48 protein-coding genes, 4 tRNA genes and 1 pseudogene (2 of these 53 cut by a window edge) are annotated in these 57391 nt (G+C 69.3%); 24 read left to right on the top strand and 29 right to left on the bottom strand.

Annotated features, from left to right (window positions below):
- The 4 genes from C4K88_RS00635 to C4K88_RS00650 form a co-directional block, all read left to right on the top strand.
- A protein-coding gene (locus C4K88_RS00635; RefSeq protein ID WP_104120269.1) for a DUF3000 domain-containing protein crosses the window boundary here: on the top strand, nucleotides 1-143 show its 3' end. It extends 484 nt beyond the left edge of the window; only the last 143 of its 627 coding nucleotides appear in the window; its start codon lies beyond the left edge, outside the window; it ends in the stop codon at nucleotides 141-143.
- Between the two features lie 71 nt (nucleotides 144-214).
- Nucleotides 215-1513: an HRDC domain-containing protein gene (locus C4K88_RS00640; RefSeq protein ID WP_104119722.1), complete on the top strand. Its 1299-nt coding sequence runs from the start codon at nucleotides 215-217 to the stop codon at nucleotides 1511-1513.
- Nucleotides 1514-1629: 116 nt separating this feature from the next.
- Nucleotides 1630-2853, top strand: coding sequence for a thiolase family protein (locus tag C4K88_RS00645; RefSeq protein WP_104119723.1), 1224 nt, complete (start codon nucleotides 1630-1632; stop codon nucleotides 2851-2853).
- Complete coding sequence (locus C4K88_RS00650; RefSeq protein ID WP_104119724.1) at nucleotides 2850-4976, top strand: 3-hydroxyacyl-CoA dehydrogenase NAD-binding domain-containing protein; 2127 nt, start codon at nucleotides 2850-2852, stop codon at nucleotides 4974-4976. The genes C4K88_RS00645 and C4K88_RS00650 overlap by 4 nt, the downstream gene beginning before the upstream one ends.
- Nucleotides 4977-5282: 306 nt before the next feature.
- Here the strand turns inward: C4K88_RS00650 and C4K88_RS00655 are convergent, their stop codons facing one another.
- Nucleotides 5283-6734, bottom strand: coding sequence for an HNH endonuclease (locus C4K88_RS00655; RefSeq protein WP_241521645.1), 1452 nt, complete (start codon nucleotides 6732-6734; stop codon nucleotides 5283-5285).
- Nucleotides 6735-7179: 445 nt separating this feature from the next.
- On the opposite strand from C4K88_RS00655, the gene yiaA reads away from it, so the two are divergent.
- From yiaA to C4K88_RS00670, 3 genes are all read left to right on the top strand, one after another.
- A complete protein-coding gene (gene yiaA / locus C4K88_RS00660; protein WP_206604326.1) occupies nucleotides 7180-7704 on the top strand; it encodes an inner membrane protein YiaA in 525 nt (174 codons plus the stop codon).
- A 733-nt stretch (nucleotides 7705-8437) separates the two neighbouring features.
- Nucleotides 8438-9085, top strand: coding sequence for a GAF and ANTAR domain-containing protein (locus tag C4K88_RS00665; RefSeq protein ID WP_104119727.1), 648 nt, complete (start codon nucleotides 8438-8440; stop codon nucleotides 9083-9085).
- A gap of 557 nt (nucleotides 9086-9642) precedes the next feature.
- Nucleotides 9643-11319 carry a sensor histidine kinase gene (locus tag C4K88_RS00670; RefSeq protein ID WP_306418589.1) on the top strand — a complete coding sequence of 559 codons (1677 nt, stop codon included), beginning with the start codon at nucleotides 9643-9645 and terminating at the stop codon, nucleotides 11317-11319.
- A 321-nt stretch (nucleotides 11320-11640) separates the two neighbouring features.
- Here the strand turns inward: C4K88_RS00670 and C4K88_RS17675 are convergent.
- A pseudogene (locus C4K88_RS17675) lies at nucleotides 11641-12135 on the bottom strand (response regulator); the annotation flags it as partial.
- Between the two features lie 133 nt (nucleotides 12136-12268).
- On the opposite strand from C4K88_RS17675, the gene C4K88_RS00680 reads away from it, so the two are divergent.
- Nucleotides 12269-12469 carry a hypothetical protein gene (locus tag C4K88_RS00680; RefSeq protein WP_104119729.1) on the top strand — a complete coding sequence of 67 codons (201 nt, stop codon included), beginning with the start codon at nucleotides 12269-12271 and terminating at the stop codon, nucleotides 12467-12469.
- Between the two features lie 942 nt (nucleotides 12470-13411).
- Here C4K88_RS00680 and C4K88_RS00685 read toward each other — a convergent pair.
- From C4K88_RS00685 to ileS, 5 genes are all read right to left on the bottom strand, one after another.
- Nucleotides 13412-14377, bottom strand: a complete 966-nt coding sequence (locus C4K88_RS00685; protein WP_104119730.1) for an aldo/keto reductase — start codon at nucleotides 14375-14377, stop codon at nucleotides 13412-13414.
- A 63-nt stretch (nucleotides 14378-14440) separates the two neighbouring features.
- Nucleotides 14441-14857 carry a nucleoside-diphosphate kinase gene (ndk, locus tag C4K88_RS00690; protein WP_104119731.1) on the bottom strand — a complete coding sequence of 139 codons (417 nt, stop codon included), beginning with the start codon at nucleotides 14855-14857 and terminating at the stop codon, nucleotides 14441-14443.
- Nucleotides 14858-14926: 69 nt separating this feature from the next.
- Complete coding sequence (locus C4K88_RS00695; RefSeq protein ID WP_241521646.1) at nucleotides 14927-15373, bottom strand: DUF4233 domain-containing protein; 447 nt, start codon at nucleotides 15371-15373, stop codon at nucleotides 14927-14929.
- An 8-nt stretch (nucleotides 15374-15381) separates the two neighbouring features.
- Nucleotides 15382-16785, bottom strand: a complete 1404-nt coding sequence (locus C4K88_RS00700; RefSeq protein WP_104119733.1) for a bifunctional folylpolyglutamate synthase/dihydrofolate synthase — start codon at nucleotides 16783-16785, stop codon at nucleotides 15382-15384.
- Nucleotides 16778-20098, bottom strand: a complete 3321-nt coding sequence (gene ileS / locus C4K88_RS00705; RefSeq protein WP_104119734.1) for an isoleucine--tRNA ligase — start codon at nucleotides 20096-20098, stop codon at nucleotides 16778-16780. The genes C4K88_RS00700 and ileS overlap by 8 nt, the downstream gene beginning before the upstream one ends.
- Before the next feature lie 396 nt (nucleotides 20099-20494).
- On the opposite strand from ileS, the gene C4K88_RS00710 reads away from it, so the two are divergent.
- Nucleotides 20495-21823, top strand: coding sequence for a cytochrome P450 (locus tag C4K88_RS00710; protein WP_104119735.1), 1329 nt, complete (start codon nucleotides 20495-20497; stop codon nucleotides 21821-21823).
- Here C4K88_RS00710 and C4K88_RS00715 read toward each other — a convergent pair.
- From C4K88_RS00715 to C4K88_RS00735, 5 genes are all read right to left on the bottom strand, one after another.
- Nucleotides 21787-22746, bottom strand: a complete 960-nt coding sequence (locus tag C4K88_RS00715; RefSeq protein ID WP_104119736.1) for a diacylglycerol/lipid kinase family protein — start codon at nucleotides 22744-22746, stop codon at nucleotides 21787-21789. The two genes, C4K88_RS00710 and C4K88_RS00715, sit on opposite strands and share 37 nt — an antisense overlap.
- Nucleotides 22743-23537, bottom strand: a complete 795-nt coding sequence (locus C4K88_RS00720) for an SDR family oxidoreductase (RefSeq protein ID WP_104119737.1) — start codon at nucleotides 23535-23537, stop codon at nucleotides 22743-22745. Before C4K88_RS00720 ends, C4K88_RS00715 begins: the two co-directional genes overlap by 4 nt.
- 97 nt (nucleotides 23538-23634) lie before the next feature.
- Nucleotides 23635-25077: an NAD(P)-binding protein gene (locus C4K88_RS00725; protein ID WP_104119738.1), complete on the bottom strand. Its 1443-nt coding sequence runs from the start codon at nucleotides 25075-25077 to the stop codon at nucleotides 23635-23637.
- Nucleotides 25070-26056, bottom strand: coding sequence for a thioredoxin-disulfide reductase (gene trxB / locus C4K88_RS00730; protein WP_104119739.1), 987 nt, complete (start codon nucleotides 26054-26056; stop codon nucleotides 25070-25072). The genes C4K88_RS00725 and trxB overlap by 8 nt, the downstream gene beginning before the upstream one ends.
- 53 nt (nucleotides 26057-26109) lie before the next feature.
- Complete coding sequence (locus C4K88_RS00735; RefSeq protein WP_104119740.1) at nucleotides 26110-26550, bottom strand: arsenate reductase ArsC; 441 nt, start codon at nucleotides 26548-26550, stop codon at nucleotides 26110-26112.
- A gap of 101 nt (nucleotides 26551-26651) precedes the next feature.
- Between C4K88_RS00735 and C4K88_RS00740 the strand changes: the two genes are divergently transcribed.
- The 3 genes from C4K88_RS00740 to C4K88_RS00750 all read left to right on the top strand — a co-directional run bounded on the left by C4K88_RS00740 (nucleotide 26652) and on the right by C4K88_RS00750 (nucleotide 29194).
- A complete protein-coding gene (locus C4K88_RS00740) occupies nucleotides 26652-27017 on the top strand; it encodes an ArsR/SmtB family transcription factor (RefSeq protein WP_104119741.1) in 366 nt (121 codons plus the stop codon).
- 102 nt (nucleotides 27018-27119) lie between these two features.
- Nucleotides 27120-27542, top strand: a complete 423-nt coding sequence (locus C4K88_RS00745) for an arsenate-mycothiol transferase ArsC (protein WP_174705193.1) — start codon at nucleotides 27120-27122, stop codon at nucleotides 27540-27542.
- A 158-nt stretch (nucleotides 27543-27700) separates the two neighbouring features.
- Nucleotides 27701-29194: an arsenic transporter gene (locus C4K88_RS00750; RefSeq protein WP_104119742.1), complete on the top strand. Its 1494-nt coding sequence runs from the start codon at nucleotides 27701-27703 to the stop codon at nucleotides 29192-29194.
- Nucleotides 29195-29226: 32 nt separating this feature from the next.
- On the opposite strand, the gene C4K88_RS00755 is transcribed toward C4K88_RS00750, so the two are convergent.
- Nucleotides 29227-29625 carry a MerR family transcriptional regulator gene (locus C4K88_RS00755; protein ID WP_104120271.1) on the bottom strand — a complete coding sequence of 133 codons (399 nt, stop codon included), beginning with the start codon at nucleotides 29623-29625 and terminating at the stop codon, nucleotides 29227-29229.
- 132 nt (nucleotides 29626-29757) lie between these two features.
- Here C4K88_RS00755 and C4K88_RS00760 point away from each other — a divergent pair, with 132 nt between their 5' ends.
- Nucleotides 29758-31281 (top strand): SulP family inorganic anion transporter, encoded by a 1524-nt coding sequence (locus C4K88_RS00760; protein ID WP_104119743.1) that lies wholly within the window; start codon nucleotides 29758-29760, stop codon nucleotides 31279-31281.
- A gap of 81 nt (nucleotides 31282-31362) precedes the next feature.
- Nucleotides 31363-33987 (top strand): valine--tRNA ligase, encoded by a 2625-nt coding sequence (gene valS, locus C4K88_RS00765; protein ID WP_104119744.1) that lies wholly within the window; start codon nucleotides 31363-31365, stop codon nucleotides 33985-33987.
- A 77-nt stretch (nucleotides 33988-34064) separates the two neighbouring features.
- Here the strand turns inward: valS and C4K88_RS00770 are convergent, their stop codons facing one another.
- On the bottom strand, nucleotides 34065-34682 hold the full coding sequence (locus C4K88_RS00770; protein ID WP_104119745.1) for a mycothiol-dependent nitroreductase Rv2466c family protein: 618 nt from the start codon (nucleotides 34680-34682) through the stop codon (nucleotides 34065-34067).
- A gap of 214 nt (nucleotides 34683-34896) precedes the next feature.
- Between C4K88_RS00770 and C4K88_RS00775 the strand changes: the two genes are divergently transcribed.
- On the top strand, nucleotides 34897-36372 hold the full coding sequence (locus C4K88_RS00775; protein WP_104119746.1) for a glyceraldehyde-3-phosphate dehydrogenase: 1476 nt from the start codon (nucleotides 34897-34899) through the stop codon (nucleotides 36370-36372).
- Between the two features lie 56 nt (nucleotides 36373-36428).
- Here the strand turns inward: C4K88_RS00775 and clpX are convergent, their stop codons facing one another.
- From clpX to C4K88_RS00800, 5 genes are all read right to left on the bottom strand, one after another.
- A complete protein-coding gene (gene clpX, locus C4K88_RS00780) occupies nucleotides 36429-37721 on the bottom strand; it encodes an ATP-dependent Clp protease ATP-binding subunit ClpX (protein ID WP_104119747.1) in 1293 nt (430 codons plus the stop codon).
- Nucleotides 37722-37883: 162 nt separating this feature from the next.
- Nucleotides 37884-38558, bottom strand: a complete 675-nt coding sequence (locus C4K88_RS00785) for an ATP-dependent Clp protease proteolytic subunit (protein ID WP_104119748.1) — start codon at nucleotides 38556-38558, stop codon at nucleotides 37884-37886.
- Between the two features lie 42 nt (nucleotides 38559-38600).
- Nucleotides 38601-39227: an ATP-dependent Clp protease proteolytic subunit gene (locus C4K88_RS00790; protein WP_277621623.1), complete on the bottom strand. Its 627-nt coding sequence runs from the start codon at nucleotides 39225-39227 to the stop codon at nucleotides 38601-38603.
- Nucleotides 39228-39474: 247 nt separating this feature from the next.
- A complete protein-coding gene (gene tig, locus C4K88_RS00795) occupies nucleotides 39475-41052 on the bottom strand; it encodes a trigger factor (RefSeq protein ID WP_104119750.1) in 1578 nt (525 codons plus the stop codon).
- Between the two features lie 69 nt (nucleotides 41053-41121).
- Nucleotides 41122-41195, bottom strand: a tRNA-Pro gene (locus C4K88_RS00800).
- A gap of 114 nt (nucleotides 41196-41309) precedes the next feature.
- On the opposite strand from C4K88_RS00800, the gene C4K88_RS00805 reads away from it, so the two are divergent.
- Nucleotides 41310-41380, top strand: a tRNA-Gly gene (locus C4K88_RS00805).
- Between the two features lie 36 nt (nucleotides 41381-41416).
- Here C4K88_RS00805 and C4K88_RS00810 read toward each other — a convergent pair.
- Together C4K88_RS00810 and C4K88_RS00815 are read right to left on the bottom strand one after the other, a co-directional pair.
- Nucleotides 41417-42298 carry an Fpg/Nei family DNA glycosylase gene (locus C4K88_RS00810; protein WP_104119751.1) on the bottom strand — a complete coding sequence of 294 codons (882 nt, stop codon included), beginning with the start codon at nucleotides 42296-42298 and terminating at the stop codon, nucleotides 41417-41419.
- The gene (locus C4K88_RS00815; protein WP_104119752.1) at nucleotides 42291-42761 is read right to left on the bottom strand and encodes a ribose-5-phosphate isomerase; all 471 of its coding nucleotides are present in this window, start codon (nucleotides 42759-42761) and stop codon (nucleotides 42291-42293) included. The genes C4K88_RS00810 and C4K88_RS00815 overlap by 8 nt, the downstream gene beginning before the upstream one ends.
- 211 nt (nucleotides 42762-42972) lie before the next feature.
- On the opposite strand from C4K88_RS00815, the gene pepN reads away from it, so the two are divergent.
- The 4 genes from pepN to C4K88_RS00835 all read left to right on the top strand — a co-directional run bounded on the left by pepN (nucleotide 42973) and on the right by C4K88_RS00835 (nucleotide 47311).
- Nucleotides 42973-45525 (top strand): aminopeptidase N, encoded by a 2553-nt coding sequence (pepN, locus tag C4K88_RS00820; protein WP_104120272.1) that lies wholly within the window; start codon nucleotides 42973-42975, stop codon nucleotides 45523-45525.
- Nucleotides 45526-45608: 83 nt separating this feature from the next.
- Complete coding sequence (locus C4K88_RS00825) at nucleotides 45609-46088, top strand: OsmC family protein (protein ID WP_104119753.1); 480 nt, start codon at nucleotides 45609-45611, stop codon at nucleotides 46086-46088.
- Nucleotides 46089-46199: 111 nt separating this feature from the next.
- Nucleotides 46200-46835: a mechanosensitive ion channel family protein gene (locus C4K88_RS00830; RefSeq protein WP_104119754.1), complete on the top strand. Its 636-nt coding sequence runs from the start codon at nucleotides 46200-46202 to the stop codon at nucleotides 46833-46835.
- Complete coding sequence (locus C4K88_RS00835) at nucleotides 46832-47311, top strand: globin (protein ID WP_104119755.1); 480 nt, start codon at nucleotides 46832-46834, stop codon at nucleotides 47309-47311. Before C4K88_RS00830 ends, C4K88_RS00835 begins: the two co-directional genes overlap by 4 nt.
- A 112-nt stretch (nucleotides 47312-47423) precedes the next feature.
- Here C4K88_RS00835 and C4K88_RS00840 read toward each other — a convergent pair whose 3' ends face one another.
- Both C4K88_RS00840 and C4K88_RS00845 read right to left on the bottom strand, forming a co-directional pair.
- Nucleotides 47424-48080, bottom strand: a complete 657-nt coding sequence (locus C4K88_RS00840) for a DUF8185 domain-containing protein (protein ID WP_104119756.1) — start codon at nucleotides 48078-48080, stop codon at nucleotides 47424-47426.
- Entirely contained in the window at nucleotides 48077-48550 is a 474-nt protein-coding gene (locus C4K88_RS00845) for an acyl-CoA thioesterase (protein WP_104119757.1), read from the bottom strand. The genes C4K88_RS00840 and C4K88_RS00845 overlap by 4 nt, the downstream gene beginning before the upstream one ends.
- Nucleotides 48551-48735: 185 nt before the next feature.
- On the opposite strand from C4K88_RS00845, the gene tesB reads away from it, so the two are divergent.
- Nucleotides 48736-49656, top strand: coding sequence for an acyl-CoA thioesterase II (gene tesB, locus C4K88_RS00850; protein ID WP_104119758.1), 921 nt, complete (start codon nucleotides 48736-48738; stop codon nucleotides 49654-49656).
- Nucleotides 49657-49740: 84 nt separating this feature from the next.
- Here tesB and ettA read toward each other — a convergent pair whose 3' ends face one another.
- The 6 genes from ettA to mptB form a co-directional block, all read right to left on the bottom strand.
- Nucleotides 49741-51423, bottom strand: a complete 1683-nt coding sequence (gene ettA / locus C4K88_RS00855; protein ID WP_104119759.1) for an energy-dependent translational throttle protein EttA — start codon at nucleotides 51421-51423, stop codon at nucleotides 49741-49743.
- Between the two features lie 63 nt (nucleotides 51424-51486).
- Nucleotides 51487-52065, bottom strand: coding sequence for a DUF6993 domain-containing protein (locus C4K88_RS00860; protein WP_104119760.1), 579 nt, complete (start codon nucleotides 52063-52065; stop codon nucleotides 51487-51489).
- Nucleotides 52066-52100: 35 nt separating this feature from the next.
- A complete protein-coding gene (gene ssb, locus C4K88_RS00865) occupies nucleotides 52101-52688 on the bottom strand; it encodes a single-stranded DNA-binding protein (RefSeq protein ID WP_104120273.1) in 588 nt (195 codons plus the stop codon).
- Between the two features lie 205 nt (nucleotides 52689-52893).
- Nucleotides 52894-52966 (bottom strand) — tRNA-Arg (locus C4K88_RS00870).
- A 61-nt stretch (nucleotides 52967-53027) separates the two neighbouring features.
- Nucleotides 53028-53456, bottom strand: coding sequence for a DUF3224 domain-containing protein (locus C4K88_RS00875; protein ID WP_104119761.1), 429 nt, complete (start codon nucleotides 53454-53456; stop codon nucleotides 53028-53030).
- 48 nt (nucleotides 53457-53504) lie between these two features.
- Nucleotides 53505-55025 carry a polyprenol phosphomannose-dependent alpha 1,6 mannosyltransferase MptB gene (mptB, locus tag C4K88_RS00880; RefSeq protein ID WP_104119762.1) on the bottom strand — a complete coding sequence of 507 codons (1521 nt, stop codon included), beginning with the start codon at nucleotides 55023-55025 and terminating at the stop codon, nucleotides 53505-53507.
- A 295-nt stretch (nucleotides 55026-55320) separates the two neighbouring features.
- Here mptB and orn point away from each other — a divergent pair, with 295 nt between their 5' ends.
- From orn to C4K88_RS00895, 3 genes are all read left to right on the top strand, one after another.
- Nucleotides 55321-55923 carry an oligoribonuclease gene (gene orn, locus C4K88_RS00885; protein WP_104119763.1) on the top strand — a complete coding sequence of 201 codons (603 nt, stop codon included), beginning with the start codon at nucleotides 55321-55323 and terminating at the stop codon, nucleotides 55921-55923.
- Between the two features lie 113 nt (nucleotides 55924-56036).
- Nucleotides 56037-56109: transfer RNA gene (locus C4K88_RS00890), tRNA-His, on the top strand.
- Nucleotides 56110-56248: 139 nt separating this feature from the next.
- Nucleotides 56249-57391 carry the 5' portion of an acyl-CoA dehydrogenase family protein gene (locus tag C4K88_RS00895; protein ID WP_104119764.1) on the top strand. It continues 30 nt past the right edge of the window, so only the first 1143 of its 1173 coding nucleotides appear in the window; the start codon lies at nucleotides 56249-56251; its stop codon lies beyond the right edge, outside the window.

Genomic DNA, 57391 nt, shown 5'->3' on the forward strand with positions numbered 1-57391 from the left:
ACATCGAACTGCGCGCCTCCTGGACGCCCGACACCTCCGACGTCCGGCGCCACCTCGAGGCCTGGACGGACATGGTGTGCACCTTCGCCGGCCTGCCGCCGCTACCCGTCGGCGTCGCCTCCCTGCCGCACCGCCGGTCCTGAGGCGGCGTGCACCAGGGATCGCCGGTGGGGCCGTCGGGCCGCGGAACGCTCCGGGATAGACTGAAAACACCATGAGTTCCCACACTTCCGAACAGACGGACCGCGCCGCCGCGTCCGATCCCGCCGACACCGGCACACCAGAAATCCTCCCCCTCACCGAGCCGCGCGACGGCGTCCCCCTGGTCATCGACACGCAGGCCGGACTCGTACGCGCTGCGGCGGCCCTCGCGGCCGGAACGGGACCGGCGGGCGTCGACGCGGAGCGGGCCTCTGGCTTCCGGTACGGGCAGCGCGCCTTCCTCGTGCAGATCCGCCGCGAGGGAGCGGGGACCTGGCTCATCGATCCCGAGCCCTTCGAGGACCTCCGCATCATCGACGACGCCCTCGACGGCGTCGAGTGGATCCTCCACGCCGCCAGCCAGGACCTGCCCTGCCTCTCGGAGCTCGGCATGTGGCCGGACCGCCTCTTCGACACCGAGCTCGCCGCGCGGCTGGCCGGACTCCCCCGCGTGGGCCTCGCCGCCGTCATCGAGTCGCTGCTCGGGCTCAGCCTCGCCAAGGAGCACTCCGCGGCGGACTGGTCACAGCGACCACTGCCCGAACCCTGGCTCCGCTACGCGGCCCTCGACGTCGAGGTCCTCACGGAACTCCGCGACAAGCTGGCCGCGCTGCTCGACGAGAACGGGAAGCTCGGGATCGCCGAGGAGGAGTTCGAGCACATCCGCCGGACTCCCCCCGCCGAGCCGCGGATCGATCCGTGGCGCCGCACCTCCGGACTGCACCAGCTCCGCGACCGCCGGCAGCTCGCCGCCGTGCGGCAGATGTGGCTCGAACGGGAGGATCTCGCGCAGCGCCGCGACGTCGCCCCCGGCCGGCTGATCCCCGACTCCGCGATCATCGCCGCGGCCAGGGCCATGCCGTCCACCGTCCCGCAGCTGCTGGCGACCAAGGGGTTCCACGGCCGGGCGGCGCAGAAGGAGGCACCCCGCTGGATCCGCTGCATCGCCGAGGCGGGCAAGCTGACCGACCTTCCACCCCTGCACGTCTCCTCCAACGCTCCTCCCCCGCCGCGCGTCTGGGCGGAGAAGGACCCGGAGGCTGCGGCCCGCCTGCAGACGGCGCGGCCTCGCGTGACGCAGCGCGCCGAGAAGCTCGGGATGCCGGTGGAGAACCTGCTCACGCCGGACTACCTGCGCCGTATCGCCTGGCGCCCGCCAGCCGAGATCACGCCCGAGTCGGTCGCGGCGGCCCTGGCCGACCTCGGCGCGCGGCCGTGGCAGATCGAGCAGGTCGCCGCGATCATCACGGTCGCGTTCCTCGACCCGGACCCGCTACCCGCCAAGGGCCGACAGGATACTGCCGCCGACTGACGACTCTGGGCGGCCGCTTGCACGCTATGTTACCGACCAGTAACATGTTCGCGGATCAACATCTCAAAGAGGAGTACCAGGTGAGCCTAGAAACCGGGACCACGCCCACGGGCGGAATGTCGCGCGCAGCACGAGCGGTCCGCGACGTCGTGTTCGTCGACGGAGTGCGGACCCCCTTCGGCAAGGCGGGCGACAAGGGCATCTACGCCGGCATGCGCGCCGACGACCTCGTGGTGAAGTGCATCCGCGACCTGCTGCGCCGTAATCCGTCCCTGCCGCCCGAGCGCATCGACGACGTCGCGATCGCGGCCACCACGCAGACCGGCGACCAGGGACTCACGATCGGCCGCACGGCCGCCCTCCTGGCGGGCCTCCCCCGCACCGTCCCCGGGTTCGCGATCGACCGCATGTGCGCCGGCGCCATGACGGCCGTGACCACCACGGCGTCCGGCATCGCGTTCGGTGCGTACGACGTCGTCATCGCCGGCGGCGTCGAGCACATGGGCAACCACCCGATGGGTGCAGGCACGGATCCGAACCCGCGCTTCATGTCGGAGCGCATCGTCGACCCGGCGGCACTGAACATGGGCAACACCGCGGAGAACCTCCACGACCGTTTCCCTGCGATCACGAAGGACCGCACGGACGCCTACGCCGCGCGCAGCCAGCAGAAGCTCGCTGCGGCCTACGAGGACGGGAACATCCAGCCCGGCCTCGTGCCGGTCGCCGGGAAGAAGCCCGGTGCCGGCTGGACCCTCAACAGCGTCGACGAACCCCCGCGTCCCGGTACCACCGTCAAGGACCTCGCGGCGCTGCGCACGCCGTTCCGTGCCCACGGACGCGTGACCGCGGGCAACGCCGCCGGACTGAACGACGGCGCCACCGCGGCCCTCCTCGCCTCCGCCGACGCCGCCGCCGAACTGGGCCTCCCGGTGCGCATGCGCCTGGTGGCGTACGCCTTCGCCGGCGTCGAGCCCGAGGTCATGGGCATCGGCCCCGTACCCGCCACGGAGAAGGCGCTGCGGCAGGCCGGGCTGGACATCAGCGACATCGGGCTCTTCGAGATCAACGAGGCGTTCGCCGTCCAGGTCCTGAGCTTCCTCGACCACTTCGGCATCGACGACGAGGACCCGCGCGTGAACCGCTACGGCGGCGCCATCGCCGTCGGGCACCCGCTGGCGTCCTCCGGCGTGCGATTGATGAACCAGCTGGCCAGCCAGTTCGAGGCGGACCCCTCGGTCCGCTACGGCATGACCACCATGTGCATCGGGCTCGGCATGGGCGCGACCGTCATCTGGGAGAACCCCCACCACGAGCACTACGGACAGGATGCAGCATGAGCTTCGAACGCTACGACGAACTGGCCGCGCTGGTTCCCACCGAGATCGTCACCCACTCCTACGTCCAGGACGTCACCCTCCCCGAGGGTGCCGGAGTGCTCGCACTCATCACCCTCGACAACGACCTCGACCATGCGAAGCCCACCACCCTCGGGCCCAACACGCTGATCGAATTCGGCCGCACACTCGAGGGCCTGAAGGACCGCGCGGCGCGCGGCGAGATCTCCGCCGTCGCCGTCACCGGCAAGCCCTACTTCCTCGTCGCCGGCGCGGACCTCAGCACGGTCAAGAGCGTCAGGTCGGAGCACCTCGGCCGCCTCATGGCAGAACTCGGCCACGAGGCGTACGACCTCCTCGCCGATCTGGGCGTGCCGAGCTTCGCCTTCATCAACGGCGTGGCCCTGGGCGGCGGTCTCGAGATCGCCCTCGCGGCGACCTACCGCACAGTGTCCTCGGGCGCCAACGGCATCGGCCTGCCCGAGGCGTTCATCGGCCTCGTCCCGGGCTGGGGCGGCGTGTACCGCCTCCCCCGCCTCGTCGGCCCCGCCAACGCGGTCAAGGTCATGATCGAGAACCCGCTCAGCAACAACCGGAGCCTGAACGGCCGGGCGGCCTTCGAGCTCGGCATCGCGGACGCGCTCTTCGACCCCGCCGACTACATCGAGCAGTCCCTGCTCTGGGCCGCACGAGTCCTGAAGGGCGGCGAGGCGGCGGACGCCGTCGAGCAGCGCCGCGCCGAACGCGCACAGTACGACGACGCCGCGTGGACCGGCGCCGTCGCCGCAGGACGTGCCTTCGTCGAGGCGAAGACCAGCAATGCCGCCCCGGCGCCGTCGCGGGTGCTCGACCTGCTCGAGGCCGGCCTAACCCTGACGCAGAAGGAGTCGGCGGCGGCCGAGTGCACGGCCCTCGCCGAGCTCATGCAGACCCCCGAGTTCCACGCCACGGTCTACGCCTTCCTCGACCTGGTGCAGAAGCGCGGCAAGCGCCCCGCGGGCGCCCCGGACCGGAAGCTCGCCCGCCCGGTCTCGAAGATCGGCGTCGTGGGGGCGGGTCTCATGGCGAGCCAGCTCGCGCTGCTGTTCGCCCGCCAGCTCAAGGTGCCGGTGGTCCTGACGGACATCGACCAGGCCCGGGTGGACAAGGGCGTCGACTACGTCCACGCCGAGATCGACAAGATGCTCTCACGGAAGCGGCTGTCCCAGGACGCCGCGAACCGCACCCGGGCCCTCGTCTCCGGGTCCGTGTCGAAGGACGTCTTCGCCGACGCCGACTTCGTCATCGAAGCGGTCTTCGAGGAACTGTCAGTCAAGAAGCAGGTCTTCGCGGAAGTCGAGGCCGTCGTCTCGCCCCAGTGCATCCTCGCGACCAACACGTCTTCGCTGTCCGTTGCCGAGATGGCCGCGGATCTCGTGCACCCCGAGCGCGTCGTCGGGTTCCACTTCTTCAACCCGGTGGCGGCCATGCCGCTGCTCGAAGTGGTCCGCGCACCGAAGACCGACGACGCCGTCCTCTCCACCGCGTTCGTCCTCGCAAAGGGCCTGAAGAAGAACGCGGTCCTCGTGCAGGACGCCCCGGCATTCGTCGTCAACCGCATCCTCGGTCGCATGTTCGGCGAGATCACCGCCGTCTTCGACGAGGGGACGGACGCCGAGACCGCGGACAACGCCCTGCGGCCCATGGGCCTGCCCATGACGCCCTTCCGGCTCCTGGCCCTGGTGGGCCTGCCCGTCGGACAGCACGTGCAGGAATCGCTGCACACGGCTTTCGGTGACCGCTTCCACGTCTCGGCGAACCAGCAGAGACTGATCGATGCCGGCGTGAAGGGCCTCTGGGAGAAGCAGGAGGACGGTTCCTTCCTCGTCCCCGAGCAGACCCTGGCACTCATGGAGCGCGGCAACAGCGCGTCCTCCTCGGACGAGGTGCTGCGCCGCACTCAGGACGCCCTGGCGGACGAGATCGGGCGCATGCTCGACGAGGGCGTCGTCGCAGCGCCGGAGGACATCGACCTCTGCATGATCATGGGTGCCGGCTGGCCGATGCACCTGGGCGGCATCACTCCCTACCTCGACCGCGTCGGTGCGTCCGAGCGGGTCAACGGCAAGCGGTTCCACCAGGGCTGACGCGGCGTCTGCCGCAGCATAGCGAGGGGCCCCTGACCATCCGGTCGGGGGTCTCTTCCTCGTGCAGGGCTTGCGGCAGGAACTGGTCCTCTTCACGTTCGATGGTGATGAAAGTGCCGTCCGGCCAGGCGGCGGGAGCTCGTCCCGTCCGGGTCCGGCCCACCGTGGTGCGCGATACCGGCTGATGATGCGACGCATGACGGACGAGGTGCTGCTCATCCCCTGAGCCCTGCGTGGGTCGGCAGGCTGACTGTGGTTGGAGCGGTGGGCCGGGTGTCGGTGAGTCTCGAGGACCGTCAGGGAGCCTTACGCGTACACGAAGTCGACCCGCAGGCTCCGTTGTACGTAGGGATATCCCTGAGCGCTGCGACCATCGGGTGCGTGGCCCGGCGATGGGGGCGGCGCCGAGGAACGGTATTGCGTCCCGGCCTCCTGCTCACGGTCCCTCCCGCTGGGTCTGCTGCCGGGCAGGGGTGGCGCGGTGGAGTGGTAGGTATGCCCGGTCGGGGTGCTGAGCGTCAGACCATGCCGTTCCCCGGGCTTCGCGTGTGGTCGTGCTCTCCAGCCGTCGAGTTCCTTGGTGTGGTTGCACGCCTCGCACAGCCCGGCCCCGTTGGCCAGGGTGGTGGGTCCGTTGGTGTGCCAGGGGATGATGTGGTCGTAGTGCCGGATCGGCGCATCACAGTACGGGGTCCGGCACAGATCATCGCGGGCCTGGATGAAGCGGCGCTGCCCAATAGTGAAGAGGCGGGACCGGGAGTCGACGCCGATCAGTTCCCCGGTTCCGGGGGCGGTGTAGAGCCGCCGGAGCCACACCTCAAACCCCCGCCCCGGATCTGTCGGTCGCCCGTCGGCTCGACCGGAGGACCGGCTGAGGGACTGACTCTCGGGCTGACTTGCGCTCGACCCGATAGGTTGCCCGACGTCCTTGGTCGTGAGGAGGTCCCGGGCCCAGCCGGCGGGGACGATCCCATACCCGGGCAGCCGCGCCGGTTCGCTGTCACCCTGCAGCAGGGTCCTATCCGTCATGATCAGCTGCACCTCGACGCGGGAGAACCCGCCCGGGGTGCCCGTGGTCCGCTCCACCAGGGCATTTGCCATCAGCTGGCCCCTGCTCCGGGCATCCCCGGTGGCCCGGCAGGCGTCGGCGTGCCGGGTCAGCTCCGCATGCACCGCCACCCCTTGGGCAACCGGCAGCAGGGCGGTCAGATACGTCATGGTGTCCGGGGCCGGACGCAGACTCACATGCCGGTCCCTGGCGGCGTGGCCGGCACGCTGGGTGACGCTGCGGGGGTCCCGCCGGTACGCCGCCGCCCGCGCCGCGGCCACCAGCTGTCGGTCGCCGGCGCCGTCGAACGCGCCCGTATCGGGGCTGAGTTCCTCGTCGACCGCGCACCGGTCCGCAGCCGACAGGCACGCGGTCTCCCGGACCAGGAGGGTCGCCCGCCACTCATTCAGCCTGCCCGACTCCAGGGCTGCGAGGGTGTGCGGCATCTCCGTCACCAACGCCCGCGCCAGGCCCAGCAGCCGGCCGCCCCGGGCCGGCGACTCCCGCCGGGCCAGGGCGAGCTGCGCGCCCACCCCACGCCCCTGCTCCGCCACCGGGACACCTTCGGCGGCCTGCGACTGACGCTGGACCAGATCGAAGACCACGGCAGCCCGGGCCTGCCGACCGGCGATCGCGGACTTCAGCTCCTCCAAGGCCCGCACCTCGTCGATCAGCTCCGGACCAGTTGCACCCAGGGGAAGGGAAGCCATGGCATCGATGAGATCCCGCACCGAACCGACCCGTACGAAACCGGACGGGACAGCACCAACAGCGCCACCAGGATCGGTGGCCTCGGGAGGAGCGTTTCGGCTGCTGTCCATACTGAATTCTCCCAACCACCACCGACATTCTGAGGTCACTCGAACCCGTCACCGGGAGTGGGACTTCCGCCATCGGAAGAGTGATCGGAAGCCGGATCAACCTGATCCCGACCTAGCGGATCGGACCTCGGGAGGATAGGGGCGATGAAGCCGGCGGCAATAAATTGATCCGCGCCAGAAGCTGACATTGTCAGTCATCGTGTCGAGGTGATCGGGACCCCCTTCGTTCGCCTAGTGTGGTCGAACGGATCGAAATTGATATTCATTGATTCCGACCACCGAAAACACCCACTGAACACAAGCAATGGGCCGTATCGAATCACAGGAGAGCTACATGGCCGAATCCAGACCTATCCCGCAGAAGCCCACTGGAGCTTTCATCGGCGCCAGCTGGTGTGCGGTGACCATCGGAGTTTCGTCCTATCTCGTCGGACTGTGGAACGCAACAAGCATGCAACTCAATGAGAAGGGGTACTACTTCACGCTCCTGCTCTTCGGACTGTTCGCGGTGATCTCGATCCAGAAGACGATTCGGGACCGAGCTGAAAATATCCCGGTCACGAATATCTACTACGGCGTGGCATGGTTCTCCGTCGTCGCGTCGATCTCGTTACTGGTGATCGGTCTTTGGAACGCCGACATGCTTTTGTCCGAAAAGGGCTTCTACGGTCTGGCCATGCTGATGTCTCTTTTCGGAGCAATCACCGTTCAGAAGAACGTACGAGACATGGCAGTCTTCGCGGAGGCGGAGAAAGTGGAGAACCCCAGACGAAAGCTCTTCTCGGGTCAGGACACCCCCGCAGCTACGCTCGGGTCGAGTCATCGCCCCGCCACTGATGCAAGCCCCGGCCGACCGTGATGAGTCGGGTCCAATGAATGGGCTTCCAAACCAGCCACGGATATCCCGGACCGAGCTCTGCCTCCTGGACGGCCGTAAGCAGGACCCGCTTTGCGGGTCGATCTGGCGCACCGCCCGGCTGCATGGAGGGCACGGGGTGCCACCGGCGTGTGCCTGACCAGGAGTGCAAGGCGGTGAGCCCTGCACTCCTGCCGCCCCAGGTGCCGGCTGCTCGACTCAAGGACTCCTCCCAGTCAATGACGAAGCAGTTGAGGAATCAATCATTAGTTGCCGCTGCGAAGTACCGGGAATTGTGCATCGCACCGCTTCGACGCGTTCTTCAACACTCAAGAGCACTTTGAGGAGACTCCCTGCGGGACAGGATGCCCGATCGCTGAGAGCCGAAGGGGTGTCGACGCGCAAGCCCGAGCATGCTGATCACCTCCCACCCGGGACGCCGACGGTCGCCGATATTGCCCGCGCGTAAGGCGATCAGCACCGCCGGATGCTTCGGATCAGCCACCACGGGCCGTTCACAGAACGTCCCGCCGACCCCTTGCGACGCTGATTTCTGCGCCGGCGCCAGGTGTCCGCGGCGTGCGGTGCGCGGACTCGACGAACGCCATGGTTGCGACGACGATCCCGGTAGGAGAAGATCGTTCGTGCACTTAGTAATGAGCAGACGGGCTGTCCGAACCGCACGGTAAATCGGACCGCGTCGAATGAGGCGAGTAGGGCCGTCTGGGGGGGGCATATGAGCGCGCAAAATCCTACGTTCTGCGATCCGTTCCTGCGCGCCCTTCCGGTGTCATCCGTCGCGATTTCGACCCTCAAGAGTCCCTTCGAAACCGAGACCGTGTGCGCGAGTGACGGCGTTGCGGCACGTCTCGACGAACTCCAGATCGATCTCGGCGAGGGCCCGTGCTGGACGGCACTGCGCTCCGGGGTGCCGGTGCTGGTCCACGACGTCCAGCACACCGAGCATGCTGCGTGGCCGGTCCTGCACACCGCGATCTCCGAATACGGACTGCAGTCGGTCTTCGCGTTTCCCCTGATCGTCGGCACCCTGCGCATCGGCGCCGTCGATCTCTACAGGCAGACCCCTGAATCGTTCACGTCGGCTCATGTCACCCGGGCCCAGACGCTGGCCGACACCGCCGCGCTGCTCGTCCTGCAGCGAGCCATGGACCGCCTGCCCGCGGAGGACGACGACCCGTCCTCCTCGGACAACCCCTACTCGCGACGTGATATCCCTCAAGCCACCGGAATGGTGATCGAACAGGCGAAGGTCAGTGCCGAGGACGCGCTCCTGCTCATCCGTGCGCGCGCCTTCGCCGAGAACCAGTCGGTTCGGGAGGTCGCGGCACGATTGATCGCCCGGGAAATCACTCTGTCGCGCTGACCGGGATCAGGAGACGGAGTTCGACGACGCCATGGGGGCAGTTCCATCGGAAGGGCGTGCCTGGACCAGAATCCCTGCGTCATGATGGCCTCCCGGAACACCGCCCACGTGTCGTGAACGGCCTCGATAGCACTGATCGTGATGCGCCCGCCGGTGCGGAAGGACTCCACGCACGGCCCACACCGGTAGCGAGCTGATTCATGTCGACGAATCCTGCTTCCTCGCTGGTCGACGCGATGCGCTGTGAGCGTCGCTGCCCGCCACACAGCCTTCCGCCCAATGGCTCCCGCCGGAGCCTCCCACCTGGCGCGAAACGTCTGTCGTTCCTGGTGCCGGCATCCCTCGCTATCGACCACCGGCTTTGGTACTTTGTGACCGTGGTCGAGCAGCGGTTGCCCTCACCTACCCAAGGGATGTCGATGTGATCATCCTCCTGACCATTCTTGACGCCCCCTCCGACCCGGGCAAGGCTGGCCGCCTCTCCGGCCGCAACCCCTTGATCGATCGTCTCGGGGCTCGCTTCGCGGAACGGGAGAGTCCCCGTGTGGCGTGAGCCGTTGCGTCGTCGCACCCAGGACCTGTTCCGGGATTTCATGGACCGGGCCGAGGATCTGCTGGTCATCCAGGAGCATCTCGAAGGTCTGCTGGAGGCGGTGGTCTCGCTCGCCGAGGATCTCAGTCTGGAGGCGGTCCTCGACCGGGTGGTGCACTCGGCATGCGATCTCCTCGATGCCCGCTATGGTGCGCTTGGGGTGATCGGTGAGGACGGTCAGCTGAACCATTTCATCACCGTCGGGATCGAGGAGGAGGGGGTTCGGCGTATCGGGGATCTCCCGACCGGGCAGGGCGTATTGGGGCTGCTGATCCGCGAGCCGAGACCGCTGCGGCTTCACGATCTGGGGCAGCACATGGCCTCCGCAGGATTCCCTGAAGGCCACCCAGCGATGTCCTCCTTTTTGGGTGTTCCCATTCGGGTACGGGAGAAAGTCTTCGGGAACCTGTACCTGACGGAGAAGGTCGGCGGGCAGGACTTCACGGACGAGGACGAGGACCTGGCCGTCGCTCTGGCCGCAGCCGCCGGCCTGGCGATCCAGAACGCGCGCCTCTTCGAGGACAAGACACGGCGCCAACGGTGGCTCGAAGCCGGCATGAGCGTCAACGAACACCTCATCACCGCACCCTTTCCGCAGGCAGGCGGCCTGGAACTCATCGCCGAACAGGCCCTGACCGTGTCCGCTGCGGCCCTGGTCGTAGGGGCGTCCCCCGGTCCGGACGGAATCCTGCGGTGTACGACATCGGCCGGCGCGCTGGCCGTCCCCGCGGGACAGAGAGTGCCGGGCCCCGTCATGACGGCCGTCCTGCAGACGGGGCAGGGGTTCCGGGCCCGGACGTCAGCGGCCGTGTTCGATGCGGACACTGCCGCGAAAATCGGGCCTGTCATGATCGTCGCGCTCGGGTACAAGGCAACGCCCAACGGGATCCTGATCATGGCGCGCCCGGAGGGCGCTGATCCTTTCTCCGAGGCCGAACTGGAGTCGGCGACCGTCTTCGGCACTCAGGCGGGATTGGCCCTCGACCTGTCGAGGGCCAATCGCCGACAGGAGGAACTCGCCCTCTCCGTCGATCGGGAGCGGATCGCCCGCGATCTGCACGATCGTGTCATCCAGCGCCTGTTCGCCATGGGCCTGGGCCTGCAGACGCTCCGGCGGTTCATCGGCGTCACGGAAGCACAGCAGAGAATCACCACCATGACCATGGAGCTGGACGAGACCATCCGTGAGCTGCGGGACACCATCTACTCGCTGCAGTCCGGCCGGATCGACGGCGGATCCCTCACCGATCTGATTGCCCACACCGTGAGGGAGGGGACCGCGGGGACGAGCATCGCCCTGGACCTACAGTTCACCGGGCCGGTCGATCGCGTCGTGCCCGCGGAGGTCGCCGATCACCTGCTGGCCGTCCTGGCCGAAGGGGTCAGCAACACGGCCCGCCACTCAGGCGCCGATACGCTGAGCATCGGCGTCAGCGCCCTGGACGGGACGGTCGAGGTCCTGATCGTCGACGACGGGCGCGGGTTCGACCGTCCTGAACGCATCAGCGGGCTCTCCAATCTGCACCATCGTGCCGCCGCCGTAGGCGGAACCTGCACCATCGACAGCACGCCCGGGCACGGCACCCGCATCCGCTGGACGGCACCGACCACCGAGCGGCCCGCCACAGAGGCCACAGCGTGAAGCGCCCACCGGGAAGCACGGCCCCGTACCGGATCCACCACACGGAGGACCCAGGGACCCGGAGGAATTGGTCCGGGTGTCGAGCGTAGCCAGCACCGAGGACACCACACCGGTGACGACCGTGTCGGGCAGGGCCAGATCCGCGCCGATCTCACGGTTCGACAGTCCCTCGACGATGAGCGAAGCGGCCCTCTTCTCGAGCCGCGTGAACAACGCAAGCCGTTGATGGGACACCGCCTGCGAGAGTTGTGCACGGGCTCGCTCGATCCTGCTCGAAGCCAGGAGCGTCTCGCCCGCGGCCGCGCGCCGGACCTTACTGGCCAGGCGGTCGGTGCCGGCCTCCTTCAACAGGTAGCCCGACGCGCCGGCCAGCACCGCCCGGCGCAGGGCGTTCTCGTCCCCCAGGCTCGTCAGTAGAAGACACCGGATACCGGGGTCGATGGAGCGGACCGTACGACAGACCTCGACATCCGTCCCATCCGACAGGAAACCGTCCAGCAGGACGACGTCGGGTCGCAGGTGCGCGATGTCCCGGGTCGCTTCCGCCGCGGAGCCACTTCCGCCCACCACTTCACAGCCCTCGTACTCGAGCAGGTCCCGCAGCCCCCGCCGCACGACTTCATCGCCATCCACCACGAACACCTGCACCCGCCGGACCGGGCGGGGTACTGCGTCGGTTACCGATGCGCTCATCAGAAAGCTCCCTCGAGTGAGCCACTCCGCGGTCCGCTCTCCGCGGCCGCTTCTCCCCCGGGAATCGCACTTCCATCCTCTGCCACTCACCCCTCTGATGGCGGAAAACAAACGCACCCCCATCGCCTCTAGCCAAAACGCGGACCCACGTGCAACCCGCAGCCCCACGGCTCCACCGTTGAGCCGGGTGGTTCAGCGCCCCGACGAAGGGGCGGGACGTCTTGACGCCTTTGGGTGACCGGAGCAGGATGCGTGCATGGTGCACCCACCACAGGACGAGGGTCCTTCCGTCGGGGCGACATCGGTCGCGGTCGTATCCCGGCACGACGACGAGGACCTGCGGATCACCTACGAGGTGCTGCGGTGGATGATGATCGGACTTCCCGCTCCCCTGTTCGCGGTCACGTTCTCCCATGCGCTTCGGACCGGAAGCGTCGAGGGATCCATCAGCGCCTAGTACGGCGGCCCGGTCCGGGACGTCTTCGTCGGGGTCGTCGGTGCGACCGCAGCCTGCATGGTCGCCTACCGTGGGTGGTTCGCACTCGAAGACTCCGTCCTGAACGCGGCCGGCTTCTTCGCCGTCTTCGTGGGTCTGGTACCCGCGGGACTCGGCACCATCATGAGCGACCTGCGCGAACGCGACGAGGCCCTGGCTGCACTGTCGACCAGCGAGGCCCTCAGCGGAGAGCTGCCAGCGGCCCTGGAGAACGCCGCACCGGCGTTCACCGCCGAACAGTACGGCTGGTCCCTGCGGATCGCCCTGACTGCCGTTGCTCTGCTGTGCGCCTGGTGGGTGAGGAACGAGTTCAAGCAGTCCCGCCGCACCCTCGACCTCCTCGACCTCCTCGACCGAGGCGGATGGAGCAGGGGGACCGTTGTCTGCCTGGCCGCGGTCGCGCTCTGCTTCTCCGTCCTGACCTACCGGCAGCTGTGGCTGACCGGCCCTGCAGACCGGATTTCACTGCCCGGGATCACCGTGGGTCCGCTACACCTGCGCGTGCACGCCATCGCAGCGAGCCTCATGATCGCAGCGCTGCTGGTGGTGGTGGTGAGAAGCCACGGATGGCCCGACCAGGCAGCGCGAGCGGACCCGGGTCGTTCTGTGCAGCCCGCGGATCACAGGCTTCGGCACGTCGACAGGACAATCTTCGGCCTGATGCCGATCGGCGCGCTCGACGTGGTCGGCCTCGGGGTGGTCTTCTTCCCCGAGCGCATGGTGTTGATCGTCGAGTGGTGCGAGATCTTCCTCTTCTGCTGGACCCTGGACCCTGGAGACGAGACGGGTGAAAAGGGGTCGTCATGCCGTCGAAAAGGCCGTGGAATAGCGCATTCGTCCCATGGCGTGCGGAACGAGACCGCCCTCGCTCAATCCGTCGGCCGCAGCCGGGTTTCCCGCACCTCAGGCCGCCGGACGCGGGAAGATCGCGTCCAGTGCCGCGAGGTCCCCGTCCGACGGAGTCCAGTCGGCCGCCGTCGCGTTCTGCCGCACCTGCTCCGGCGTCGTGGCGCCGGCGATCACGGAGCCGACGGACGGCTGCGCCGCGAGCCAGGAGAAAGCCACCTGGACCTCGGTGAGATCCCGCTCCGCGGCGAAGGCGGTGAAGGCCTCGAGCTGGTCCCAGTCGGCGGTCTCGAGGAGGTTCCTGCGGGAGTGGGTGAGCCTGCTGCCGGCAGGGACCTCATCCCGCCGGTACTTGCCGGTGAGCAGGCCGTTGGCGAGGGGGAAGTACGGCAGGACACCCAGACCGTAGGCCTCGACGGCGTGGATCACCTCGCGCTCCACGCGGCGGTCGAGCAGGTTGTAGGGGTTCTGCGCGGAGATGAAGGGCGTGTACCCGCCGCTGCGCGCCGTGAACTCGGCCTCGGCGATCTGCCAACCGGCGAAGTTGGAGTGCCCCAGGTAGCGCACCTTGCCGCTCGTGACGAGGTCGTCGAGGGCCGCGAGGGTCTCCTCGATGGGCGTCTGCGGATCCGGCGCATGGTACTGGTACAGGTCGATCCAGTCGGTGCCGAGGCGCCGGAGGGAGGCCTCGGCCGCCCGGACGATGTAGCGGCGGGACCCGCGGGCCCCCCAGTCGGGTCCGTTGGCGCCGGCCATGTCGAGGCCGAACTTCGTCGCGAGGACGACGTCGTCGCGCCTGCTGCCGAGGGCCCTGCCGAGCTGCACCTCGCTGACGCCGGGCTCCCTGCCGTACATGTCGGCGACGTCGAACAGGGTGATCCCGGCGTCGATCGCCGCATGCACGACGGCGTCGGTGCCCTCCTGGGACTCGGAGAGGGTGCCGGCCCGGCCCAGGTTGTTGCAGCCGAGTCCGATGGTGGAGACGCTGAGCCCGGAGGAGCCCAGTCTGCGGTAGGTCATCATGCCCCTAACCTACCAACACAGTTGCCCCAGGCACATGACCCGGGGCAACAGTGTTCGATGGTGTCAGGCGAACCAGATACCGATCTCGCGCTCGGCGGACTCGGTGGAGTCGGAGCCGTGGACGAGGTTCTGCTGGACCTTGAGGCCCCAGTCGCGGCCGAAGTCGCCGCGGATGGTGCCGGGCGCCGCCGTCGTCGGGTCCGTGGTGCCGGCGACCGAGCGGAATCCCTCGATGACGCGCTCGCCCTCGAACACGGCCGCGACGATCGGGCCGCTGAGCATGAACTCGACGAGCGGCTCGTAGAAGGGCTTGCCGACGTGCTCGGCGTAGTGCTCCTCGAGCAGCTCGCGGGTGGCGTGCACGCGCTTCAGTTCGGCGATGGTGTAGCCCTTCGCCTCGACGCGGGACAGGATGGTGCCCGTCAGGCCGCGGGACACGCCGTCGGGCTTGACGAGGACAAGGGTGCGCTCAACGCTCATGGGGACTCCTGGTGTGGGTGCGCCGTCGCGGACGGCGCGGATGGGAACTGGTACCGGGGTCGACTCTACTCAAGACCCCGCCTCCTCGGGATTCGCCCTCTCCCACTCCGCCTGCAGCCGGTCCCGCTCCACGTTCTCGCGGTCCACGCGGATCCCCTGCCGGATCCCGTACAGCCAGGTGAGGGCGAACGCGAGGCCGACGACGAACATGACCGGTTCGAGGAAGCCCCCGGCGATGAGGACGAACTGGAGGAACCAGCCGAGCGCGATGCCCCACTTCTTCGTCAGCACGGCGCAGGTGAGCACCAGCACCACGCTGAGGAGGAACCCGGAGGTCAGGATGAGGACCGGGGAGATCTCGTCGCGGCGCAGGCCGAAGACCGCGAGCGTCGCGAAGAACACCACGAACGCCTCGAGGACGAGGACCGTCGAGGCGAACAGGATCTTCGTCGACCGCCGCTTCTTCGGCATCCCGGGCCGCCATTCGCGCTGCGCCCTGGTCATGCGTCGTGCCATGTGGAGGCCTACTTCCCGAGGAGGGTGCGGGTTTCCCCGACCACCGTGATGGATCCGGTCACGAGGACGCCTCCGGAGAGGTCGTTGTTCTCCTCGGCCTTCATGACCGCCCACTCCAGGGCGTCGTCGAGCCCGGGGAGGATCATGATGTTCTCCTCCGCGAACCCGGCCGCCAGGGCGGGCTGCAGGAGGTCGGCGGCGGGGACGGACCGGGGGGAGGTCGACTGCGTGAGGCACACGTCCTCGAGGATGCCGCCGAGCTCCTCGTGCAGTTCGGCCAGCATGCCCGCCGCGTCCTTGTCCTCCAGCGCCCCGATGACGAGGACGAGCCTGCTGAAGTCGAACGCCTCGTTGATGCCCCGGGCCGCGGCGCGCGCCCCGGCCGGGTTGTGCGCTGCATCCACGATGATGCTCGGCGCGGTCCTGACCACCTCGAGGCGACCGGGCGACGTGACGGCCCGCAGGCCGTTGCGGACCAGCTCGGTCTCGAGTTCGCGCTCACCACCGCCGAGGAACGCCTCGACGGCGGCGACGGCGACGGCCGCGTTCTCCGCCTGGTGCTCGCCGTGCAGGGGGATCAGCAGCTCGCCGTAGCGGCCGGCGAGCCCGGTCAGGGAGACCACCTGGCCGCCGACGGCGACGGTCCGAGATTCGACGCCGAACTCGACGCCCTCGAAGCGGAACTCGGCCCCGACCTCGCGGGCGCGCTCGAGGAGGACCTGCGCGGCGTCGCGCGGCTGGATGGCACTGACGAGGACGGCGCCGGGCTTGATGATGCCCGCCTTCTCGAGGGCGATGTCCTCGACGGTGTCGCCGAGCAGCTCGGTGTGGTCGAGCGAGATCGGGGTGACGACGGCCACCTGGCCGTCGCCGACGTTCGTGGCGTCGGTGATCCCGCCGAGTCCCACCTCGATGACGCCGACGTCGATCGGCTCGTCGGCGAAGATCGCGAAGGCGAGGATGGTGACGCACTCGAAGTAGGTCAGGCGCGGTTCCCCGGCGACGAGCAGCTCGCCGTCGACGATGTCCAGGTAGGGCTTGATCTCGTCCCAGACCCGGACGAACGTCTCGTCCCGGACCGGCTCCCCGTCGATGCTGATGCGCTCGGTGACCCGCGAGAGGTGCGGGCTCGTGAAGCGTCCCGTCCGCAGGTCGTGCGCCAGCAGGATGCTCTCGATCATGCGCGCCGTCGAGGTCTTCCCGTTGGTGCCGGTGATGTGGATGATCGGGAAGGCCCGGTTGGGCTCACCGAGGATCTCCATCGCCCGGTGGAGCGGCGCCATGCGCGGCTCCATCTTGTTCTCCGGGGCGCGGCTGAGGAGCTCCGCGTACACGCTCTCGACCGAGAAGCCGTCCAGTTCGGTGCTGCTCCCCGTGCCGTCGGTGGCGTCGGTGCCGGTGCTGTCATCCATGCTGCTGCTCCTGTTTCCGGACGGTCTTCTCGACGGTGATGGTGAAGTCGTCGCCCGCGTCGGGGACGGCGTCGATGCGCAGCTCGAGGGTCAGGGTCTCGGCCCGGATGAGCTCCGCATTAGCCTCGAGCGCCCCGACCTGCTCCGCGGCGACGCCGACGGTGGTCCGGATGCGGTCGCTGATGTCGAGGTCGGCGTCGCGGCGTGCCTGCTGGATGGCGCGGATCGCGTCGCGGGCCGTCCCCTCCGCAGCCAGTTCGGCCGTCACCTCGGTGTCCAGGACGAGGAAGCCGCCACCGGGCAGGACGGTCACCGCCTTCGAGGCGGCGTCGTTGCCCTCCACCACCGTGTCGAGGGTGTACTCGTGCGGCTCGAGGGCGAGACCGCCCGCGGTGACGCCGCCGTCGTCGTCGACCCGCCAGTCCCCGGACTTCGAGGCCTTGATCACGGTCTGGACGTTCTTGCCCAGCCTTGGCCCCGCCGCGCGGGCGTTGACCACGAGCCGCTGCGTGATGCCGAACTCGGCCGGCTCGGCGTCGGCGGCGTCGACCAGGCGCACGCCCTTGAGGTTCAGCTCGTCGGCGATGATCGACGCGTACTGACCGGTGAGGTCGGCGGCGCCGGGGGCGACGACGGTCAATTCCCGGAGCGGGAGCCGCACCCGGAGATTCGCGGCCTTGCGCAGGCTGGAGCCGACCGAGCACACGGACCGCGTGCGGTCCATCTGCTCCACGAGGTCCGGGGCTGCGGGGAACGACGTCGCCTCGGGCCAGTCGGTGAGGTGGACGGACCGGCCGCCCGTGAGCCCGCGCCAGATCTCCTCGGTGACGAGGGGCAGCAGCGGGGCGGCGACCCGGCAGACGGCCTCGAGGCACGTGTAGAGGACGTCGAAGGCGTCGGTGTCCTCGTCGAAGAATCGCTGGCGGCTGCGGCGCACGTACCAGTTGGTCAGGGTGTCGAGGTAGCGGCGCAGGGACTCGCAGGCGTCGCTGATCGTGAAGGCGTCGAGTGCCCCGGTGAGGTCGCGGACGAGGTTCCCCGTGTTGGCCAGGATGTAGCGGTCGATCGGCTCGCTCAGGAGCGCGGCGGCCTCCGGCGTCACGGTTTTCGCCTCGTAGCCCGCGCCGCCGTCGGCCGCGTTGGTGTAGAGGCTGAAGAAGTGCCAGACGTTCCACAGCGGCAGGATGACCTGGCGGACGCCGTCGCGGATGCCCTGCTCCGTGACCACCAGGTTGCCGCCGCGCAGGATCGGGGACGCCATCAGGAACCAGCGCATGGCGTCGGAGCCGTCGCGGTCGAAGACCTCGGAGACGTCCGGGTAGTTGCGCAGACTCTTGGACATCTTCTGCCCGTCGGAGCCCAGGACGATGCCGTGGCTGATGACGTTGCGGAACGCCGGCCGGTCGAAGAGCGCGGTGGAGAGGATGTGCAGCATGTAGAACCAGCCGCGGGTCTGGCCGATGTACTCGACGATGAAGTCGGCCGGGTTGTGGGTGTCGAACCACTGCTCGTTCTCGAACGGGTAGTGCACCTGGCCGTAGGGCATGGACCCGGAGTCGAACCAGACGTCCAGGACGTCCTCGACGCGGCGCATGGTGGAGCGTCCCGTGGGGTCGTCCGGGTTGGGCCGGGTGAGCTCGTCGATGAAGGGGCGGTGAAGGTCCACCTCGCCCTGCGTGTTGACGGGCAGGCGCCCGAAGTCCGCCTTCAATTCGGCGAGCGAACCGTACACGTCGGTGCGCGGGTATTCCGGGTTGTCCGACTGCCAGACGGGGATGGGGCTGCCCCAGAAGCGGTTGCGGCTGATGGACCAGTCGCGCGCGTTGGAGAGCCACTTGCCGAACTGTCCGTCCTTGACGTTGCCGGGGATCCAGGTGATGTCCTGGTTCAGCTCCACCATGCGGTCGCGGATCTTGGTCACCTCGACGTACCAGGAGGACACGGCGCGGTAGATCAGCGGGTTGCGGCAGCGCCAGCAGTGCGGGTAGCTGTGGACGTAGCTGGACTGGCGCACCAGGCGTCCCTCGGACTTCAGGACGCGCGTGATGTGCCGGTTGGCGTCGAAGACCTGCAGGCCCACGATCTCCGCGAGCGGTCCCGTGCCGAACAGGGGCAGGAATCTCGCCCCCTCGTCGACCGAGAGGATCACCTGGATGCCGGCCTCCTCGCAGATCTTCTGGTCCTCCTCGCCGTAGGCGGGCGCCTGGTGGACGAGGCCGGTGCCGTCCGTCGTCGTGACGTAGTCCGCGACGAGGATGCGGAAGGCGTTGCGGTAGCCGCCCTCCTCGGGATCGGCGAGGTAGTCCCACAGCGGCTGGTAGGTGAGCCCCGCCAGCTCGGTGCCGAGGTGCCGGGAGACGACCGCCTCGCGCGCGGCGGCGGCGTCGGCGAAGCCGAGGTCCTTGGCGTAGTTGCCGAGGAGCTCCTCGGCGATGAGGTAGCGCCCCTCGGCGTCGTCGCGCCGCCCCGCGACGACGACGTAGCTGATGTCCGGTCCGACGGCGAGCGCCGCGTTGGTGGGCAGGGTCCAGGGCGTGGTGGTCCAGGCGAGGGCCTGTACTCCGGCGAGGTCCTTCGAGAGGGCGGAATCGCCGGGCAGGATCGGGAACGTGACGGTGACGGTCTGGTCCTGGCGGTCCTGGTAGACGTCCTCGTCCATGCGCAGCTCGTGGTTGGACAGCGGCGTCTCGTCGTTCCAGCAGTAGGGCAGCACGCGGTACCCGTTGTAGGTGAGGCCCTTCTGGTGGAGGGTCTTGAACGCCCAGAGGACGGACTCCATGTACTCGGGGTTGAGCGTCTTGTAGTCGTTGTCGAAGTCCACCCAGCGCGCCTGGCGGGTCACGTAGTCACGCCACTCCCCCGCGTACTTCATGACGGAGGCCCGGGAGGCGTCGTTGAACTTGTCGATGCCCATGGCGAGGATCTGCTGCTTGTCGGTCATCCCGAGCTGCTTCATCGCCTCGAGTTCGGCGGGCAGTCCGTGCGTGTCCCAGCCGAAGCGCCGCTCCACGCGGTGTCCGCGCTGCGTCTGGTACCGGCCCACGAGGTCCTTCGCGTAGCCGGTGAGGAGGTGCCCGTAGTGCGGCAGACCGTTGGCGAACGGCGGTCCGTCGTAGAACACGAACTCGTTGGAGCCGTCGACGCCGGCGTCGCGCTGGTCGATGGACGCCTGGAAGGTGCCGTCCTTCTCCCAGTAGCGGAGGACGCGCTGCTCGAGTTCGGGGAAGCGTGGGGAGGCGCTGGTCCCGACGGCGGGCGTACCGGCGTCGTCGGGCGACACTGCTTTGGGGTAGATCTGCGGCATGGGTCTCATCCTGTGTGCGGCGGCGTCGGGTGGTGCAGGAATCCTGCCGTGAGGACGGGACCCCGTCTCCCGCCACCGGTTGCCTGACCGGGTGCGGGGGTCCAGGACCCGCGGTACCACCTCACTTGCCGCCGTCGTCCGCCGTACCGCTCGTCGCGGTCGTGCAGGCCGGGGCTGCCGCTCGTTTCCAGGCTGTGACGGGCTCCCCGTCCGGTTCTACGGGGCACCTCCGTGGAGGCGTCCTTTCTTCCGGAAGCTCACCGGTGATGGCCGGGTCGACGCTTGTCCCTCCAGTCTAGCCCGGGGCCGAAATCGTTGTCGAAAGCGTCGAAGCACAGTCGGACCCGTCGGCGCACGCCCCGAAATGCATTGTGGTGGGCGGAGACGCCTTGGCAGGGTGAAGGGATGACATCCCCCACCCTTCCCACCGCGTCCGCCCCGGACACTGCCCGGCTGCTCCTCGGCGTCCTCCTGCCGACCATCGTGAAGGGCCCCATCATCCGGCGCCCGTGGGCGGTGGGGCTCGCAGCGCGCCTGGACCTGGACACGCGGGCCGTCGGAATCGTGCGGTCGATCCACGCGAAGCACCCGGCCGGCCCCCTCATGCTGAAGCTGCCGATCCGCCGACAGGCGATCGTCCTGGCGCCGGAGGACGCCAACACCGTGCTGGCGCGGTCCCCCGAACCGTTCACCCCGGCCAGCAGCGAGAAGCGGGCGGCGCTGTCCCACTTCCAGCCCGCCAATGTGCTGATCACGCGCGGGCCCCTCCGGACGGTGCGCCGCGCCCTGCAGGAGCAGGTCCTCGACACGGACCACCCCGTGCACCACCTCGCCGACCGGTTCGTCCCCGTGGTGGAGGAGGAGATGCTGGAGCTGCTGGCCGGGGCCGTCCGCAGCGGGTCCCTGCCGTGGGACGACTTCCTCGACGCCTGGTACCGGGTGGTGCGGCGCGTGGTGTTCGGCGATCACGCTCGGGATGACAAGGACCTCACGGCCATGGTGATCCGCCTGCGTAAGGACGGCAACTGGGCGTTCCTGAAGCCGGTGCGGACGAAGACCCGGCGGCGCTTCCTGGCGCGGATCACCGAGGAACTGGCGAACGCCGAGCCGGGGAGCCTCGCCGCCGTGATGGCCGCCGCGCCGAAGGGCGACGGCGCCGAGCCCGCCGATCAGGTGCCGCAGTGGCTCTTCGCGTTCGATCCGGCCGGTATGGCGACGTTCCGCGCCCTGACCGTGCTCGCCACCCACCCGGAGGCGATGGCCGCAGCGCGGCGGGAGGTCGACGGCGACACCTCGGGGCGCCGGGTCCTGCCCTACCTGCGCGCCGCCATCCTGGAATCGCTGCGCCTGTGGCCGACGACCCCGATGATCCTCCGCCAGACCACGCAGCCCGTGCAGTGGGAGCGGGGGCTCATGCCGGCCGACTGCGGCGTCCTGGTCTACGCACCGTACTTCCACCGGGACGAGCGCTCGCTGCGCAGCGCGCACAGCTTCTCGCCCGAGCGCTGGCTCACCGAGGAGGACGACGGCTGGCCGCTGGTGCCCTTCAGCGACGGCCCGGTGGTCTGCCCGGGCAAGCAGCTCGTGCTGCTCGTGACCAGCGCGGCCCTGGCGGCACTGGTCGCCGGGCACGACTTCCGGGTGGAGGAGGGGCAGGCCCTCGACCCGGAGCGGCCGCTGCCCGGCACCATGGACAACTACAGCGTGCGGCTGGGCGTGTCCGGCAGGTCCTGAGGGGGCGTCCCTGGGGGCGGCGGACGTCGGCCGAGGGCGGGCGAGCCGGCCGGGACGAGCACCTTCAACGCCCGCGGGGTGAGCGTCATGGTCGCCGGGAGCGCCCCCACGAGTTCCCCGTCCGCATACACCTCGAGGGGCTCGCCGGCCGTGATCGTGATGCTGGTGCCGCGGGTGAGGGTGATACCGGGCCTGCCGAGGTGCCGCCCCCGGTAGGCGCGGAGGAAAGTGGCGACGACGGCCGCGCGGGACGACCCGGACAGGGACACGACGTCCAGGAGACCGTCGTCGACTGTTGCGTGCGGACAGATCCGCAGCCCACCGCCGTACTGTCCGACATTCCCGACGGCGATGAACCAGGCGGGGAAGACCCGCTCCCGCCCGTCGACGGACAGGGTGAACGTCACGCCCCGCCATGCCCGGAGCGCCTTCAGCCCGCCGTACAGGTAGACGAAAGGCCCGAGACGGATCCGCGCCGCGTTGCCGAACCTGTTGGCGAGCGAGTCGAAGCCGACGTGGGCGACGCCGAGAAAAGGACGCCCGTTGACCTGGCCGAGGTCGACCTCCGTCACTGAATAGCGAGCAAGGCGGCGTACCGCCCGCTCCGGATCCAGCGGCAGGCCGAGGCGCCGCACCGTGTCGTTCCCGCGGCCGCCCGCCAGGGGCAGGAGGACCGCGCCGGACCGGTGCGCTCCGGCCGCGGCGGCAGCCAGGAAGCCGTCACCGCCCAGGACCGCGACAACGCTCCCTGGCGCGGCCCGCCGCGCCTGCTCGGTCGCCTCACGGAGGCTCCCCGTGACGACGACGGAGAGCGCGAAGCCCTCATCCCTCAGCGCTTCCGCCGTCCCCGGCCCGAGCCGCTGCGCACGACCGCGGCCGGCCGCCGGGTTGATGAGGAGCAGGGCGTCCCTGCGTGAGGTCACCCCCGGAGGACCTTGTGGTTGGCGGCCTGCGCGAGCGGGCGCAGGACCAGGTGATCGATGTTCATGTGGTGTGGCGCGTTGAGCGTGAAGGCGACGGCGGCCGCGACGTCGTCGGCCGTCAGCGGGTACGGGACGCCGGCGTAGACCTCGTCGGCAGCGCCCTGGTCGCCGCCCAGACGGTTGAGGGAGAACTCCTCGGTGTGCACCATGCCCGGGGAGACCTCGATGACGCGGATGTTGTGCTCGGCCTCCTCGAGGCGGAGCGAGCGGGCCATCGCCTCCTGCGCCGCCTTCACGCCGCAGTACCCGGCGCCGCCCTCATAGGGTGCGAGCGCGGCGGTGGAGGTCAGGAACAGGACGCTCCCCTGGCCGCCGTCGCGCAGCGCCGGGAGCAGGGCCCGGGTCATCCGCAGGGAACCGAGGACATTCACGTTGTACATCCACTCCCAGTCGTCCGTCCTGGCCTCGGCAACCCGCTCCGTCCCGAACGCGCCCCCGGCGTTGTTCACCAGCGCGTGGACGGGTCCGGTCGCTATGACGTCTGCCGTGAAGGCGTCGACGGACGCCTGGTCGGTGACATCCAGGACCATCGGCGTCGCCCCGGTCTCTTCCGCGAGCGCCTGCAGGCGGTCGATCCGCCGGGCGGCTGCCACCACGTCCCAGCCGTCCCGGCGGAGGGCGCGGACGGTCGCGGCGCCGATGCCGGAGCTGGCACCGGTGACGACGGCGCGCAGGGCGGAGGGGGCGGGGTCAGCGGGGGCGCCGAGCGGCGCCTGGGTGGTCTCGGTCATGGGGCCACTGTAGTCAGTGCCGGTCGCACTGCCGGACCCCGGTGCGTGCGACGCGTCGAGGGCTGGGGCCGATTCCGCGCCCACCCGGCGGTACGGATCAGCAGTCCGGGTCTCCCGACCTCCCATGGGCGGTGCCGGTGGGCACGCCGATCGTGAGGAGCTCCGGCGCCGAGCAGCACCCGCCGAGGTCCGCGGCGACTGCGGCGTCCGCGTCGGTCAGAGGCACTGCAGGGGCGTCGCAGGACCCGCCGAGGTCCGTGCTGCACACACCCGTCTCGGGGAGGTCGAGCTGCAGGCGGGAGGCAGCCTCCGTGTCGCCGGCGATCGCGGCGGTCACGGAGCGGACCTGCTCGTACCCGGTGGCCAGCAGGAACGTGGGCGCCCGCCCATAGGACTTCATGCCGACCAGGTAGAAGTCCTTCTCCGGGTGCGCGAGGACGTCCGCGCCGTGGGCGGGGACCGTCCCGCAGGAGTGGAACTCCGGGTCGATCAGGGGGCCCAGTGCGCGCGGCGCCTCGACCGCGGGGTCCAGCTCCAGACGCAGCTCCCGCAGGATGCCCAGGTCCGGCCGGAAGCCGGTGGCCGGCACGAGGACATCCACGTCGAGGATGCGGACGCCGTCCGGTGTCGATGCCGTCACCGCGAGGCGCGATCCGCTCCGGGCGAGGGAGGTGATGGTGAAGTCCGTGATCAGCTCGACGACGCCGTCCTCGACAAGGGACTTGAGGCGACTGCCGAGGGCGCCGCGGGCGGGCAGTCCGTCGAGGTCGCCGCCGCCGTAGAGGCGCTGCGCCGAGCCGCTCCCGCGGACGGCCCACAGCACCCGCGTGCCCGGCTCGTTCCGGGAGACCTGGCCGAGGTTGATGAGCGTGTTCGCAGCCGAGTGGCCGGCACCGACCACCATGGCCGTCCGGCCCGCGAAGCGGTCCCGTTCGGCGCCGACGACGTCGGGCAGCGCGGAGGTCAGCAACTCGCTCACGGCCTCCTCCCCGGGTGCCGGCAGTCCTGCCTGGCCGAGGGGGTTGGGCTGACCCCACGTGCCGGAGGCATCGATGACGGCACGGACGACATGGTCGGTGGTGCCCCCGGGGCTGCTGACTCGGACGAGGAACGGGGTGGTGTCGCGGTCCTTCGTGCGGGTCTTGTCCATCCCCAGGCGGGTGACCGCGGTGACGGTGTTCATGAAGTGCAGCGTCTCCCTGATCGCTGGGATCGCGGCGAGGGGTTCGAGGTAGGCCTCGACGAGTTCCCGCCCGTACGGCAGGGCGGTCGGGCGGGGCTCGGTCCAGCCGGTGGGTTCGAGCAGGCGCCGGGCTGCGGGGTCGATGTTGTACTGCCAGGGAGAGAACAGGCGGATGTGCGCCCACTCACGCACCGCTGCTCCGACGCTCTCGCCCCGTTCGAAGACGATCGGGGTGAGTCCCTGCTCCAGGAGGTTGGCGGCGGCGGACAGCCCGATCGGTCCGGCGCCGATCACGGCGACCGGCAGGTCGGAGGCGTGAGTGGGTGGGGGTGTGGCTGCGTCGGCGCTGTCAGGCATGGGTGGTCTCCTCGACGAGAGCGGTGGCGATGCTGGGGGCGTCCTCGAGTGCGGCGAGGTAGCGTTCGGCGTCCAGGGCCGCGGCGCAGCCGGAGCCGGCGGCGGTGATGGCCTGCCGGTACCGGTGATCGACGGCGTCGCCGCAGGCGAAGACACCGGAGAGGTTCGTGAGAGTGGTGGGCGAGTCGACGACGATGTATCCCTCGTCGTCGAGGGTGACCTGTCCGTGGACGAGGTCGGTGCGGGGCAGGTGCCCGATGGCGACGAAGATCCCGGTCACGTCCTGTTCCCGGGTAAGCCCCGTGATGGTGTCGGTGAGCGTGACACCGGTGACTTTCGTATCCCCGTTGATCGCGGTGATCGCGCTGGTGTACGCGAAGCGGATCTTCTCGTTGTCCAGGGCCCGCTGCGCCATGATCTTCGACGCCCGCAAGGCTGAACCGCGGACGACGACGGTGACGGTGTCCGCGAAGCGGGTGAGGAACAGGGCCTCCTCCATCGCGGAATCACCGCCGCCGACGACGATGATGTCCTGGTTGCGGAAGAAGAACCCGTCGCAGGTGGCGCACCAGGAGACGCCGCGGCCGGACAGTCGCTTCTCATCGGGTAGCCCGAGTTCCTTGTACGCGGAGCCTGTCGCGAGGATCACCGCCGGCGCCTGATACGTGGTGCCGCTGAGGGTGGTCACGGTCTTGACGTTCCCGGAGAGCCCGACGGTGGCCGCGTCGTCGTAGTCGATGACGGCGCCGAAGCGTTCGGCCTGCCCGCGGAGGTTCTCCATCAGCTCCGGGCCCTGGATGCCGTCGGTGAAGCCGGGGAAGTTCTCGACTTCCGTCGTGTTCATCAGGGCACCACCGGCCGTCACCGCGCCGGCGATGACCCGCGGCGCCAGGCCTGCCCGGGCCGCGTAGATGGCCGCCGTGTACCCGGCAGGACCGGAACCGACGATGATGATCTTCTCCTGCAGTGGGGCCGCCATGGCGGTGCCTCTCGGGTCGGGGGGCGTACTGGTGGTCGTGCTGGTGGGCGGAGTCACTGAGCGGGCAGGAGTTCGCTGATGAGCTGCCGGATGCGCCCCTTGATCTCGTCGCGGATGGGCCGGACGGACTCGACGCCCTTGCCGGCCGGGTCCTCGAGGACCCAGTCCTCGTACCGCTTGCCGGGGAAGTAGGGGCACTCGTCGCCGCACCCCATGGTGACGACGACGTCCGAGGCCTTCACGGCGTCGGTGGTGAGGATCTTCGGGGTCGCCGCGGTGATGTCGATGCCTTCCTCCCGCATCGCCTCCACCGCGGCGGGGTTGACCTGGTCGGCGGGCTGCGACCCGGCGGAGAGGACCTCGATGCGGCCCTCGGACAAGTGGTTCAGGTACGCGGCGGCCATCTGGGACCGACCGGCGTTGTGCACGCAGACGAACAGGACCGACGGCTTCTTCTGCTCTCTGGTCGTCGCAACGGGTGTTTCGGCGCTCATGGGGTCCTTCGTTCGTAAGGTGGAACAAGACATCGACTGTCTTCGATACCGAGTATGGGGAATGATATCGACGGTTGTCAATGTGTGGGTATGCTGGGTGCATGACGACGATCTCCGAACCCGGGACGGCTCCCGCATCACCCGATGAGGGGCGCTGCTGCGTGCCGTCCGGGGCGGCGGCGATGAGCGCGACCCGGGCCGAGGAACTCTCCCGCCAGTTCAAGGCCATCGCCGACCCGAACCGGCTGCGCCTGGTCTCCTTGATCTCCTCCAGTGCCGAGAATGAGGCGTGCGTGTGTGACCTCACCGAACCGCTGGACCTCGGCCAGCCGACGGTGTCGCATCACCTGAAGATCCTCGTCGACGCCGGCATCCTGCACCGGGAGAAGCGGGGTGTCTGGGCGTACTACTCCATCGTGCCCGGGAGCCTGGACGCCCTCGCCGGCGTCCTCACCGAACCCAAATGACACCCCTGCCTCCCGGGTCTCCTCCGGTTCTGTCCGGTTCCTGCCGGGCCCCTGCCTGATTCCTGCTTCACTCCCGTCCGACCAGAAGAAGTGAGTACCGCTGTGAGTTTCAAGGCCGACAAGCCCTCCGTCCTGTTCGTGTGCGTGAAGAACGGCGGCAAGTCCCAGATGGCTGCCGGCCTCATGGACAAGGTCGCCGGGGACTCCGTGACCACCGCCTCCGCCGGGTCCACGCCCGGGTCCGCGATCAACGGCCTCTCAGCCCAGGTCCTGGTCGAGGTCGGGATCGACATCAGCCAGAACGTCCCCCGCCAGATCACAGCCAAGGACCAGGAGCAGGCCGACGTCGTCGTCCTCCTCGGCGCCGAAGCGCAGGTCGACGAGGTCGAAGGCACCCTGTACGAGCGGTGGATCACCGACGAGCCCAGCGACCGCGGCATCGACGGCATCGAGCGGATGCGCCTGGTCCGCGACGACATCCTCGACCGCGTCACCGCCCTCCACACCACCCTCACCACCCGCTGACCCCAACCCCACCTCTTCCTGCCCGGGCGACAACGGTCGTGCTCGACTGCCGTCGTCGCCCTGTGTATACCCCCGAGCCCGGCATGACATCACCACCGACTCACCGGTGAGGTCGGCGGCGCGATTCTTCCTACCCTCCTGTTAGGAGCCCTGCTGCCATGACCGTGGTCGCCATCCTGATCTTCCTCGCCACCCTGACCCTGGTCATCTGGCAGCCCAAGGGCCTCGGCATCGGCTGGTCCGCGCTCGGCGGGGCGGCCGTCGCGCTGATCACCACCGTCGTGAGCCTGTCCGACATCCCCATCGTGTGGGACATCGTCTGGAACGCGACCTTCGCGTTCGTGGCGATCGTCATCATCTCGCTCATCCTCGACGAGTCCGGGTTCTTCACGTGGGCGGCCCTGCACGTCGCACGGTGGGGTCGGGGCAACGGGCGGCTGCTGTTCACCCTGATCGTCCTGTTGGGGGCGGCGATCGCAGCGGTCTTCGCGAACGACGGCGCGGCGCTGATTCTCACCCCGATCGTCATCCAGATGCTCCTCGCCCTGAAGTTCCCCGCCCGGGCATCCCTCGCCTTCGTCATCGCCTGCGGGTTCATCGCCGACGCCGGCAGCCTCCCCCTCGTGGTCTCGAACCTGGTGAACATCGTCACCGCGGACTTCTTCGACATCTCCTTCGCCCGCTACGCGGTGGTCATGGTCCCGGTGGGCCTCGTGTCCGTCGCCGCCAGTCTCGGCGTCCTGCTCCTGTTCTTCCGCACGGCCATCCCGCGTCACTACGACGTCAGCGTCCTCGCCACCCCGAGGTCGGCGATCGCGGACCCGCTGACGTTCAGGACCGGCTGGGTGGTCCTCGGTGTCCTGCTGATCGGCTACTTCGCCGCGGAGCCCCTCCACCTCCCACTCTCCGCGGTCGCAGGCCTCGGCGCCGTGGTGCTGATGATCGTCGCCTCCCGCCGGCCGGCTTTCCTCTTCCGCCGCGCCGGAGTCTCCTCAGGCGTCCGGGTAAGCGCGAACCCGGCGAACAGGGTGGAGGACCTGGACTACGAGAGCGTCGGCGTCGGGCGTCGCCCCTCGTCCGGCCCCCTGGCCGGACCTGCCGCGCACGAGGGTTCCGCCGAGGGCGAGGGGGGCCCGAGGCAGGCGACCGAACCTGCGGGCACGATCTCGGTCCCGCGGATCCTGAAGGACGCGCCCTGGCAGATCGTCCTGTTCTCCATCGGCATGTACCTCGTCGTCTACGGGCTGCGGAACCAGGGACTCACCGATGAGCTCGCGGGCGTCTTCTCCGCCGTCAGCAACAACGGGGTCCTGATCACCGCACTGGGCGTCGGGGTCATCGTGGCGGTCCTCGCATCCCTGATGAACAACATGCCCACCGTCCTCATCGCGTCCCTGGCCATCGGGTCCGCCGGCGCCACCGGGCTGACGCAGGAGGCGATGATCTACGCCAATGTCATCGGCTCGGACCTCGGCCCGAAGATCACCCCCATCGGCAGCCTCGCCACGCTCCTATGGCTGCACGTCCTGGACCGCAAGGGCATCCACATCGGGTGGGGCCAGTACTTCCGCACCGGCATCGTGCTGACCATCCCGGTGCTCCTCATCACCCTGCTCGCGCTCGCCGGATGGCTCACCGTCGTCGGAGTCTGACCCGCGCGGCAGGTCGACCGGACTCGCGCTTGCTAGTAGCGGGTAAGGACGTCGATGAACTCGTCGGCGCGGGCGAGGGTCTCGATCAGCTTCGCCCGGCGCTCGACGGCCGAGTCGCGGAAGACGGCCAGCCGTGCGCGCAGCCCGGCCGCGGCCGCCTCGTCTTCCTCCCCCTCCAGGGCGTCGATGACGGCGAGGAGGTCCTTCATCTCCTCGAGGGTGAAACCCAGTGGCTTCATCCGACGGATCACCATCAGCCGCTCGAGGTCCTCCTCGGTGTAGACGCGGAAGCCGCCGTCGGTACGGGCGGTCGCCGGAAGGATGCCGACCTCGTCGTAGTGGCGGATCGTCCGCAGGGACAGATCCGTACGCTCGGCGAGCTCGCCGATGTGCATCGTCCGGTACCCCACGGGTCCAGCAGCGTCGCTCATGACCACCCTCTCTTTCGCATGACTCTACCCTTACGTTAGGGTTGTTTTCGGAACGACCGCACAGCGGCGTGCGCCGTCGTCCATCCATTCTCCTTCCCGTACAGCCGGGACGAACGCTCGAAGGAACCTGCCATGTCAGCAGCCGCACCCGCCGCGACGCCGGAACTCACCCCGGTCGAACGTCAGTCCGTCGCCCGGACCCTGAAGAACCCCCGCCTGCTCAAGACCGAGGTCCTCGCCGGCCTCGTCGTCGCCCTCGCCCTGATCCCGGAAGCCATCGCCTTCTCGATCATCGCCGGCGTCGACCCCCGGCTCGGACTCTTCGCGTCCTTCACCATGGCCGTGTCCATCGCGTTCCTCGGCGGCCGCCCTGCGATGATCTCCGCCGCGACCGGCGCCGTCGCCCTGGTCATCGCACCCCTCGTGGCCAGCCACGGCGTCGACTACTTCATCGCCGCCGTCATCCTCGGCGGGATCTTCCAGGTCATCCTCGGCGTTACCGGCGTCGCCCGGCTCATGCGGTTCATCCCCCGCTCCGTCATGGTCGGTTTCGTCAACGCCCTCGCGATCCTGATCTTCCTGTCGCAGGTCCCCGAACTGATGAACGTCCCGTGGCTGGTCTACCCGATGGTCGCCGTCGGCCTGCTCATCGTCTTCGGTCTCCCCCGCCTCACCCAGGTGGTGCCGGCGCCGCTCGTGGCCATCGTCGTCCTGACCGTGTTCGCGGTCCTCGCCAACGTCCTCGTACCGACCGTCGGGGACAAGGGTGAGCTCCCCGAGAGCCTGCCCTCCCTGTTCTTCCCGAACGTCCCCCTGACCCTGGAAACCCTCCAGATCATCGCCCCGTTCGCCCTGGCGCTGGCCGCCGTGGGACTCCTGGAGTCCCTCATGACAGCCAAGCTCGTCGACGACATCACCGACACCCGGTCGAACAAGACCCGCGAATCCTGGGGGCAGGGAGCGGCGAACATCATCACCGGGTTCTTCGGCGGCATGGGCGGCTGCGCCATGATCGGCCAGACCATGATCAACGTGAAGGCCTCCGGGGCCCGCACCCGGATCAGCACCTTCCTCGCCGGGATCTTCCTGCTCATCCTCGTCGTCGCCCTCGGCGACATCGTGGCCCTCATCCCCATGGCAGCCCTGGTCGCGGTGATGATCTTCGTCGCCATCGCCACCTTCGACTGGCACAGCATCCAGCCCTCGACGCTGAAGCGGATGCCCCGGAGCGAGACCACGGTCATGCTCGCCACCGTCGTCATCACCGTGTGGACCCACAACCTCGCGATCGGCGTCGGCGTGGGCGTCCTCGTCGCCATGGTCGCCTTCGCCCGCCGCGTCGCCCACTTCGTCACCGTGGAACGCACCGAGAGCACGGTCGACGGCGTCCGGCAGGCGACCTACACGGTGAACGGCGAGCTGTTCTTCGCGTCCTCCAACGACCTCTACACCCAGTTCGAGTACGCCACCGATCCCCACCGGGTCACCATCGACCTCCACGGATCCCACCTCTGGGACGCCTCCACCATCGCCGCCCTGGACGCGATCACCGAGAAGTACCGCACCCACGGCACCGAGGTGCAGGTCATCGGCCTCAACGAGGTCTCCACCAACATGCGCGAACGCCTCGGCGGGACGCTCGGCGCCGGGCACTGACGTCCCCGACGGTCGGACCCGGATCGGGCGCGACGATCGACGTCGTGCCGGAGGGCGCGGGCAGTAGGGAACAATGGAGGAATGGCCGATACCACCCAGGGCACAGACACGCCCTCACCCCAGCCCGTTTCCGTCCCCGACAAGCCCGCGCTGGAGGGCCTCGAGGAGAGACTGTCCCGCCAGTGGCGCGAGGACGGCACCTACGCCTTCGACCGGAACACGACGCGCGAGGACGTCTACTCGATCGACACTCCCCCGCCCACGGCGTCGGGCTCCCTGCACGTCGGGCACATGTTCTCCTACACGCAGACCGACGTCATGGCCCGCTTCAAGCGCATGCGCGGTGCCAACGTCTTCTACCCGATGGGCTGGGACGACAACGGGCTGCCCACCGAGCGCCGCGTCCAGAACTACTACGGGGTCCGCTGCGACCCGTCCGTGCCCTACGACGCCGGCTACCGGCCCCCCGCCGAGCCGGCGAAGAACCAGCGGGACTTCGACGCGGTGTCGCGGAAGAACTTCATCGAACTCTGCGAGGAACTGGCCGTCGAGGACGAAAAGGTCTTCGAGAACCTCTTCAGCACCCTTGGCCTCTCGGTGGACTGGGATCTGACCTACCGGACCATCGACGACACCTCGCGCGCCGTGTCGCAGCGGGCGTTCCTCGAGAACCTGAAGGCCGGGGACGCCTACCTGGCCGAAGCCCCCACCCTCTGGGACGTCACGTTCCGCACCGCCGTCGCGCAGGCCGAACTCGAGGACCGCGAGCAGCCCGGCGCCTACCACCGCATCGCATTCCACGCCCCGGACGGCACGCCGATCCACATCGAGACCACGCGTCCCGAACTGCTGCCCGCCTGCGTCGCCCTCGTGGCGCACCCCGACGACGAGCGCTACAAGCCGCTCTTCGGCACCACCGTCACCAGCCCGCTGTTCGACGTCGAGGTCGAGATCAAGGCGCACCCGCTGGCGAAGCCCGACAAGGGCAGCGGTATTGCCATGATCTGCACGTTCGGTGACCTGACCGATGTCACCTGGTGGCGGGAGCTGCAGCTGCCCACCCGCGCCGTCGTCGGCCGCGACGGCCGCCTGCGCGCCGAGGCCCCGGACTGGATCGCGACCGAGCGGGCCCGCGAGAACTACGGCCACCTGGCCGGCAAGACCATCTTCAGCGCGAAGGAGGCCGTCGTCGCCATGCTCCGCGAGAGCGGGGACCTCGAGGGCGAGCCGAAGAAGATCATGCACCCGGTCAACTTCTACGAGAAGGGCGACAAGCCCCTCGAGGTCGTCACCAGCCGCCAGTGGTACATCCGCAACGGCGGGCGCGACGCCGGCAAGCGGGACGCGCTGATCGAGCGGGGACGCGCGATCGACTTCCACCCCTCCTTCATGCGCTCCCGCTACGAGAACTGGATCGAGGGGCTGAACGGCGACTGGCTCGTCTCCCGCCAGCGCTTCTTCGGTGTCCCCGTCCCCGTCTGGTACCGCCTCGACGCCGACGGCGAACCGGAGTACGACGACCCGATCATCCCGGCCCTGGAGTCCCTGCCCGTCGATCCGGCCGCCGACCCTGCGCCGGGCTTCGACGAAGCCTCCCGCAACCAGCCCGGCGGCTTCATCGGGGACAGCGATGTCCTGGACACCTGGGCGACCTCGTCCCTGACCCCGCAGATCGTGGGCGGCTGGGCACGGGACGAGGACCTCTTCGGGAAGGTGTTCCCGTTCGACCTGCGCCCGCAGGGACACGACATCATCCGGACCTGGCTGTTCTCCACGGCGGTCCGCGCCGATGCACTGCAGGACTCGGTGCCGTGGAAGCACGCGGCCCTCTCCGGCTGGATCCTCGACCCCGACCGCAAGAAGATGTCGAAATCCAAGGGCAACGTCGTGGTCCCCACGGACGTGCTGGAACAGTTCGGCGCGGACGCCGTGCGCTACTGGGCGGCGTCGGCGAAGCTCGGCGCGGACACCGCGTACGAGGTGAACCAGATGAAGATCGGGCGGCGCCTGGCCATCAAGCTGCTCAACGCCTCGAAGTTCGTCCTCAACCTGGGCGTCACCGAGGCGTCCATCGGCGCCGACGCGCTGGACCGCGTCTCGAACGCCCTGGACACGTCCCTGCTCGTCCAGCTCCGCACTGTGACCGAACAGGCCACGGCCGCCTTCGAGAAGTACGACTACGCCCGTGCGCTCCAGCTCACGGAGTCCTTCTTCTGGACCTTCACCGACGACTACGTGGAGCTGGTCAAGGACCGCGCCTACGGCGATCCGGGCGACGCCGGGACGCAGTCGGTCCAGGCCGCACTGGCCACGACGCTGGACGCCCTGCTGCGGCTGTTCGCGCCGTTCCTGCCCTTCGCCACCGAAGAGGTGTGGAGCTGGTGGCGCGAGGGATCGGTCCATCAGGCGGACTGGCCCGGCGCGGACGCCCTGAGGGCGCTGCCGGACGCGGCCGACGCCGGGGTCCTCACGTCCGTGGCCCTGGCCCTCGGGGGCATCCGCAAGGCCAAGTCGGAGGCGAAGGTGAAGCAGCGCACCGAGGTGGAGCGCGCCGTCGTCACCGCCTCCCCCGCCCAGGTGGGGCAGATCCGCGCCGGCCTGGCCGATCTCCTCGCGGCCGGCAACGCCCGGGACCTGGAGGTCGTGGAGGGGGACGGCGCGCTGAGCGTCTCCGACGTCGACCTGGTGCAGCAGCCCGCGGAGTAAACGCCACGACGCAGGCACGACGCAGGAAGGGACCCGCCGATGGGCGGGTCCCTTCCTGCGTCACGGGCGACCGGCGATCAGTCGAAACGCGGGCTCTCCGTGCGGGAGCGCTTGAGTTCGAAGAACCCGGGGAACTCGGACATCAGGACGGCGCCGTCGAAGATCCGGCCGGCCTCCTCCCCGCGCGGGATCCTGGTGAGCACGGGCCCGAAGAACGCGGTGCCGTTGAAGGCCACGACCGGCGTGCCGACCTCGTCGCCGACGCGGTCGATGCCGTCCTTGTGGGACGCGCGCAGCTGGGTGTCGTACTCGTCGCTGTGCGCGTGGGCTGCGAGCTCGGCGGGCAGGCCCACCTCCTCCAGTGATTCCCGGATCACGACGTCGAAGTCCCTGTTCTGCCCGATGTGGATGCGCGTGCCCATGGCGTCGTACAGCTTCTTGATGTACTCGTCCCCGTGCAGCTCGGCCGCGGCGATGATCACGCGGACCGGGCCCCAGCCCTGCAGCATCATGGCCTGGTAGTCCTCGGGGAGGTCCCGCCCCTCGTTGAGGACGGACAGGCTCATGACGTGCCAGGCGACGGAGATGTCGCGGACCTGCTCCACCTCACCGATCCAGCGGGAGGTGATCCAGGCGAAGGGACACAGGGGGTCGAACCAGAAATCGGCCTTCTCTGCGGACGTGGATGCGCTCATCGAGATGCTCCTTGGGAGGTTGGGGAGGCCGAAGCCTGTCGAAGGTGCAAACCCGCCACCGCTGCTCGCTATTCCGGCGGACTTGGTGCGGCCCGGCAGGAGGCGGTCTAATGAGAGGACACGACCAGTCGAGGATGCCTGGCGCTATCCCTGCGTCGCCATCGGGCTGGATGAGCTTGCACCGGCACGTCCCGGTGCCGAAAGGGACGCCGCTGTGCAGCACCACCGGACCGAGACCCATGACACCTGGCTCGAACGCGAGGCCCTCGCCGAGGCCATGATCCCGCTCATCGGGCGTCTGTACCGCGAGAACAACGTCGTCACCAGCATCCACGGGCGCAGCCTCATCAACAAGTCCACGATGAACATCCTCAAGGCGCACCGCTTCGCCCGCCGCATCACCACCGAGGAGCTGCGCCTCGAGGACACCGCACCCCTGCTACAGCTGCTCGCCGACCTGGACCTCGGTGCGGCCGCGATCGACATCGGACGCCTCCGCTTCGCCTACGACCGCTCCGGGGACGGCCGCACCCTCGAGGAGTTCGTCCGCGCGGAGCTCGCCGACATCGTGGGCCATGGGGGGCGCGACGAACGCACCAGCACCGACGTCGTCCTGTACGGCTTCGGGCGGATCGGGCGCCTCGTGGCCCGGCTCCTCATCGAGAAGGCCGGCGGCGGGCACGGGCTGCGGCTGCGCGCCGTCGTCGTCCGCCGGGGCTCGGACAACGACCTCGCCAAGCGCGCGAGCCTGCTGCGCCGCGACTCGGTGCACGGACCCTTCGAGGGCACCATCCAGGTGGACGAGGCCTCGAACACCATCACTGCCAACGGGATCCGCATCCAGGTGATCTACTCCGACGACCCGGGCTCCATCGACTACGAGGCCTACGGCATCCACGACGCGATCGTCGTCGACAACACCGGCCGCTGGCGTGACGCCGACGGCCTGTCCCAGCACCTGAAGAGCCGCGGGGTGGCCAAGGTCCTGCTGACCGCCCCGGGCAAGGGCGCCCTGAAGAACATCGTCCACGGCATCAACCACCACGCCATCGAGGACACCGACCGCATCATCACCGCGGCGTCCTGCACCACGAACGCGATCACGCCCGTCCTGAAAGCGGTCAACGACCGCTTCGGCGTTATCCACGGACACGTGGAGACCGTGCACTCCTTCACGAACGACCAGAACCTGATCGACAACTTCCACCGCGGCGACCGGCGCGGGCGTTCGGCGGCGCTGAACATGGTCCTCACCGAGACGGGCGCGGCGACGGCGGTGGCGAAGGCCCTGCCCGAACTGGCCGGCAAGCTGACGGGGAGTTCCATCCGCGTGCCCACCCCGGACGTCTCGATCGCCATCCTCAACCTGACCCTCGAGCACGGGACCACGAAGGACGAGGTCAACACGTACCTGCGGGAGATGTCCCTCCACTCGGGGATGCGCAAGCAGGTGGACTACATCGACAGCCCGGAGGTGGTCTCCACGGACTTCGTGGGCTCACGCCGCACGGGCATCGTCGACGGCCTCGCGACCATCGCCGACGGCACCTACCTCGTCCTGTACGTCTGGTACGACAACGAGTTCGGGTACAGCTGCCAGGTGGTGCGGGTCCTCGAGGAGATGGCGGCAGTGCACCCGCCGTCATACCCCGTCGCCGACCTCGACGTCGCGGTCGCGGCGGTCCCCTGACGCCGGCGGACATGCGGAGGGCCCGGCCGACCGGCCGGGCCCTCTCGATCTGTCCCTCAGGCCGACTTGTTACGACGCTTGGCGGCCACCTCGTGTGAGATGAGGGTGGGCTCGGCGCGCTTGCCGACGACGTCCTCGGTGATGACCACCGTCGCGATGTCGTCGCGGCTGGGGAGATCGAACATGACGGGCAGGAGGACTTCCTCCATGATGGCGCGGAGGCCCCGCGCTCCGGTTCCCCGGTCCAGCGCGAGATCGGCGATGGCCTCGAGGGCCTTCGGTTCGAGGACCAGTTCGACACCGTCGAGCAGGAACATCTTCTGGTACTGCTTCACCAAAGCGTTCTTCGGCGCTGTGAGGATCTGCATGAGCGCCGGCCTGTCGAGGTGCGTGACGGTGGTGATGACGGGCAGCCGGCCGATGAACTCGGGGATCAGCCCGAACTTCAGCAGGTCCTCCGGCATGACGTCCCCATAGCTCGCCTCCTCGTTCTTGAGGGAGCTCAGGGGTGCGCCGAAGCCGATCCCCTTGCGGCCCGCCCGGGAGCCGATGATCTCCTCGAGACCTGCGAACGCGCCCGCGACGATGAAGAGCACGTTCGTGGTGTCGATCTGGATGAACTCCTGGTGGGGGTGCTTGCGCCCGCCCTGCGGCGGCACCGAGGCGACGGTGCCCTCGAGGATCTTCAGCAGCGCCTGCTGGACGCCTTCGCCCGAGACGTCGCGCGTGATCGAGGGGTTCTCGCTCTTGCGGGAGATCTTGTCGATCTCGTCGATGTAGATGATGCCCTGCTCGGCCTTCTTGACGTCGTAGTCGGCGGCCTGGATCAGTTTCAGCAGGATGTTCTCGACGTCCTCGCCCACGTAGCCCGCCTCGGTGAGGGCCGTGGCGTCCGCGACGGCGAAGGGCACGTTCAGGCGGCGGGCGAGGGTCTGGGCGAGGTAGGTCTTGCCGCACCCGGTGGGACCGATGAGCAGGATGTTCGACTTCGCGATCTCCACGTCCTCGGCCTCGACGGCGTCGGCCAGCGTCCCGGCGGCGCGGGGACCGCTACCCGACTGGATGCGCTTGTAGTGGTTGTAGACGGCGACGGCGAGGGAACGCTTCGCGGGCTCCTGGCCCACCACGTACTCCTGCAGGAAGTCGAAGATCTCGCGGGGTTTCGGCAGCTCGAACGTGCCGAGGTCGGCCACCTCGGAGAGTTCCTCCTCGATGATCTCGTTGCACAGGTCGATGCACTCGTCGCAGATGTACACACCGGGCCCGGCGATCAGTTTCCGGACCTGCTTCTGGCTCTTCCCGCAGAAGGAGCACTTGAGCAGATCCGTGCTCTCACCAATGCGAGCCATGGTTCAATCCCCTTAGGTATATCGCGATTGCTATGACCACTGTAGGCCACCAGCCCGCGGGAGCCAGTATCAAAAGGCCCGTGGTGCCGGACGGCACCACGGGCGGGGAGCGAAGCGGGCGGCGGGTCCGGGGCGGTCAATGCCCCGGACCCGCCGTCGGCACTACGGGGTGTTGATCTTCGGCGGAGTGATCTTCCGCGAGGTCAGGACCTCGTCGACCAGCCCGTACGCCACGGCGTCGGCCGCGGTGAGGATCTTGTCGCGCTCGATGTCGAGGTTGACCTGCTCCGAGCTGCGGCCCGAGTGGAGGGCCAGCGTGTCCTCGAGCCAGGTGCGCATGCGCATGACCTCGTTGGCCTGGATCTCCAGGTCGGAGGCCTGGCCGCCCTGTCCCCCGGAGAGCGCGGGCTGGTGGATCAGCACGCGGGCGTTCGGCAGGGCCAGGCGCTTGCCGGGCGCTCCTGCGGCGAGCAGGACCGCGGCGGCACTGGCCGCCTGGCCGAGGCATACGGTCTGCACCTCGGGGCGGATGAACTGCATGGTGTCGTAGATCGCCGTCATGGCGGTGAAGGAGCCGCCGGGCGAGTTGATGTAGAGGGTGATGTCCCGCTCGGGGTCCGTGGACTCGAGCACGAGGAGCTGGGCCATGACGTCGTCCGCGGAGGCGTCGTCGACCTGCGTGCCGAGGAAGATGATGCGGTCCTCGAACAGCTTCGTGTAGGGGTCCTGGCGCTTGAAGCCGTAGGGCGTGCGCTCTTCGAACTGGGGAAGGATGTAGCGGCTGGTCGGCAGGTTCTGCGCCGACGATCCCGCTGCTGCCTGGAATTCGTGGTTCATGGTGTCTCCTGTAGGACGACTGGTGGAGGGACGGGGCGCGGACTAGGCGGTCTGGTCGGTTCCGCCGCCACCGGCCACGGAGCCCGAGTGCGCGGAGATGTGGTCGAAGAACCCGTACTCGAGGGCTTCCTGGGCCGTGAACCACTTGTCGCGGTCGTTGTCCTTCAGGATCTTCTCGACCGTCTGGCCCGTCTGGTCTGCGGTCAGCTCCGCCATGACCCGCTTCATGTGCAGGATCAGTTCGGCCTGGATGCGGATGTCCGTCGCCGTTCCGCCGATGCCGCCGGAGGGCTGGTGCATCAGGATCCGTGCGTGCGGGGTGGCGTAGCGCTTGCCCTTGGTGCCGGAGGAGAGCAGGAACTGGCCCATCGAGGCGGCGAGGCCGGTGGCCACCGTGACGACGTCGTTGGGGATGAACTGCATGGTGTCGTAGATCGCCATGCCGGCGGTCACCGAGCCACCGGGCGAGTTGATGTAGAGGAAGATGTCGCGCTCGGGATCCTCGGCGGAGAGCAGCAGGAGCTGCGAGCAGATGGCGTTCGCGTTGTCGTCGCGGACCTCCGAACCGAGCCAGATGATGCGCTCCTTGAGGAGCCGGTTGTAGATGTAGTCGTCACGACCGCCCATCTCGGGGCCGGCCATGCTCGGGGTGCTTGGTTCGGTTGCCATGTTGGTTGACCTCTCACTCTGGCGGGCCGTTGCCGCTTCGGCCGACCCGTCCGTTTGTCTCTCCTTGGACACTAACCCGCGGGCCCCACGAATTGCTCCCGCACCGGGAACTGTTCGCTGACGGCGCACGGTCGCGACGACGTCGCCGGAGACCCGTTCGCGGAGGGCTGTCGCGGGTTCCCCGCGGGCTTAAAGCAGCAGCGGTGCCGCTGCCCGGAGGCTGCGGCACCGCTGTCTGCACTGCTGGCTACTCGGAGGCGGCGGCCTTCTTCGCAGCGGGCTTCTTGGCCGCTGCCTTCTTCGCGGGTGCCTTCTTGGCAGCCTTCTTCGGAGCGTCCTCCGTCTGGGCTGCGGCGTCCCCGGCAGCTTCCGCCTCGACGACCTCGGCGGTCTCTGCGGCTTCAGCGGTCTCTGCGGCTTCGGGTGCCTCTGCGGCTTCGGGGGCCTCGGCGGCCTCCGTCGCCTGGTCGGCGTCGACGACGTCCTGCTCGGTCTCGGCGTCGTCCGCGCTGATGGTCTCGGCGTCGTCGCCGGCGGGGCGGACGAACTCGCTGAGATCGACGGCGGCACCGTTGGTGTCGGTGACCGTGGCGTACTCGAGGACCTTCGCGAGGGCCTTGCGGCGACGCACCTCACCGACGATCATCGGGACCTGGCCGCTCTGGTCGAGCATCTGGGCGAACTGGTTCGGCTCCATGCCGTACTGGCCGGCCGTGGAGACGATGTAGTCGATGAGCTCGGCCTGGCTGACGCCGACCTCTTCCTTCTCGGCGACGGCGTCGAGGATGACCTCGTTCTGGAAGGCACGCTCCGTGTTGGTGCGGATCTCCGCGCGGTGCTCCTCGGTGTCGTGGTCCTCGCCGGCGCCGGCGGCCTTCTCGCTGTTGAAGTGCTGCTCGAGCTGCTCCTCGACGACGCTCTCGGGGACCGGCACGGCGACGAGCTCCACGAGCTTGTCGAGCACCTTGTCACGCGCTTCGACGCCCTGGTCCATCAGCTTCGACTCGGAGGCCTGCTTCGTCAGGTCGGCGCGGAGCTCCTCGGCGGTGTCGAACTCCGACGCCAGCTGGGCGAACTCGTCGTCGACCTCGGGGAGCTCGCGCTCCTTGACGGCCTTGACGACGACCTTGACCTGCGCGTCGGCGCCGGCGTGCTCGCCGCCCGCCAGCTTGGTCTCGAAGGTGGCGTCCTCGTCGGTGGAGAGTCCGGTGACGGCCTCGTCCATGCCCTCGAGCATGGTGCCCGAGCCGATCTGGTAGGAGAGGTCCTGAGCCGAGTCGACCTCCTCGTCGCCGACGGAGGCGGTCAGATCGATGGTGAGGAAGTCGCCGTCACGGGCGGGGCGGTCCACGGCGGTCAGGGTGCCGAAGCGGCCGCGGAGCTCATCCATGGCCTTCTGGATGTCCTCGTCGGACGCCTCGACGGGCTCGACGGTGACCTCGAGGCCCTTGTACTCGGGGAGTTCGATCTCCGGGCGGACGTCGAGCTCGACGCTGAAGGCGAGCTGGCCGTCCTTCTTCGCGGGGTCGGGGACCTCGGTGATCTCGACCTCGGGGCGGCTGAGGGGGCGGACGCCCGTCTCCTGCACGGCGCTCTGGTAGAAGCCGTTGAGGCCGTCGTTGATGGCGGTCTCGATGACGTAACCGCGGCCGACGCGCTGGTCGATGAGCTGCGTGGGAACCTTGCCCTTGCGGAAGCCCGGAACCTGCACCTGGGTCGCGATGGTCTTGTAGGCCTCGTCGATGCTGGGCTTCAGTTCCTCGAAAGGTACCTCGACGGTCAGCTTCACCCGGGTGGGGGAAAGGGTTTCAACAGCGCTCTTCACAGCGTAGGACTCCTGAAATGATTGGGATTGGTTCTGCAGCGGAGGCACTTTCCTCATCACACAGCAGAGTCGGGGTGACAGGAGTTGAACCTGCGACTTCCTGCTCCCAAAGCAGGCGCTCTACCAAGCTGAGCTACACCCCGTAAGTGCGAGTGCCAGTCTACGCACCTTTAGGACGACCTCGCACATTTGGCGTTAGCGCGGCAGCTGTGATGTAGTTATAGGCGTTCCACGGGGCCCCGAAAGGCGCCCTCTGCGGGGATGTAGCTTAATGGTAAAGCCTCAGTCTTCCAAACTGATTACGCGGGTTCGATTCCCGTCATCCCCTCTCCGAGCCCGGACCTCTGGTCCGGGCTTCTCCTCTTTAATGCTCCTGGCACTGCGGGCACCAGTACACGGTCCGGGCCGCCATCAGCGCGGCGAGGATCGCGGTACCGCAGCGACGGCACGGCTGACCGGTCCGCTTGTAGACGTAGTGCGGGGCGGAGCGCTTCGGGCGCCCGTTCCGCGCCTCGGGCGTCGTCGTGACGATGCGCCCGTCGCGGACGCCGTCCTTCATGAGCCGCACCGTGTCCTCCCAGAGGCCGGCGGCTTCGTCGTCGTGGAGCTGCTTGCCGGGGCGCCACGGGTTGATGCCCTGCAGGAACAGCACCTCGGCCCGGTAGATGTTGCCGATCCCCGCGATCACCGCCTGGTTCATGAGCTGGACGCCCACGGGGGTGATGCTGGACAGGAGCTTCCGCGCGAACAGCGTGCCGTCCGAGCGCGGCTGGAGGGGGTCCGGGCCGAGCTTCGCGCGGGCCGCCTTCTCCTCCGCGCCGGTGATCACCTCGCACGCGGTGGGCCCCCGGAGGTCCGCCCAGCCGTGCGCCGACACGAACCGGACACGGACGGCGCCGACGGGTGCGGGAGGGCCCCCGTACCCGGAGGCGGCGCCGTCGTCGGAGGGCTGCTCCGACTCCCCCACGCGGCGCGGCGCCCCGATGCTCGAGGCCCCGCGGAACGTCTCGTCGCCGCCGAAGGACCACGCCCCGTACAGGCCGAGGTGCACGCGCAGGACGAGGCGGTTGTCGAAGCGCAGGAACATCTGCTTGCCGTGCGCGAGCGCGCTGACCAGGGTGGCGCCGTCGAGCTGTGCGGCCCCGGCACTGAAGCGTCCCTGCGGGCTCGAGACGGTGAGCCGTTCACCGGTGAAGACGGACCCGAACTGCCGGGCGAGCCGGTGGACCGAATGGCCCTCAGGCAACGCTCCCCGTTTCCTCGTACCGCGCCACCTGCGCGATCCGGCGGCTGTGCCGCTCTGCATTGCTGAACGGCTCGGCGAGGAACGCCTCGATGATCGCGGTCGCCTCCGCGACGGTGTGCTGCCGTCCGCCGACCGCGACGACGTTGGCGTCGTTGTGCTGGCGGGCCAGGCGGGCGGTGTCGAGGCTCCACGCGAGGGCGGCCCGGATGCCGCGCACCTTGTTCGCGGCGATCTGCTCGCCGTTGCCGGAGCCACCCAGGACGATCCCCAGGGCCTCGGTGCCCGCTGCCCGGTCCGCCATGACGGCCTGCGCGGCGTCGATGCAGAACGAGGGGTAGTCGTCCTCCGGATCGTAGGAGGACGGGCCGTGGTCGACGACGTCGTGGCCCGCCGCGGTGAGGTGCGCGAGCAGGTGGGCGCTCAGCTCCAGGCCGGCGTGGTCGGTGGCGAGGTGGACGCGCATGATGGTGGGTTCCTTCTGGTGGCGCCGGGGCGACGGCGGCTGCGGGAGGCCCCCGCCCGGCAGGGCGGGTCGGTTCCAGCCTAGACCGCCCGGCCGGAGGTATCGACGTGCGCGCCGCCGCCGGGCAGAGTGGGAGAATCGAACGGCCGCGCACCACCTGTCACCCGCGGCGAATCCGTATCCCCCACCCTGGAGGCGATCCTTGCCCGGTCTGAACCTGACGCGCGACGAAGCACGTACGCGCGCCGATCTGCTCACCGTCCACTCCTACGACATCACCCTCGACCTCACGCGCGGCGAGCGCGTGTTCCGGTCGACGACGGTGGTCTCGTTCGACGCACGCCAGGGCGCCTCGACGTTCATCGACGCCGTCACGGACACCGTGCACCGGATCGAGCTGAACGGCGTGACGCTGGACCCTGCGGAGGTCGCCGACGGCGCCCGCATCCAGCTCCCCGTACTGGCCGCGAGCAACGTCCTCGTCGTCGAGGCCGACATGCTCTACATGAACACCGGGGAGGGCCTCCACCGTTTCGTCGACCCCGTGGACGGGGAGGTCTACCTCTACACCCAGTTCGAGGTCCCGGACTCCCGCCGCGTGTTCACCGTCTTCGAGCAGCCCGACCTGAAGGCGACGTTCCGCTTCTCGGTCACCGCGCCGTCGTACTGGGACGTCATCTCGAACACGGCGACGCCGGAGCCCGTCACAGCCGTGTCCGACGCTGACAGCGGCGCAGCCTCCACCTGGTCCTTCGAGCCCACCCCGGTCATGTCGTCCTACGTGACCGCGCTCATCGCGGGCCCGTACCAGTCGGTGCGCAGCGAACTGACGAGCTCGGACGGCCGCACGATCCCGCTCGGGGTGTTCGCCCGCAAGTCCCTCATGCAGTACCTGGACGCGGAGAACATCTTCGCCCTGACGCGCCAGGGCTTCGCGTTCTACGAGGAGCAGTTCGGCACGCCCTACCCGTTCGCGAAGTACGACCAGCTGTTCGTGCCCGAGTTCAACGCCGGCGCCATGGAGAACGCGGGCGCCGTCACGTTCGTCGAGACGTACGTGTTCCGCTCCCGCGTCCCCGATGCGACCGTCGAGCGGCGCGCCATCACCATCCTCCACGAGCTGGCCCACATGTGGTTCGGCGACCTCGTCACCATGCGCTGGTGGAACGACCTCTGGCTGAACGAGTCCTTCGCCGAGTTCATGTCCACCCTCGCAGCCGCGAAGGCCACGGAGTTCGAGCAGGCATGGACCACGTTCGCGATCCTCGAGAAGGGCTGGGCCTATCGCCAGGACCAGCTGCCCTCCACCCACCCGATCGTCGCCACGATCAACGACCTCGAGGACGTCCAGGTCAACTTCGACGGCATCACCTACGCGAAGGGCGCGTCCGTGCTCAAGCAGCTGGTGGCCTGGGTGGGCGAGGAGGAGTTCATGCGGGGCGTGCGCCAGTACTTCGCGAAGCACTCCTGGAAGAACACGGAGCTGGTGGACCTTCTCTCCGAGCTCGAGGCCGCGAGCGGCCGCGACCTGAAGGCGTGGTCCTCCCTCTGGCTCGAGACCGCGGGCGTCAACACGCTCCGCCCCGAGTTCACCACGGACGGGGACGGCACGATCACCTCGTTCGCGATCCTGCAGAGCGCGATCGAGGCGTTCCCGACCATCCGGCCCCATCGTCTGGCGGTCGGCTTCTACGACCACGACGACGACGGCGCGCTCGTCCGGGTGCACCGGCTCGAACTCGACGTCGACGGCGAGCGCACGGAGGTCCCGGACCTCGTGGGGCACCGGCAGCCGGCCCTCGTGCTCCTGAACGACGACGACCTCGCCTACGCGAAGATCCGCCTCGACCCCGCGTCCCTGCGCACCTCCGTGCGCCACGTCAGGGACTTCCGGGACTCCCTCCCCCGCACCCTCGTCCTCGCCTCGGCGTGGGACGCGGCCCGCGACGGTGAGACGCCGGCGCGCGACTACGTGGAACTCGTGCTGCAGAACGTCGGGGCGGAATCGGACTCCTCCGTGGTGCTCGTGCTGCTCCGGCAGCTCGCCTCGACCCTCGCGTTCTACGTCACCCCGGAGGACCGCGACGCGATGGGCGCCGCCGCCGCGGACAGCCTGCTGGACCTCGCCGTCGCCGCGGAGGCCGGCTCCGACGCCCAGCTGCAGTTCACCAGGGCCTTCTCCACCCACGCCCGCACCGCACCCCAGCTGGACACGGTGGCGGCCCTGCTCTCGGGAGAGCGCGTCCTCGAGGGGCTCACCGTGGACCAGGACCTCCGCTGGGAGCTGCTGACGAGCCTGGTGGTCGGTGGTCGCGCCGGTGAGCAGGAGATCGACGCCGAACTCGCCCGGGACTCGACGGCGACCGGCGAGCTCGCGGCCGCCGCGGCCCGGGCCGCCGTCCCGACGCCGGAGGCCAAGGAGGCGGCCTGGGCGGCGCTCGTGGATTCCGCCGACCTGCCGAACGCGGCGCAGCGCTCCATGATCGGCGGGTTCACGCGCGTCCACGACCGCTCCCTGCTGGAGCCCTTCGTGGCGCGGTACTTCGCCTCGATCCAGGATGTCTGGACGACCCGCACCCACGAGATCGCCCAGCAGATCATCGTGGGCCTCTACCCGTCGCTGCTGACCACCCAGGACACCCTGGACCGCACCGACGCCTTCCTGGCCGCCCTCGGCGAGGACTCCCCCTCGCTCCGGCGCCTGGTGCTGGAGAGCCGGGACGGCGTCGTCCGCGCCCTCAACGCGCAGGCCGTCGACCGGTAGGCGACGGCCGGGCGGGGAGGACCGCGGTCCTCCCCGCCCGGCACCTGCTGCGCCGGCCGGCGCGCCGGCGTTAGGGTCGTGTCATGAACCTGCAGGAACACTCCTACACGGCTAACCTCCGCTGGACCGGGAACCTCGGCACCGGGACCTCCGGGTACCGCGCCTACAGCCGCGACCACGAGATCGACGTCGACGGCCCGGGCACACTCCCCGGCACGGCGGACCCCACGTTCCACGGAGCGAAGGACCGCTGGAACCCCGAGCAGCTGCTGCTGACCGCCGTCGCGCAGTGCCACATGCTGTCCTACCTCCACGTCGCGGTGAAGGCTGGCGTCGTCGTCACGGGGTACCGGGACACCGCGACGGGCACCCTGCGCCTCAACCGGGACGGCAGCGGCGAGTTCACGGGGATCGTGCTGCACCCCGTCGTCGACCTGCAGGACGCCGCCCAGTCCGGCCTCGCCGACTCCCTGCACGCGGAGGCGAACCGCGTGTGCTTCATCGCCCGGTCCCTCAACTTCCCGGTCCACCACGAGCCTGTCTCCGGCGCCGGCCTCGGCTGAGGACCACCGGGGGCCGCCCGGCTCCGCTGTAGCCTGTTAAGGCACCCCCGCGCGCACCGCGCCCACGGCGCCGCCCCGGCGGACCCCGCATGCCCGCACGAAAGTGATTCCATGACATTCCTCAACTCCCTCGGCTACGGCGGCCAGGTCCTCGCCGCGCTGGTCACCGTGATCGGCGCCGTGATCCTGTGGCTCGTGATCCGGTACCTGATCAACCGCTCGGTCAAGCGCGTCCAGAGCGGCTACAGCGTCTTCAAGAAACCGCACTTCAGGTGGGCCCAGCCCGCGCTGCGCCCCTTCGACAGCGCCCGGCGCGTCCAGCGCGCGGAGACGATCGGCGGCCTGCTCTCGAGCGTCGCCGCCCTGACCATCGCGATCATCGCCGGCCTGATGGTCATCGACACGCTCGGCTTCAACATCGGTCCCATCCTCGCGAGCGTCGGCATCGTCGGCATAGCGATCGGCTTCGGTGCGCGCGAGGTCATCCGGGACGCCTTCCTCGGCTTCTTCATCACCATGGAGGACCAGTACGGCATCGGCGACACCATCGAGGTGGGCGATACCGTGGGCGTGGTCCAGTCCCTCGGCCTGCGCATCACGCGCCTCGTCGACGAGGACGGTGCCATCTGGTACGTGCGCAACGGCGACATCACGAAGGTCGGCAACCGGTCGCAGGGCGAGTACGTGGCGCCGGCCCCCGAACCCACGGTCCCGGCGGCACCCGCCCTCGCCCAGGAGCAGTCATGAGCACGGAGGACCCGGCACAGACCCCGCCCCCCGGGGGGCGGGCTGCCCTTCCCGTGGAACGGCTCGTCGCTGCCGGGCAGGGCTTTACCCAGCCGCAGTACACGGACAACTTCTACGAGGCGGTGGGTGGGCACCCCACGTTCGTCCGCCTGGTCGACGCGTTCTACGCCGGCGTGGCCGCCGACGACGTGCTGCGTCCCATGTACCCGGAGCAGGATCTCGGGCCGGCGAAGGAACGCCTGCTGCTGTTCCTCGAGCAGTACTGGGGCGGGCCGAAGACCTACGGCGAGCAGCGCGGCCACCCGAGGCTCCGCATGCGGCACATGCCGTTCCGCGTCGGGCCGCTGGCGCGGGACCGGTGGCTGGAGCACATGCGCGCCGCCGTGGACACCCTGGACCTCGCTCCCCTGCACGAGGCAACCCTGTGGGACTACCTCGAGCGCGCCGCCCACTCGATGGTGAACGCCGCGGACTGACGCCCGATCGGAGCACGGCCGGCCAGAGCACCGCCGGCCAGAGCACCGCCGATCAGAGCACCGCCGATCAGAAGACGCCCCGTCGGAGGACGCCCCGTCAGTGCGCCGTCCGTCAGAGGACGGCGGCGGCCCGCACGAGGACATGGCCGCGCGCCGTGCTGACCCGGGACCAGCGCCCGTTCGTGTGCACGGTGGCGGACATCCCGGGCTGGAGGAAGCCGAGGCTGAACGCCCCGAAGGCCGCCCCGGCCGGCACGGCGCCGGGCACATCGTCCAGCGGGCGCCCCCATACGGCGATCCTCGCGCTGCTCACGAGCGGCGCTCCTGCACGCTCGGGCAGGCTTCGGGCCACCTCCGCGATGCCCCGGTGCGCCGCCTCGTCGAGGACTTCCACCGCCACGGTCCCCGCCGCCTCCCAGCCCGCCCGCGGCGGCAGGACGCCGGCCCAGTTCTCGGTGACCGTCACGGTGGGTACCGGGAACACGACGTCACCGGCGGGCATGTGGGCGAGCCGGTCGAGGACCGAGCCGAGCGCGACCGTGGTGTCGACGTCGGCCTCCTCCGCGAGCTCCATGGTCCTGAGGCCCAGCACGGTGGGGACGGCCTCGCCGAGCACCGTGGGGCGGAGGGTGCACACGTACGCGGCGAGGATCCGGCCGGCGCCCACGAGTCTCATGCCGCCGTCGTCGTTCGCCCGGGCGCGGGCGGTGAAGGTCCGGAGATCGGCCACCGTCTGCGGGTCCGCGAACCGCAGGGACGACGTCGTCATGCCCGCCCCCCGGCCCGCGTCCGGCGGAAGGGGACGACCGGGCCCTCCCAGGACCGGAGCATCACCCTCTGCTCCTCGGACAGGCGTACAGGACGGCCGGTGCTGCGGCTGACCAGCACCATGGTGGTCGCGGCGACCGCGCTCGTGGTGCTGCCCTCGTCCGCCACCCGGTCCCGCACCGTGTAGCCGAGCTCGAAGCTGGAGCCGCCCACGGCGGTCACCCAGAGATCGACGGCGGCCGGCTCCATGCTCACGCTCAGCGGCGAGCGATACTCGATCTCCTGGCGGCCCACGAGCGTGTAGTGGTCCGGGTCGATCAGCTCCATGAAGGACCCGCCGGGCTGCGGCTCGTGCATCAGGGACAGGCGCGCGTCCTCGAGGAACTGGAGGAAGCGGACGTTGTTGACGTGGCCATAGGAATCCTCGTCGCCGAACCGCAGCTGGAGGGGGAAGGTGTGCACCGGGGACATAGCGCCATCCTCTCAAACAGGGCCCCCGCCCGACGATTCGCCGGGGCCGCGGTACCCCGGTGTGAGGAACAGCATGGGTGCGGCGGCCCACCTGTATTGAGTGCGCCTGGAGCGGCGTCTAGGGTCAGTAGATGCCCGGAAGCGCACGGCTCCCACCGCCCCGCCCCACGAGGAGACACCGAACCATGGCAGAACACGCGCCCGCAGCAGAGGCACCGGCGCGGGGAGCGCAGGCGAAGGACCCCACCCGGGCCCTCCTGGACCTGCTCGACCTCAGCAGCGCCGAGGGTGCACAGACGGACGAGGAGATCTTCGTCGGCAGCTCCGCCCGCCAGCCGAGCCGGCGCGTCTTCGGCGGCCAGGTACTCGCGCAGTCGCTGATCGCGGCCATGCGGACGGTCGAGCCGACGCGCGAGGTCCACTCCATGCACGGCTACTTCCTGCGGGCGGGCGACGCGGACCAGCCCATCACGTTCGGTGTCCAGCGGCTGCGGGACGGGCGGTCGTTCTCCGCCCGGCGCACGCACGCCTACCAGAACGGCGTGCCCATCCTCTCCATGATCGCGTCCTTCCAGGAACCCGACGACGGCGTCACCCACCAGGACACGATGCCGGAGGGCATCCCCGACCCCGAGAGCCTGCCGTCCACGGCCGAACTGCTCGGCGCCTTCGACCACCCCGTCGCCCAGGCGTGGGCCTTCGACCGGCCGTTCGACATCCGGCACGTCGACGCCCCGCTGTACCTGTCCAACGAGGGCTCCCGCGAGCCCCGCAACGCCGTCTGGATGCGCAGCCTCGGGCCCATGCCGGACGACCCGAACATCCACCGGGCCGCCCTCGCGTACGCGAGCGACTACACCCTGCTCGAATCGATCCTGCGACCCCACGGGCTGAGCTGGATCCACCCCGGCATGAACGTGGCGAGCCTCGACCACGCGATGTGGTGGCACCGCCCCGTCCGGGTGGACGACTGGCTGCTCTACGTCCAGAGCTCCCCCAGCGCGTCCGGGGCACGCGGGCTCGCCGCCGGCCGCATCTACGACCGCAGCGGGGCCCTGGTGGCGAGCGTGGCACAGGAGGGCATGGTCAGGATCCCGTCCGCCTGATCCTCGCCCGGCCGCTGCCGCAGAGACGAACGAAGGGACACGGCCTGGGCCGTGTCCCTTCGTTCTCCTCGCCCGTGCGCTTCGTCAGTCGCGGGTGAGGCGGCGGTGCGTGACGCGGTGCGGTTTCGCGGCGTCGGCTCCGAGCCGTTCCACCTTGTTCTGCTCGTAGGCGTCGAAGTTGCCCTCGAACCAGTACCAGTTGTCCGGGTTCTCCTCCGTGCCCTCGTAGGACAGGATGTGGGTGGCCACGCGGTCCAGGAACCACCGGTCGTGCGAGACGACGACGGCGCAGCCGGGGAACTCGAGCAGGGCGTTCTCGAGGCTCGAGAGCGTCTCGACGTCGAGGTCGTTGGTCGGTTCGTCGAGGAGCAGCAGGTTGCCGCCCTGCTTCAGGGTCATCGCGAGGTTCAGCCTGTTGCGCTCACCACCGGAGAGGACCCCGGCCTTCTTCTGCTGGTCCGGACCCTTGAAGCCGAACGCCGACACGTACGCGCGGGAGGGCATCTCGACCTGACCGACCTGGATGAAGTCGAGGCCGTCGGACACGACCTCCCACAGGCTCTTGTTGGGGTCGATGCCGCCGCGGGACTGGTCCACGTAGGAGATCTTCACCGAGTCGCCGATCCGCAGCTCGCCGCCGTCGAGCGGTTCCAGGCCCACGATCGTCTTGAACAGCGTGGTCTTGCCGACGCCGTTGGGGCCGATGACGCCGACGATCCCGTTGCGGGGCAGCGAGAAGGACAGGCCGTCGATGAGGATGCGCTCGTCGTAGCCCTTGCGCAGGTCGTGCGCCTCGATGACCTGGCTGCCGAGCCTGGGGCCCGGCGGGATCTGGATCTCCTCGAAGTCCAGCTTCCGGGTGCGCTCCGCCTCCGCGGCCATCTCCTCGTACCGGTTCAGGCGCGCCTTCGACTTCGTCTGGCGTCCCTTGGCGTTCGAGCGGACCCACTCGAGTTCCTCGGTCAGGCGCTTCGAGAGCTTCTGGTCCTTCTTGCCCTGCACCTCGAGACGGGCGCGCTTCTTCTCCAGGTAGGTGGAGTAGTTGCCCTCGTAGGGGTACAGGTGGCCGCGGTCCACCTCCGCGATCCATTCGGCGACGTGATCCAGGAAGTAGCGGTCGTGGGTGACGGCGAGCACGGCGCCGGCGTAGGACTTCAGGTGCTGCTCCAGCCAGAGCACGCTCTCAGCGTCGAGGTGGTTGGTGGGCTCGTCGAGGAGGAGCAGATCCGGCTTCTGCAGCAGCAGCTTGCAGAGCGCGACGCGGCGGCGCTCACCACCGGAGAGGATCGTGACGTCGGCCTCGGGCGGCGGGCAGCGCAGGGCGTCCATGGCCTGCTCGAGCTGGGAGTCGAGGTCCCAGGCGTCGGCGGCGTCAATGGCCTCCTGCAGCTTGCCCATCTCGTCGAGGAGCGTGTCGTAGTCGGCGTCCGGGGAGGCCATCTCCTCGGAGATCTCGTTGAACCGCTGGATCTTCCCGTAGATCTCGCCCACGCCCTCCTGGACGTTGCCGAGCACGGTCTTCTCCTCGTTCAGCGGTGGCTCCTGCAGGAGGATGCCGACCGTGTACCCGGGGCTGAGGCGCGCTTCGCCGTTCGACGGCGTGTCCATGCCTGCCATGATCTTCAGGATGGTGGACTTACCGGCGCCGTTCGGCCCCACGACGCCGATCTTCGCACCAGGGAAGAACGACATGCTGACGTCGTCGAGGATTACTTTGTCGCCCACGGCCTTGCGGGCCTTGCTCATTGTGTAGATAAATTCCGCCATGTCACCAAGGCTAGTGGGTGGCCGGACCGATCTCACACTCGGTCCGTCGGGCAGGGTCCTGCCTCAGCGCTGGTCCCCGACGAAACAGAGGCCTGAGGCGAGCGCCGGGAGGACCGCCACGGTGGCCGTCCCTTCGCGCACCTCCCCGACGACGCACGTCTGCTCGAGGAGCCCGGCGCCCTGGATCGAGTCGACGTCCAGACCGGTGGGCGTGCTGTCGACGGACACCTCCACGGACGCGGGGACCGCGCCCTCGTTCGCGAAGCCCTGCTCGATGGCGGCCCTGACCCGGTCCCTGGTGACCGGGTCCCCGCCCTCGGCCAGGGTGGTGAGCTCGGCGTCGACGGCGCGGGCGATGCCTGCGGCATCCTCCTCCCCAGATACCTCCCCCTTACCAGGGGATGACGCGGCGCCTGCGCCGGTCTGCCCCGCGGTCTGCCCGGCGGTCGGCACCGGTCGGGGCTCCGAGGACGGCGACGACGTGGACGGGGACGACGCGGAGGACGGAGTGGTGCCCGACGCGTCCGGCACCACGGAGGACGCCTGGGCGCAGGAGGTGAGCCCGAGCGTCAGCCCGACACCGATCGAGACGATCAGGCGCATCGCCCTGCCGGGCGCGGTGCGGGGGATGGCGGTAGTCACCCGATCATCCTGCCATCGATCCCCACCGGCTCCGGCTAGAACGGGACGGCCTCCTCCTCGCGGGCGTCCTCGCGGTCGCTGCCGGCCTCCCCCGCCGGACGGGAGTCGCTGTCGCCGTCGTCCCCGGCATCCGCGTCGGAGCGCGACGCCGTCCCGTACAGCTCCCCGGTGGCGGGGTCCACCCCGTCGGGAACCTCGTCCCCGGGAGGAACACCCCCTGCGGTGTCCTCCGGGCCGGCCTCCGGCTGTGCCTCGCTGCGGTCCGCCGTGGTGCGTCTGAAGTTCGCCGTCCCCCACATGAGGTCGTGTCCTGCCGTGTCGGCGTCGATGTCGACGGACGTCCCCGTCCGGCCGTCCGCGTTGATCCACGGGCGCACCTTCAGCCGTCCGGTGACGATCACGCGGTCGCCCTTCTTCAGGCTGGCCCCCGCATTGGTGGCGAGCTGGCGGAACATGGACACCGAGTACCAGTTCGTGTGCCCGTCCACCCAGGCATTCGTCTCCCGGTCGAAGCGGCGGTCGGTGGAACACATGCGGAATCCGGCGACCGCCAGTCCGCTCTGCGCCGAGGTGAGCCGCACGTCCGTGGCGACATAGCCCCGCACGGTGATGATGTCGGTCATGATCTGTCCTTCCGTCGATCCCGGTAGGCGGCGGTCGGTGCCGGCCTCGACCCAGTCTCCGCCCGGGCGGCCGACGGCGCCGGGCATACCGGGCGTATGTGGACAACCACCGTGCGTCGCCCGCGCACCCTGACGAGCCCGACCGTGGCGTGGATCCAGCCGGCAACGCAAAGGGCCGGACGCTCGGCGTCCGGCCCTGATGCTGTGCCCCCGGCAGGATTCGAACCTGCGACCAGAGGATTAGAAGGCCCCTGCTCTATCCCCTGAGCTACGGAGGCAGTCCGCCCAGTTTACTATGGTCGCTCCCGGGCGGACCCGACCGCGGTCGGGGCGGCCCGTCTAAACGTCCTGGCCGACCTCGGCGGGGAAGCTCACCCGGAGTTCGAGGCGGTGCTGCCCGTCCGGGTCCTGCGAGTAGACGGCCTTGCCCGCGATGCCGCGGAGCCCGTCCGTGCCGGAGCCGGGGATGATGTGCCCCGAGCTCGCGGCTTCCGCGCCCTCGGCGACGCCCCAGTGCTGGACCGTCATGGCGCCCGTCCGGTTCCCGACGGTCCCGACGAACTGTTCGGACGCGACGTAGCCGGCGCCGACGTCGTTCCCTGCCATCAGCAGTTCGGCCGTGCTGGTCCCGCTGATCTCGCCCTCGAACACCTTCGAGGCCCGCACACGGGACAGCTCGCCCGTGCTGCCGGGCTCCGAGTACGGCTCGGCGTCCCAGCTGGTGATCTCGAACTCGCCGTTGTACGTCGTCGTTCCTGTTTCAATCATCTGTTCAGTATCGCCGGTCGGAGCGGGTCCCGCATGCCGCGCACGGAGTCAGTGCATCAGGCCGGGCGCCGCCGGCCGGTATCGGCGGAGGAACAGGACCTTCGTGCTCCGGTCGACGAACACGAGGTAGAGCGCGAAGCCGAGGGCGATCACGCCGGCGATCTGCCGCGCCATCATGAGGCTGATCTCGAAGTACGGGAAGATGTCGAGCTGGTCCGTGATGGCGTAGACCATGAAGAACGCGACGGTGAAGTAGAGGAACTTCACCTGCCAGTCGTCGCGGATCCCCGTCACCGCGAAGAGCGGGATCAGCCACACGACATACCAGGACTGGATCATCGGCGCCAGCAGCACGATGGCCGCGAAGGCGATGGCGAGGCGGCGGACGAGGCGGCTGTGATCGCCGCGGAAGACCTGCAGCGCGATGATCACGAGCGACGCCACCCGGGCGAGTGTGTGGAAGACGCCGGCGAGGTCCCAGCCGGGCAGGCCTACGGCGTCGCCGAGCGATGCGATGACCAGCCCGATGAAGCCGACGGGCGCGTACCAGATCCAGACGCTGCCCGGCGTGCTGAGGGCGCCGACCCACCCGAAGCCGAAGGTGTTCACGTACCCCATGACCCAGAGGATGCCGAGCGACATCCCGGCGGTGAGGAACCAGTAGAGGAAACGCCGCGGCCAGGAGGCCCCCCTGCCCGCCCACATCAGGCCGACGAAGGGCAGGAAGATCAGGGTGATCGGCTTAATGCCGACGGACAGCGTGATCAGGAGGATCCCGAGGACGGGCCGCTTCGTCGCGGCCAGGTACAGGCCGGCCAGGGCGAGGCCGATCATGAGCGCATCGTTGTGGATCGCTGCGACGAAATTGATGAGGAACAGCGGGTTCGCGGCGGTCAGCCACAGGGCGCGGTTCGCGTTGATGGAGTGGAGGGCTGCGAGCTTCGGGACCACGTAGACGCACAGGGCCACTCCGAGGAGCGCGACCACCCGGAACAGGATGATCGACGTGTCGGGGTTGCCGCCGGTGATCCTGACGATGCCCTCCTCGATCCAGAGGAAGACCGGCCCGTAGGGGGTGGGGCTCTGTGCCCAGAGGTCGTCGGCGCCGATCTGCAGGTAGTTCGAGATCTGCGAGTACCCGTCGACGTAGGGGTTGAGCCCGGCCACCATGACCTGGCCTTGCGCGATGTAGGCGAACACGTCGCGGCTGAAGAGGGGCAGGGATGCGGCCAGGGGGATGGTCCACGCCACGATCGCCGTCAGCACGTACGGTCTCGTGTCGTCGGACCAGCCGTCGAGCCGCTGGCCCAGTCGCAGCCAGGACCGGACGAGAAGCATCCCGCCGAGCGCCAGCAGGAGGACGGAGAGCACGGCACCAGCGGGTTCGAACCGGAGCCAGATGATGATCGGGGTGCGCCGCAACTCCGCCGACGCCAGTGACAGCCAGCCGACACCGAGCGAGCCCATCCACATCAGCAGGGAACCGATGAAGCCCTGCACGATGGCGATGTTCGGCCGGTTCGGGCCCCGCTGCGTCGCGACGTCGGAGAGCGGGACCTGGGCGGGCATCGGGGGAATCCAATCGTCGGCAAGCAGAAGTCGGCGTCGAACGCCCGGTCCTCAGGCTGACGGCCGATGACGACCCGACGGCGGGCGACCCGCGAGCGGTGCCCGTGCCGGACGGCGCAGGGTCTCCCAGATCTCCCCGCAACCCTGAGCGAACTGTTCGAATATTAGCATCGGGCCCGGGGCACGCCGCCGTCGGGCCGCGCCGCGCCGGGGCCGGATCCGCGCCGCAGTCCCCCGGACCGCAGGAGGCGGCGTCGGACACGGAAGCGGGGGTGCCGGGCGGTACATTGGTCGAATGCCGATATCGAATGACCCCATCGTCTGGATCGACTGCGAAATGACGGGACTGGACCTCGCGAACGACGCCCTGATCGAGGTCGCCGTCCTGGTGACGGATTCCGAGCTCAACGTCCTCGGCGACGGAGTGGACGTGGTGATCAAGCCCACGCCCGAGGCCCTCGCCCAGATGGGCGACTTCGTGCGGACGATGCATACGACGTCGGGCCTGCTGGAGGAACTCGACAGCGGCATCACGATGGAGGACGCCGAGCGGCAGGTCCTCGAGTACATCAAGGCCTGGGTGCCGGAGCCCCGCAAGGCCCAGCTGGCGGGCAACTCGGTCGGCACGGACCGGAACTTCCTGGTCCGGGACATGCCGCTCGTCATCGACCACCTGCACTACCGGGTCATCGACGTGTCGACCATCAAAGAACTCGCGCGCCGCTGGTACACGCGGGCCTACTTCCAGTCACCCCCGAAGACCGGCGGACACCGGGCCCTCGGCGACATCGAGGATTCGATCCGGGAGCTGCGGTACTACCGGTCGGCGGTCTTCGTCCCCTCCCCCGGTCCCGACTCCGCGACCAGCAAGGACATCGCACGCACGATCGTGTCCTGACGGCGTCCGCCGCGGTCGGGAGCACACCGAAAAGTGTGTAAACTTGTTTCCGCTGCCTTTCCCAGACAGCCCGGCCGGTCATCCGGACCCGGGATGCCCTGCGGAGACACGTGGTGGGTATAGCTCAGTTGGCAGAGCGCCTGGTTGTGGTCCAGGAGGTCGCGGGTTCAAGCCCCGTTACTCACCCTCAGTCGTCAGGAACGTCGCTGACCACGTATGCCGTCCCGGAGATCGTCCGGGGCGGCATACGTCATTTAGGCCCCATCAAGCCCAGGCCCCGGAGCGCGGATGTGCCCGGGCTGCGAGCATACGAAGGACTTCCGTCATGGAACGCACAGTGTTCGAAGAAGATCACGAGCTCTTCCGCGATGTCGCCCGCGAGTTCAACGATCGCGCCGTCGCCCCCCATTACGCGGACTGGGACCGGCAGCACCTGATGGACCGCTCGGTCTGGACCGCGGCCGGCGACCAGGGGCTGCTCGGGCTCGCCGTCCCGGAGGACTTCGGCGGCGCAGGGATGCCCGACTACCGGTTCCGTACGGTGCTGGACGAGGAGTTCGCCCGGAGCAACCACCTCGCCGTCGGCCTCGCGTTCCACCTGCAGGACGACCTCGTCCTCCCGCACCTGCTGGCCTACGGTTCGGACGACCTCAAGGAGCGGTGGCTGCCCGGCATGGTCTCCGGTGAGATCGTCACGTCCTGCGCCTGGACCGAGCCGGGAGCCGGCAGCGATCTGCGGGGCATCCGGACCAAGGCCGTGCGCGATGGCGACGACTGGCTGATCTCCGGCCAGAAAGTGTTCATCGGCAACGGCATCAGCGGGGACGCGTCCCTCGTGCTCGCCCGCACCGACGGCAGCTCGGGGCGCGGCTCGAGCGACTCGTTCTCCCTCTTCATGGTGCGCAAGGGCGAGGGCTACGCGCCCGGCCGCCAGCTCGACAAGATGGGCCTGCGCGCCTCCGACACCGCCGAACTCTTCTTCGACAGCGTCCGGGTGCCCGGGGCCGACCTCGTGGGTGAGGTGGGCCAGGGCCTGCGCTACAGCCTCGAGCAGATCCCGCAGGGCCGCCTCGGCATCGCCGTCGCCTCCGCGGCGCTCGCGCGGGCCACCTACGAGCAGACCCTGCGGTACGTGACCGAGCGCAGCGCCTTCGGCGAGCGCGTCCTCGACTTCCAGAACACCCGCCACGTACTCGCCGACATCCTCACCGAGGTCCAGGTGACGGAGACCTTCGTCGACCAGGCCGTGCTGGCCTTCAACGCGGGCACGCTGACCCCCACGGCCGCCGCGCAGGCCAAGCTGTGGGCCAGCGAGCGGGCGAAGTCCATCACGGACCGGTGCCTCCAGCTGCACGGCGGCTACGGGTACATCCTCGAATACCCGGTCTCGCAGGCGTTCCTCGCCGCGCGGCTGCTGACGATCTTCGGCGGGACGAGCGAGATCATGCGCGAGTCCATCGGCCGGTCG

The organism is Arthrobacter pityocampae, from assembly GCF_002927275.1.
Lineage (GTDB): Bacteria > Actinomycetota > Actinomycetes > Actinomycetales > Micrococcaceae > Arthrobacter_D > Arthrobacter_D pityocampae.

Coding starts and splice junctions, on each gene's coding strand:
- C4K88_RS00640 (WP_104119722.1), top strand. CDS start 215: ATGAGTTCCCACACTTCCGAACAGACGGACCGCGCCGCCGCGTCCGAT.
- C4K88_RS00645 (WP_104119723.1), top strand. CDS start 1,630: ATGTCGCGCGCAGCACGAGCGGTCCGCGACGTCGTGTTCGTCGACGGA.
- C4K88_RS00650 (WP_104119724.1), top strand. CDS start 2,850: ATGAGCTTCGAACGCTACGACGAACTGGCCGCGCTGGTTCCCACCGAG.
- C4K88_RS00655 (WP_241521645.1), bottom strand. CDS start 6,734: ATGGCTTCCCTTCCCCTGGGTGCAACTGGTCCGGAGCTGATCGACGAG.
- yiaA (WP_206604326.1), top strand. CDS start 7,180: ATGGCCGAATCCAGACCTATCCCGCAGAAGCCCACTGGAGCTTTCATC.
- C4K88_RS00665 (WP_104119727.1), top strand. CDS start 8,438: ATGAGCGCGCAAAATCCTACGTTCTGCGATCCGTTCCTGCGCGCCCTT.
- C4K88_RS00680 (WP_104119729.1), top strand. CDS start 12,269: ATGGTGCACCCACCACAGGACGAGGGTCCTTCCGTCGGGGCGACATCG.
- C4K88_RS00685 (WP_104119730.1), bottom strand. CDS start 14,377: ATGATGACCTACCGCAGACTGGGCTCCTCCGGGCTCAGCGTCTCCACC.
- ndk (WP_104119731.1), bottom strand. CDS start 14,857: ATGAGCGTTGAGCGCACCCTTGTCCTCGTCAAGCCCGACGGCGTGTCC.
- C4K88_RS00695 (WP_241521646.1), bottom strand. CDS start 15,373: ATGGCACGACGCATGACCAGGGCGCAGCGCGAATGGCGGCCCGGGATG.
- C4K88_RS00700 (WP_104119733.1), bottom strand. CDS start 16,785: ATGGATGACAGCACCGGCACCGACGCCACCGACGGCACGGGGAGCAGC.
- ileS (WP_104119734.1), bottom strand. CDS start 20,098: ATGAGACCCATGCCGCAGATCTACCCCAAAGCAGTGTCGCCCGACGAC.
- C4K88_RS00710 (WP_104119735.1), top strand. CDS start 20,495: ATGACATCCCCCACCCTTCCCACCGCGTCCGCCCCGGACACTGCCCGG.
- C4K88_RS00720 (WP_104119737.1), bottom strand. CDS start 23,537: ATGACCGAGACCACCCAGGCGCCGCTCGGCGCCCCCGCTGACCCCGCC.
- C4K88_RS00725 (WP_104119738.1), bottom strand. CDS start 25,077: ATGCCTGACAGCGCCGACGCAGCCACACCCCCACCCACTCACGCCTCC.
- trxB (WP_104119739.1), bottom strand. CDS start 26,056: ATGGCGGCCCCACTGCAGGAGAAGATCATCATCGTCGGTTCCGGTCCT.
- C4K88_RS00735 (WP_104119740.1), bottom strand. CDS start 26,550: ATGAGCGCCGAAACACCCGTTGCGACGACCAGAGAGCAGAAGAAGCCG.
- C4K88_RS00740 (WP_104119741.1), top strand. CDS start 26,652: ATGACGACGATCTCCGAACCCGGGACGGCTCCCGCATCACCCGATGAG.
- C4K88_RS00750 (WP_104119742.1), top strand. CDS start 27,701: ATGACCGTGGTCGCCATCCTGATCTTCCTCGCCACCCTGACCCTGGTC.
- C4K88_RS00755 (WP_104120271.1), bottom strand. CDS start 29,625: ATGAGCGACGCTGCTGGACCCGTGGGGTACCGGACGATGCACATCGGC.
- C4K88_RS00760 (WP_104119743.1), top strand. CDS start 29,758: ATGTCAGCAGCCGCACCCGCCGCGACGCCGGAACTCACCCCGGTCGAA.
- valS (WP_104119744.1), top strand. CDS start 31,363: ATGGCCGATACCACCCAGGGCACAGACACGCCCTCACCCCAGCCCGTT.
- C4K88_RS00770 (WP_104119745.1), bottom strand. CDS start 34,682: ATGAGCGCATCCACGTCCGCAGAGAAGGCCGATTTCTGGTTCGACCCC.
- clpX (WP_104119747.1), bottom strand. CDS start 37,721: ATGGCTCGCATTGGTGAGAGCACGGATCTGCTCAAGTGCTCCTTCTGC.
- C4K88_RS00785 (WP_104119748.1), bottom strand. CDS start 38,558: ATGAACCACGAATTCCAGGCAGCAGCGGGATCGTCGGCGCAGAACCTG.
- C4K88_RS00790 (WP_277621623.1), bottom strand. CDS start 39,227: ATGGCAACCGAACCAAGCACCCCGAGCATGGCCGGCCCCGAGATGGGC.
- C4K88_RS00815 (WP_104119752.1), bottom strand. CDS start 42,761: ATGCGCGTCCACCTCGCCACCGACCACGCCGGCCTGGAGCTGAGCGCC.
- C4K88_RS00825 (WP_104119753.1), top strand. CDS start 45,609: ATGAACCTGCAGGAACACTCCTACACGGCTAACCTCCGCTGGACCGGG.
- C4K88_RS00830 (WP_104119754.1), top strand. CDS start 46,200: ATGACATTCCTCAACTCCCTCGGCTACGGCGGCCAGGTCCTCGCCGCG.
- C4K88_RS00835 (WP_104119755.1), top strand. CDS start 46,832: ATGAGCACGGAGGACCCGGCACAGACCCCGCCCCCCGGGGGGCGGGCT.
- C4K88_RS00840 (WP_104119756.1), bottom strand. CDS start 48,080: ATGACGACGTCGTCCCTGCGGTTCGCGGACCCGCAGACGGTGGCCGAT.
- C4K88_RS00845 (WP_104119757.1), bottom strand. CDS start 48,550: ATGTCCCCGGTGCACACCTTCCCCCTCCAGCTGCGGTTCGGCGACGAG.
- tesB (WP_104119758.1), top strand. CDS start 48,736: ATGGCAGAACACGCGCCCGCAGCAGAGGCACCGGCGCGGGGAGCGCAG.
- ettA (WP_104119759.1), bottom strand. CDS start 51,423: ATGGCGGAATTTATCTACACAATGAGCAAGGCCCGCAAGGCCGTGGGC.
- ssb (WP_104120273.1), bottom strand. CDS start 52,688: ATGACCGACATCATCACCGTGCGGGGCTATGTCGCCACGGACGTGCGG.
- C4K88_RS00875 (WP_104119761.1), bottom strand. CDS start 53,456: ATGATTGAAACAGGAACGACGACGTACAACGGCGAGTTCGAGATCACC.
- mptB (WP_104119762.1), bottom strand. CDS start 55,025: ATGCCCGCCCAGGTCCCGCTCTCCGACGTCGCGACGCAGCGGGGCCCG.
- orn (WP_104119763.1), top strand. CDS start 55,321: ATGCCGATATCGAATGACCCCATCGTCTGGATCGACTGCGAAATGACG.